Genomic DNA, 57,322 nt, shown 5'->3' with positions numbered 1-57,322 from the left:
AGGGGACGTGGACCGTGCCGTCCAACGAGCCGGTGACCAGGCCCGACACGGCGGCGTTGGCGGGCGAGGCGCCCAGCACGGACAGCAGCAGCGCGGCCAGCAGCCCGGCCGGGACGGCCGCGGCGGGGCTGCGCAGGACCGGCCGGTTGCACAGGGCGCCGATGGCCAGGCCCAGCAGCAGACAGGCCAGCGCGGCCGCCAGTCCGGCACCGGTCGCCGCCGGAACCGGCACGGCGACCCGGTGGCCGGAGGAGTGCGGGTCGGACAGCAGGGCGACGAACGCCGTACCGAGGAGCGCGAGCAGCACCGAGGCGCCCGCCGCGGTCAGCACGGCGGCGAGGTGGACGCGTCCGGGTCCGGCGGCGGCTGCGGCGCAACTACGGGCGGCCGGTGGCTCGTTGGTGACGCAGATCCGGGTCAGCCAGACCGCGATCGGCAGCAGTCCGGCGGCGGCGAAGCCGTACGCGTCGAGGATCGGGCCGCCCGTCTGCACGCCGACGGCCAGGAACGCCGCGTAGAGGATCACCGGCGGCAGCCAGCGGTGCGAGCCGATGAGCAGCGCCGCCTGATAGCGGAGGAGAGCGGTCACGGGAGGGGGGCCTCGTCGGGGTCGGGGGCGGGGGCCGGGGTGGCGGAAGCGGCGTCGTCCGGGGCGGCGGTGACCGAGCGGATGTGCCGGGGCGGCCGGGCGGTGAGCAGGGCGCGCAGCAGCGCGTCGGAGTGGGCGGCCGGGACGGTGAGCCGGGTCGTGCCGTCCGCACCCGCGGCGACGTGCGGTGCGCCCGGCAGCCGCCGCGCGGGGTCCGGTGCGCCCTCCACCTCGATGATCATGCGCGGGCCCGCCGGGGGCGCGGCGTCCGCCGCCGCGCGGCCCTCGCCCGGCAGCAACCGCCCCTCGGCGACGCGGTAGCGGGCGTCGTGGGCGCCCTCCAGGCGGCGCGGATCGTGGTCGACGAAGACGACGGTGGCGCCGTCCGCGACCCGTTCGGCGACCGCGCGGTCCAGGACGTCCCGGGCTGCGTGGTCCAGGCCGGTCCAGGCCTCGTCCAGGACGAGCAGTCCGGGCTCGGCGAGCAGCGCCTGGGCCACCGCGACCTTCTGGCTGGTCCCCTTGGACAGCTGGGCCAGCGGGGTGCGCGCGTGCCCGGCCGCCCCGAAACGCTCCAGCCATTCCGTGGCGCGGCGGGCGGCCTGCGGGCCGTGCAGGCCGTGGATGCGGCCGAGGTGGGTGAGGTAGCCGACGGCGGTGAAGGGCAGGGCGGCCGGGAACCGCTCGGGCACGTACGCGGTGCGCGGGCGGCCGGTGATGCGTCCGGCGCTGGGCCGGTCGATGCCGGCGAGCAGGCGCAGCAGGGTGGACTTCCCGCTGCCGTTGGTGCCCTCGACCCGCACCAGCGCGTGGGCGGGCACGTCGAGATCCACCTCCCGCAGCACCCAGGGCCCCCGCATCCCGTAGCGCCGCCCGACCCCGTCCAGTCTCATGCCGCCCTCTCCCCGTTCCGTTTGCCGCTCGTCGATGTCACCGGATCAGTTGGCTGCCTTCTCGGGGCGCAGCTCGCTGGGTCGTACGATCACGAAACCCTCACCGTCCAGGCGGAGTTGGACCGCCTCGCCGGAGCCGCCGCGGATCATCGAGCCGACGCTCTGCGAGCGCTGCAGGGAGGTCTGCAGGGAACTGCTCCAGCCGACCACGGCATCGGTGTCGACGAAGACCGGGGCCTGCGGGGAGACCGGGATGACGATGGGGTTGCCCTCGCACATCACGCCCAGTTTGCCCTGGCCGCTGAAGACGGAGTTGAAGAGCCCGCCACCGACCATGCCGGCGCCCTTGACGACCTTTATCTCGTAGGAGAGGGACGGGTCGAAGCACAGGACGTTGCGGCCGTTGACGGTGAGGCCGTCGCCCTCGGCGAGGTCGATGATGAAGCAGTTGGCGGCCTCGTGGGCGAACCACACCTCGCCCTGGCCGCGTACGGCCATCAGCGCCAGCCCCTCGCCGGTGACGGCGCGCTTGAGGAATTTGCCGACGCCCTGCCCCTGCTTCTCGAACTGCAGGTTGCCGCGGTAGGCGATCATCGAGCCCTGGCGGGCGTAACACTCGCCGTTCAGCGCGTACTTGATCGACTTCGCGTTCTGCTGCGTCATGCCGGGCGCGGCCGCCGGCTTGGCCATGTTCTCCGCGGAGAAAAGGTCACTGTTCATGACGAGGATGCTAGGACGTGACGGTGAACGGTCACGGGTGGTTGGCGCTTCCGGCAACGTATTCCGCGCCGGCGGCCGTTCGGAAAGGGGACAGCGGCGCCCCGGGGCGGGCGGCCGCGCCCTCCCTGCCGGTGGCGGCTGGCAGACTGGGCGGGTGAGCAGCATCGACACCACCGGCACGGCCGGCCCCGCCGACGACGGTTCCCCCGGCCCGTTCCACCACGAGGAGACCGGCCGGGACGCGGCGCGGCAGTTCGTGCTGCCGCTCGTCGCGCGCATCGAGCGGGCCGCGCCGCCCGCGCGTACGGACGCGCTGCAGACGGCGGCGCGCGCGGTACTCGTGCTGCTGTCCGACGAGCGGGCGGACGGGGACGGCGAGTGGGCCCAGGCGGTGCGGGACTGGCAGGACGCCCGGATCCGGAAGGTGGTGCGGCGGGCCCGCGGCGCGGAGTGGCGGCGCGCCGAGGCGCTGCCGGGGATCACGGTCCGCGGTGCGGACGCCGAGGTGCGGGTCTTCCCGCCGGTGCCGCTGGACGGCTGGCCGAAGGATCTGGCGCGGCTGCAGGTGTCGGGGACGGAGCTGGCGGACCCGGAGCCGCCCGGGGCGCCCGATGAGAGCCTGCCGGTGCTGTGGCTCAATCCGGAGCTGGAGATGTCCGCCGGCAAGGAGATGGCGCAGGTCGGTCATGGCGCGCAGCTGGCCTGGTGGGAGCTGTCCGAGGACGAGCGTGCGGTCTGGCGCGACGCCGGCTTCCCGCTCGCGGTGCGGACCGCGCCGCCGTCGGCCTGGGACGCGCTGACCCGCGGCGGGCTGCCTGTGGTGCGCGACGCGGGCTTCACGGAGATCGCCCCCGGAAATACCGTCGCCGTCGAAGGGGTGGACCGCATCCGGTCCCTCCCGCACTGAGGACGGCGCTCGCGGGCCGCTCCCGCGCCGATCGCGCCCTGCCACCGATGCCCGCCGATGCCCTCCGGCCCCGTGGAGCCCGAGGACATCGGCATGGCGGATCGGGCGGTGTATCAGGTGGTGAGGGTGGCGACGGGGTCGAAGCCGTAGGTACGGGCGTAGCCGTTCTCGGTGCCGACGAGGAGGTCGACGACATCGAAGTAGCGGTCCCAGAAGGGCGTTTCGCGCAGCGCGTCGATGAGGAGCTGGTAGGCGCCGTGGTCGTCGGCCTCCCAGACCCAGACGTCGGTGACGCGGGTGGAGTAGAACTCCGTGTCGTAGAAGCGTGAGCGGACGCCGGTGGTCTTGGCCTTGATGGCGGGGATCACCTGGGTGGCGAAGGCGTTCACCCGTTCCTCGGGCGTCATGGCGAGCCACTCGGGCTTGGTCTTGATGAGCATGAACGCGGTGACCGGCGGGGTGGTTTCCTCAGCGGGCATGTCGGGGGCCTCCGTGGTGGCGGATCGTTCCGGTGCGGTGGGCAGCGTGTGTTCCGGCGCTGGGGTGACGCATCGTCAGGAGAGGACGGCGGGCTTGAGGGTCCGGGCGCACCACTCCTCGAAGGTGGTGGGGGACGCGCTGACCGGGGTGCGGGCGACGCCTGCGTCGAGGCCCTCGTCCTTGGCCCGCTTCATGTCGGCGATGCCCTGGACGAACGCCTCGTTGAGGCCGTGGCCTACGAGGCCGGTGCGGAGCTCGTCGAGCGGCTGGCGTTCGTAGCGGACGGGGCGGCCGAGCTGCTCGGTCATGATGCGGGCCAGATCGTTGGGCGACAGGTCCTGCGGTCCGAGGACCGGCACGCTGTCGCTGCCGGTCCAGGTGCGCTCCAGCAGCAGGCCGGCGGCGACGGCCGCGATGTCGGCGACGGCGACGAGGGGAGCCCGGCGGTCGGCGTCGACGGCGTCGGTGAAGACGCCCTTCTCACGGATCGAGTCGGCCTCCTCCAGCAGGTTCTCGAAGAAGGACGGGTTGGCCAGGGCCCGGTAGGCGACGCCGGTGTCGGCGAGGAGGCCGTCCATGGCGAGGGACGCGGTGACGAGCCCGGCATGGTCGGCGACCGGGGTGCCGCGGCCGAGCGCGGAGACGCCGACGACGTGGCCGACGCCGTGCGCGGCGAGGGCCTTCGCGGCGGGGCGGGTGAAACCGCGGTAGGCGTCGTCCGGGGTCAGGGAGGAGTCCGGGGGGACGAGCCAGAACACGGCGTCCGCACCCTCGAAGGCCCGGTCGACGACCTCGGGGTCGCCGTGCGAGCCGGTGATCACCTCGACGCGTTCGCGCACCGCTTCGGGAAGCCGCGCGGGGTCGCGCACGATCACGCGCAGTTCCTCGTCGTGAGCGGGGGCCGACTCCAGGAGCAGGGGCAGCAGATGGCGCCCGATGTTCCCGGTGGGGGCAGTGATGACGATCATGAAAACCTCTTGGGTCGTGCCGGATCGGTACGTCCCTCATCCTGCGGAGGCCCCGGGCGTTGCCACAATGGGAACTTCAGCACAGGATCATTGCCTGAAATGGAATTATGCCGATGAGCAGCAGTACCGAGCCTGTCTTCGACGCCCATCTCGCCGTCGCGCTGGACGCGCTGCTGGCCGAGCAGAGCGTCACCCGCGCCGCCGCCCGCCTGCACACGTCGCCCGCCGCCATGAGCCGCACCCTCGCCCGCCTCCGGCGGATCCTCCAGGACCCCCTCCTGGTCCGGGCCGGCCAGAGCATGGTGCCCACCCCCCGCGCCCAGGCCCTGCGCGATGAGGCCGCCACGGTGGTGCGCAGCCTCGGTGCACTGCTCACTCCCGGCGCCGGCGTCGACCCCGCCACCCTGCGCAGCACCTTCACCCTGCAGACGGCCGACCTCGTCGGCGCGGCACTGGCCCCCGGGCTGCTGCGGCTGGCCCGGCAGGAGGCGCCAGGGGTTTCGTTGCGGTTCCGGGCCGAGGACCTGGAAGCCGGGCCGGCCCTGCGCGAGGGCCGGATCGACCTGGAGATCGGGTCCATCGACCACGTCGACCCCGAGACCCGGGTCGAGGAACTGGCCACCCTCCGGATGGCGGCGGCCGTCCGGCCCGGCCACCCCCTCGCCGAAGGGACCCTGACCCCGGACCGGCTCGCCGCCGCCGAACACGTCGTGGTGAGCCGACGCGGCCGCTTCACCGGCCCCCTGGACGCCGCCCTGGCCGAGCGGAACCTCCACCGGCGGGTCGCTGTCGTGCTCCCCGGTCACCTGGCCGCGATGACCCTGGCCGCCTGCAGCGATGTCGTCTGCCTGGTCCCCGTCGCACCAGCCGGCGCCGCCCCCTCCCCCCTCACCGACACCGCCACCGCCTTCGGCCTGCGCCTCCTCGACATCCCGCTGCCCCTGCCGCCCCTGGCCGTCGGCATGGCATGGCACCCCCGCCACGCGGCCGACGGCGGCCACCACTGGCTCCGCGACGCGGTCCGCCGGACCCTCGTACCCGGGAGCGCGACGACGTGACCGGGCAGGGGCCCTGCCGGCTGCGGGACCACGGCAGGCAGACGCGGAGTGCCTCGGCCATGGCCCTGGCAGGTGCGGGCTCCGGCGAAGCGCCGCCTGTCCGGCCTCCCCTGACGGGCCGTCTCCCGGCGTGGCCGGTGAGAGCGCGCCCGGCTCGTGCGTGGTCGCCGCCCGCCGTCCCGCGCCGCCGAAAAGGGGTGAGGGCGGCTGCCCGAAAGCGGGCAGGCGCCGGGGGGCCGCGGCCGGGCCCGCCGGGCGGGACGTACCGTTTCCTCCCGTGCTGACTTCTCTCCTCGGCTTCACCGTGGTGGCCGCCCTGCTGACCGTCTCCCCCGGCCCCGATTTCGCGGTGGTCCTGCGGACCGCCCTCGGCTCGGGGCGGCGAGCCGCGCTGTGCAGTGCGCTCGGCATCGCCGCCGGATGCTTCGTCTGGGGGCTGGCCGGTGCGGTCGGGCTGACGGCGATGCTGTCCGCCTCGCAACTGGCGTACGACCTCCTGCGGGTGGCCGGCGCGCTCTATCTGATGTGGCTGGGGGCGCAGGCCTTGCGCGCCGCCCGGAAGGCGGGCCCCGCGCAGCCGGACGCGGACCCGGCCGACGGCGGCGGTGCGGCGCCCCGGACGCCGCTGCGCGCCTTCCGCACCGGCCTGCTGACCAATGTCCTCAACCCCAAGGTCGGGGTGGTCTACATGTCGCTGCTCCCGCAGTTCATCCCGCACGGCGCTCCGGTCGTCGCGACGACGCTGCTGCTGGTGGCCGTGCACGCCGCGCTGGGCGTGCTGTGGCTGGGGACCATCGCCATGGCCGTGCACCGCGCGCGGGCCGTGTTCCGCCGACCGCGGGTGCGCCGCCGGCTGGACCGGGCGACCGGCGGTGTGCTGCTCGCGCTGGGCGCCGCGGTCGGGTTCGAGACCGCACGCTGACGCCGCGGTCAGCCCCCTCGATGCCCGTTCGGCGCCCCGGCGGAAGCTCAAATCCACCTCTGAACCCGGCGTGCGCGGGATTCGGCCCCCTGTGACGGGGCCATGAGTACGACAGCACGGAGCGAGAGGGGGACTGATGGAGCGCCTGGGTACGGGGATCGGCTGGCGACCGGAGATCGCCGCGGAGATCGCGGAGCTGCCGGGCATCGACTGGGTGGAGGTCGTCGCCGAGAACATCTGCGCCGACCACCTCCCGCCTGCCCTTGAGGAGCTGCGCGCACGCGGCACGACCGTCGTCCCGCACGGCGTCTCGCTGGGCCTGGGCGGCGCCGACCGCCCGGACCCCGACCGGCTGGCGGCACTCGCCGAACGCGCCCGGACGCTGGGCGCGCCGCTGGTCACCGAGCACCTCGCGTTCGTCCGGGCGGGCGGTTCGCTGACCGCCTCCCCGCGGATGGAAGCCGGGCACCTGCTGCCGGTGCCGCGTACCCGTGACGCGCTCGACGTGCTCTGCGAGAACGTCCGGATCGCCCAGGCCGCACTGCCGGTGCCGCTGGCGCTGGAGAACATCGCCGCGCTGGTCAACTGGCCGGGCGAGGAGATGAGCGAGGGCCGGTTCCTGTCCGAGCTGGTCGAGCGGACCGGGGTGCGGCTGCTCATCGATGTCGCCAACCTCCACACGAACCACGTCAACCGCGGCGAGGACCCGGCCACCGCGCTCGACGAACTGCCCCTCGACGCCCTCGCGTACGTCCATGTCGCGGGCGGTGTGGAGCGGGACGGCGTGTGGCACGACAGCCATGCCCACCCGGTGACCCGGCCGGTCCTGGACGTCCTCGCCGAGCTGTGTGCGCGGACCGTCCCGCCCGGCGTGCTGCTGGAGCGCGACGAGGACTTCCCCGAGGGCGGCGAGCTGGCCGGGGAACTCGACGCGATCCGGGTGGTGGTGAAGGAGGCGCGGGCGGCCGCACAGGAGGCCCGGGCCGCCGAGCGGGCCGGTCCGGTCGTGGAGCGGGCCGAGGGTGCGCCGGAGTCCCGGGGCGGGCCGGATTCCGGGGGCGGGCCGACCGACGCGGCGCGGCAGCGGCTCGCGCTCGCGCAGACCGCGCTGCTGTCGTCGCTGGTCGCGGGGACACCGGTGCCGGAGGGCTTCGACCCCGTGCGGCTGGGGGTGCAGAGCCGGGCGCTGACCGCCAAGCGGTCCTCCGTCGTGGCCAAGGTCGCCCCCGAGCTGCCGGAGATCCTCGGCGACGGCTACCACTCCGCGTTCCTCGGCTATGCCCGCCGGCGGCCGATGAGCGGCGGCTACCGCCAGGACGCGCTGGCCTTCGCGGCGCATCTGCTGGACCGGGATCTCCCCGAAGTCCCTGCGGCGCGGCGGCAGTTGGAGCAGTGGTGGCGCGACCGGTCCGGGCCGAGGCCGCCGTCCGCGGGCGCGGCGGCACGGCTCGTGCGGGCCGTACGGCTCGCTCTGCGCCGGCGGTAGGCACCCGGGACGAGCGGCGGAGGGCCGGCTCCGGATCGTGCGGGGTCCCGGATACCGAGATACCCGTTGGCGGCCGCGGCCCGGTTCCCGTAGAACCGACCTCCATGTGGCTCTTTTTCCTCCTTGCCGCCTGCACGGCGATGGGCCTTTCCTGTGCGCGGGTCTGCCGTGCCGCCGCGGCCGCCGCGCACCCGCCGCGGGTGGCCCCCGGCCCGCAGGAGGGCGACCGGGACGTGGAACTGACCGTGTACGAGACCGCCTACCTCTCCGGCGGCCCGCGCCGCATCGCCGAGGTCGCGCTGGTGTCGATGGCGCAGCAGCGCCGTCTGCTGCTCGCCCACACGGGCTGGGCGACGGTGGTCGTGCCGGTCGGCAGGGACGCCTTCGAGCTCGCCACCCTCGCCGCCATAGGGGACGGGGGACAGCGCCGGATACCGGCGGTGCGCGGCGAACTGGCCGGGGCCGACGAGGTGCGGAAACTGGCCGACCGGCTGGTCGCCTCCGGGCTCGCACTGCCGGACGGGGCCCGCAAGAGCCTCAGCGACGCGGTGCGGCAGCTGAAGGGCACCCTGCTCCTGGTGGCCGCGGCGGCCGCCGCGGCCGTGTGGATGGCGCCCTCCGGAACGGACGACGGGCTGCTCCTGGCGTGGTTCGCGCTGCCGGTGATCCTGGGCACCGCCACCTGGAGCCTGGCCCGCGGCGAGCTGCGCCCGTACGCCAGCTGGGCCACCACGGCGGGCGAGCGGCTGCTGCGGCGGGTCGTCTCCGAGGAGCCGCCGGACGGCCCCGGGTGCGCGGGCGGCCGGGGCGGGACCCGGCGCCACCCGGCGCCCGGCCGCCCCTCCCCCGCCCCGGTCCCGTCGCTGCTCTCGCTCGCCGTGCACGGCCCGGCCGCCCTCGCCGACCCGGCGCTGCGGGCCGCCCTGCACTCTTCCGGGGCATAGCGTCCGACACCTGTGCACGGTGCTTTACATCGGCAATCACCGCCTCAACTATCCCTTTTGTATGCACACCGTGCGGCCCGGCGCCCGGAGCCTCTCGCGCGCGCCCCGCACCCTGCACCACACGAAGGGACGGCTCGTGAGAGCACTCGCGTTGTACGGCACCATCGGGTCACTGGTCCTGACCGCCCTCGCCACCGCCCCCGCGGACGGCGCCACCGGACCCTCCGCGGCGCCGCCCGCCCCCGTTCCGCACCGCATCACCTTCGGCCGCTGCGCGCCGGTGGAACACCTTCCGGCGTCCGTCCAATGCGGCAGGCTGACCGTTCCGCTCGACTACGCGCGCCCCGACGGCAAGAAGATCAGCCTCACCGTGAGCCGGATCCGCGCCACCGCGCCCGGGGAACGGCAGGGCTCCCTGGTCTTCAACCCCGGCGGCCCCGGCGCCTCCAGCATGGATTTCCCGCTCTACGGCACGCTCCCCAAATGGCGCAGAACGGCCCGCGCCTACGACTTCGTCGGCTACGCGCCGCGCGGGGTGGGCCGCTCGGCGCCGCTCTCCTGCCAGGACCCCGAGAAGTTCTCCCAGGCGCCGACCGACAGTCAGGCGCACCCCACCGAGGCGTTCAAGCGCGCGAAGGTGGCCCAGGCGAAGGCGTACGCGCGCGGCTGCGCCCGCAGAGCCGGCGCGGACCTGCCGTTCTACAACTCCGTCAACAACGCCCGTGACCTGGACATGCTGCGGGCCGGGCTCGGTGAGGAGAAGCTGACGTACATGGGCGCCTCCTACGGGACGTACTTCGGCGCCGTCTACGCGACGCTCTTCCCCGGCCATGTCCGCCGGATGATCTTCGACAGCGTCGTCAACCCCGACCCCCGGCAGATCTGGTACCGCAACAACCTCGACCAGAACATCGCCTTCCAGGGCCGCTGGAGCGACTGGCTGCGGTGGGTCGCCAAGCACCACGCCGTCTACCGCCTCGGCAAGACCCCGAAGGCGGTGCAGCACGCGTACGACCGCGCGCTCAAGCGGGTGCGCCGTGCACCGGTCAACGGCACGGTCGGCGCCGCACAGTTGCAGGGGGCGTTCCTCAAGATCGGCTACAACGACGCCTACTGGCCGCTGCGCGCCGGCGCGCTCTCGGCCTATGTGCACGGCAATCCGAAGCCGCTGGCCCAGCAGGCCGCGCCGCGGTCCGAGGGCGCCAAGGAGGAGGAGAACGGCAACGCCGTCTACACCGCCGTGGAGTGCAACGACGCGGCCTGGCCGCGCGACTGGCGGACCTGGAACCGCGACAACACCGCGATCGCGCGGGTCGCCCCGTTCGAGACCTGGGACAACGCCTGGATGAACCTGCCGTGCGCCTTCTGGCCGGACCGCACCGAATCGGCCGAGGCGGGCATCGACGACGCCATCGGCAAGACCGCCCACCGGGCACGCGAGGGCGCCCCGGGCGGCGCGGCGCGCGACGAGCTGGCGGACGCGACCCGGCATGCGGCGGCGACCGAGGTGGACGCCGCGCTCAACGGGCGGCGCGACGCGATCGACGTCCGCACCGAGCCCGGCGCGCTGCCCCCGGTGCTGCTGCTGGCGGCCGAGCGCGACGGGGCGACGCCCTATCCCGGCGCGCTGGAGCTCCAACGGCGGCTGTCCGGTTCCTCGCTGGTGACGGAGAACGGGGCGGGCACGCACGGCATCGCGCTCGGCCCCAACGACTGCGTCAACAAGTACACCGAGGCGTATCTGCTGCACGGGAAGACCCCGGGGCACCGGGTGTACTGCGCGCCGCGCGCCGAGCCGGTGCCGGACAAGGCGGCGAAGGGGAAGAAGTGAACGGGTAGGTCCGGGCCGGTCACCGGGCCGGCGGGCCGGACCGGCGCGGCCGGGAAGCACAGCGGGCCGTCCCCTCGGGGACGGCCCGTCGTGGTGCGGGCGGCCGCCCGCGGCATGGCTCAGGCCAGGCCGGCGACCAGCTCGGAGACCGGCTTGCGGCGCCCGGTGTAGAAGGGCACCTCCTCGCGGACGTGCATCCGCGCCTCGGAGCCGCGCAGATGACGCATCAGGTCGACGATGCGGTAGAGGTCGTCGGCCTCGAAGGCCAGCACCCACTCGTAGTCGCCGAGCGAGAACGACGGCACGGTGTTGGCGCGCACGTCCGGGAAGCCGCGGGCCATCTTGCCGTGGTCGGCGAGCATCCGGCGGCGGTCCTCGTCGGGGAGGAGGTACCACTCGTAGGAGCGCACGAAGGGGTACACGCTCACGTAGTCGCGAGCCTGCTCGTCGGCCATGAAGGCCGGGATGTGCGACTTGTTGAACTCGGCGGGGCGGTGCAGCGCCATGTTCGACCACACCGGCTCCAACGCGCGGCCCAGCCGGGTGCGGCGGAAGAGGTTGTACGCCTCCTGGAGGGTGTCCGAGCTCTCCGAGTGCCACCAGATCATGACGTCGGCGTCGGCGCGCAGGCCGGACACGTCGTAGGTGCCGCGCACCACGACGTCCTTCGCGGCGAGCTGCGCGAACAGCTCGTCGACCTCGTCGGCGTAACCGCTGCGGTCCTCGGGGAGGACGTCACGCAGCTTGAAGACCGACCAGAGGGTGTAGCGGATGACCTCGTTGAGGTCCTTCGCCTTCTTGCCGGCGTTCGGGGCCTTCTCCGGGGCGGCGGCCTGGGGCTCGGATGCGGGGGTGGAAGCGTCTGTCATGCCGTCCATTCTCGCTCGCCCCCGGCGGCGCCCGGCGTCAGGGTGCCGAGGATCTCGTCGGCGGCGCGCCGCGCCGAGCCGACACAGGCCGGAATGCCGACGCCGTCGTAGACCGCGCCGCACACCCGCAGCGCGCCCGGCAGCTGCGCGAGGGCCGCGCGGATCCTGGCCACCCGGTCCAGATGGCCGACGGTGTACTGCGGCAGGCCGTCCTCCCAGCGGGTGACCGTACTCGCGACGGGCCGGGCGGCCAGCCCGACGGCCTCGCCGAGATCGGCCAGCGAGAGGTCGACCAGCTCGGCGTCATCCCGCTTGAGGTCGGCGTCGTCGCCGTACCTGCCGACGGAGGTGCGCAGCACGAACAGATCCGGGTCGGCGTCCCCGATCCAGCCCCATTTCTGGCCGGCGAAGGTCGAGGCCTTGATCCGGCGCCCGTCGACGGGCGGCACCAGGAAGCCGCTGCCGCCGGGCACCCGGCCGGTGTCGGAACGGCGGAACGCCATCGTGACCAGCGCCATCGAGGCGTAGGCGACGGTGTCCAGATCGGTGGCCGCGGCCGGGCAGTCGTGGCGCAGGATGCGGGCGGCCTCGCCCGCGGGGGCGGTCACGACGACCGCGTCCGCCTCGATCGACCGGCCGCCGACGCCGATGCGCCAGCCCTGGGCGCCGCGGCTGCGCAGCTCGTGCACGGCGCTGTGCAGCAGGATCTCGCCGCCGGCCGCGCGCACCGCGTCCGCGACGGCGCCGGGCAGGGTGCCGATCCCGCCGTCGATGCCCATGAAGACGGGCCCGTCGGGCGGTGCGGTGGCCGCGGCGCGGGCCTGGAGGGCGCGCACGCCCTCGACCAGCGAGCGCTCGGCGCGGGCGGCCTCGAAGAGCTGGGGGACGGCGGCGCGCATCGAGATGCGGTAGGCGTCGCCCGCGTACACCCCGCCGAGGAGGGGTTCGACGAGCCGGTCGACGACCTCGCGGCCGAGCCGGGCGGCGACATACGCGCCGACGGCGACGTCCTCGCCGGCCTCGGTCCGCGCCAGCGTCTCGTCCTCGGCGATCCGCTTCATGCCCTCCGGCGAGATCACGCCGGAGGCGGCGAGCAGCGCGAGGTCCCCGGGGACGCCCATGACATGGCCCTTGGGCATCGGGCGGAGCGCGTCGCGGGTCCACAGGGTGGCGCCGAGGGCCCGCGGCGGCTGCAGCCGGTCGCCGATACCGACGTCGCGCGCGAGCTGCACCGCCTCCGGCCGCCTGGCCAGCATCGACTCGGCACCGAGGTCGACGGGGACGCCCGCGATCGAGCCGGCGCGCAGCTTGCCGCCGAGCCGGCCCGACGCCTCCAGGACGGTCACCCGGGCGCCGCCTTCGAGCAGTCGGTGCGCCGCGGCGAGGCCGGAGATGCCGCCTCCGATGACGACGACGTGACCGATGCTGCCGGGCGCCCGGCCCGTACTGGTGTGCGCTGCGCTCATGCCCCCACTCTCTCAGAGCAGGCCGGGCGGTCCGCCCGGAGTCCTCCCTGGTTCCACCCCTGATCCGCCCCTGAGCCGTCCCCGGAGTCCTCCCGGAGTCCGGACCGTGACCGCATCGCGATCCCGGAACCGCAACCCGCACCCCGTCCGCGCCGTCGAAGGAGCAACACCGGCACACCACTTCGAGGGGGACGGCCATGGGACGGGTCATGCGGGGAGCAGGGCGGGCACGGGGCGTACGGCGCGCGGGAGCCGGGCGGGCGGCGAGGGGCGGGCGGGGCGCCGCGGCGGGGGTGCTGCTCGCCGCGTCGCTGGCGGTCGCCGGATGCGGCGCCACGAGCGACGACAGCGCGCGGAGCGCGTCGATGGCCGACCGGGGCGCGGCACCGGAGCGGGCGGCGAACGGCGCGCGGCAGAACGGCGGGGCCGCCCAGGAGGACGGCGCACCGAAGCCGGGCGGCACGGCGGGCGGCGGCAGGGCGGCGGACAACGGCACGGCGGCGAAGGCGGCGGCCTCCCGGATCATCCGGACCGCCACGGTCACCGTGGAGACCAAGGACGTGCCGACGGCGGTGGCCAGGGCGCGGGCGGCGGCGGACGGCGCGGGCGGCTACGTCGGCGACGAGACCACCGACCAGGACAGCGCGGGCCACGACAGGTCGCGGATCGTGCTGCGGGTGCCGCCCGAGGAGTACGACGCGGTGCTGTCCCGGCTGTCCCGGCTGGGCAAGCTCGTCTCCCGCGAGGTCTCGGCGAAGGACGTCACCGACCAGGTGGTGGACATCGACAGCCGCATCAGCTCGCAGCGGGCGAGCGTCACCCGGGTGCGGAAACTGATGGAGAAGGCCACGACGATCAGCGACATCGTCTCGCTGGAATCCGAACTGAACACCCGTGAGTCGAGCCTGGAGTCGCTAGAGGCGCAGCTGAAGTCGCTCAAGGAACGGACGGGGACGGCCACCGTCACGCTGGTCGTGCGCCGGCCGGATGCAGACCCGCCCCGGAAGCCGGAGGCCGACGGCCCGACGTCCTTCGGGGACGCGCTGGCCGGCGGCTGGCACGCCTTCACGGCGGCGGTGCGCTGGGTGCTGGTGGTGATCGGCGCGGTGCTGCCGTTCGCGGTGGCTGCGGGGCTGCTGTACACGCTGTGGCGGCTGGTCCGCGACCGGATCCCGGCGGCGCTGAGGTCCCGGCGCGGCCGCTCCGGCACCGCCGCTCCCCGGGTCCGTCGCCCATCCGGCACATCCGCGGAAGCCGGCGCCGCGGACGCGCCGGGCACCGCTGCGGCCGCTGCCACCGCCCCCGCCGCCCCGCGTACGGCGGACATTCCGCGGCCCTCCGGTGAGGCAGGCGGTGCGGCAACCGCCCCTCCCACCCCGGAAGGTGGCCGGGGAACCCGTTGACAGCCGGGGACGGCGGGCAAAGACTCGGGGCGGGCGGCAGCGATCTTCGCGCCGCCCGCCGACCGCCGAGCCGGGACAGCTGGTACAGCGAGTACAGCGAGGAAACTGCCTGATGACCGACCCACGCGTACGGGATGTCTACATCGTCGATGCGGTGCGCACCCCCGTCGGCAAATACGGCGGCGCGCTGGCCGGAATCCGGCCCGACGACCTCGCCGCCCATGTCGTGCGGGCCCTCGTGGACCGTACCCCCGAGCTCGATCCGGCCCGGATCGACGACGTCTGCTTCGGCGACGCGAACGGCGCGGGCGAGGACAACCGCAACGTCGCACGGATGGCGGTGCTCCTCGCGGGCCTGCCCGTCACCGTTCCCGGCGTCACCGTCAACCGTCTGTGCGGCTCCGGTCTTGAGGCGGTCATCCAGGCCGCCCGCGCCATCGCGCACGGCGACGCGCACATCGCGGTGGCGGGCGGCGTGGAGTCGATGAGCCGCGCGCCGTACGTCCTGCGCAAGCCCGAGCGGTCCTACCCCGCGGGCCATCAGGAGCTGTACAACTCCACTCTGGGCTGGCGGATGGTCAATCCGCGGATGCGCCCCGAGTGGACGGTCGCGCTGGGCGAGGGCGCCGAGCAGATCGCGGACCGGCACGGCATCACCCGCGAGCAGCAGGACGTGTTCGCGCTGGCCAGCCACCAAAAGGCGGTACGTGCCTGGCGGGAGGGCGCCTACGACGCGGAGGTCGTGCCGGTGCCCGGCGTGGAGCTCGCGCGGGACGAGACCATCCGGGAGAACTCCTCCTGGGAGTCGCTGTCCAAGCTGAACCCGGTGTTCCGTACGGCCGGCGGCACGGTCACCGCCGGGAATTCCTCGCCGCTCAACGACGGCGCGGCCGCGCTGCTGCTGGTCGACGAGGAGGGCCTGCGGGCCACCGGGCGCGAACCGCTGGCCCGTATCCGGGCGAGCGCGGTGACCGGCATCGAGCCGCAGCTGTTCGGCCTGGGCCCGGTGGAGGCCGTCCGGCGCGCGCTGGAGCGGTCCGGGCGCGGCTTCGGCGACGTGACGACGTTCGAGCTCAACGAGGCTTTCGCCGCGCAGGCGTTGGGCTGCATCGGGCAGTGGCCGGACCTCGACCCGCATCTGGTGAACCCGCGCGGCGGCGCCATCGCCATCGGCCATCCGCTGGGTGCGTCCGGCGCCCGCCTCGCGGGTTCGGTGGCCCATCAGCTCGCGGCCCTGGGCTCGGGCACCGGCCTCGCCGCCCTGTGCATCGGTGTCGGGCAGGGCCTCGCGCTGGTCCTGGAGCGCTGACGGCCGGGTCCGCCCCGGGCGGCGGGCCGCCGGGCCGGCCGCCCGGCGGTGCGGCCACCGGCACGTAACGTGGCGAGCCGCCCCTGGCCCGGCCCGGGGCGGCTGGACCGGACCCGTCGCCCTGCGACGGAACTCGACCGAAGGGGCGCGGTATGGCGGCGGAACGACTGGTGGTGGTCGGCGGCGATGCGACGGGCATGGCCGCCGCGTCACAGGCCCGCCGGCTGAGGAAGCCGGACGAGCTGGAGATCACCGCGTTCGAACGCGGCCATTTCACGTCGTACTCCGCCTGCGGCATCCCGTACTGGGTCGGCGGCGAGGTCGACGGGCCCGACGCCCTGATCGCCCGCGGCCCCGAGGAGCATCGCGCCCGCGACATCGATCTGCGGATGCGCACCGAGGTCACCGAACTCGACCTGGACCGCGGCCGGGTGCGCACCCGCGCCCTGGATGACGGCGGCCGCGAGTCCTGGACCGGCTTCGACAAGCTGGTGCTGGCCACCGGTGCCCGCCCGCGGCGCCCGGACCTCCCGGGCATCGACGCGCCGGGCGTGCACGGCGTGCAGACCCTCGACGACGGCCAGGCCCTGCTGGACACCCTCGCCGCCTCCCCCGGCCGCCGGGCCGTGGTCGTCGGCGCCGGCTACATCGGCGTCGAGATGGCCGAGGCGCTGATCCGGCGCGGCTATCAGGTCACCGTCCTGGACCGCGGCGAGCAGCCGATGTCCACCCTCGACCCGGACATGGGCGCTCTCGTGCACGACGCGATGTGCCGGATGGGTATCGAGACGGTGCGCGGCGCGTCCGTCACCGCCGTGCTGACGGACGCCGGCGGGCGGGCCCGCGCGGTCGCCACCGAGGACGGTGAATACCCGGCGGACGTGGTCGTGCTGGGCATGGGCGTCCGTCCGCAGACCGACCTCGCCGAGGCCGCGGGGCTGCCGCTGGGCGAGTCCGGCGGGCTGCTCACCGACCTCGCGATGCGGGTGCGCGGCCGGGAGAACATCTGGGCGGGCGGCGACTGCGTCGAGGTCTGGGACCTGGTCTCCGGACGTCACCGGCACATCGCGCTGGGCACCCACGCCAACAAGCACGGCCAGATCATCGGCGCCAACGTGGGAGGCGGCTATGCGACCTTCCCCGGCGTCGTCGGCACCGCCGTCAGCAAGGTCTGCGATCTGGAGATCGCCCGGACCGGCCTGCTGGAGCGCCATGCGCTAGCCGTCGGCCTGCGGTTCGTCACCGTCACCATCGAGTCCACCAACCACGCCGGCTATTACCCCGACGCCCGGCCGATGCACGTCAAGATGCTCGCCGAGCGCCGTACGGGCCGGCTGCTCGGCACCCAGATCGTCGGCCGCTCGGGCGCCGGGAAGCGGGTCGACATCGCGGCGGTCGCCCTCACCGCCGGTATGACGGTGGAGCAGATGACCGCCCTCGACCTCGGCTACGCCCCGCCGTTCTCCCCGGTCTGGGACCCGGTCCTGGTGGCGGCCCGCAAGGCGACGGCGGCGGTACGGGCCGCGGGGGCCTGACTCCCGTCAGGCCCCTTACGGGGGCTCAGGCCGTCTGCTCGTGCACGTACTCGACGAGGCGGGTCAGCGCCTCCGGGTCGGTGTCCGGCAGCACGCCGTGGCCGAGGTTGAAGATGTGGCCCTCCAGGCCGGCGGCCGCGTCCAGGACCTCACGGGCCTTGGTCTCGACGGCCTCACGGGGGGCGAAGAGGACGGCGGGGTCGATGTTGCCCTGCAGGGCCTTGCCGCCGCCGACGCGCCGCGCCGCCTCGTCCATCGGGATCCGCCAGTCGACGCCGACGACATCCGCGCCCGCCTCGCCCATCAGTCCCAGCAGCTCGCCGGTGCCGACGCCGAAGTGGATACGGGGCACGCCGAGGCCGGCGACCGCGTCGAAGACCTTGGTGGAGGCGGGCATCACGGCACGGCGGTAGTCGGCGGGCGAGAGCGCGCCGACCCAGGAGTCGAAGAGCTGCACGGCGCTCGCGCCGGCCTCGATCTGGACCTTGAGGAAGGCCGCGGTGATGTCGGCGAGGCGGTCCAGCAGGTCGGCCCACAGCTGCGGGTCGCCGTACATGAGCGCCTTGGTGTGCTCGTGGTTGCGGGACGGGCCGCCCTCGACGAGGTAGCTGGCGAGGGTGAAGGGCGCGCCGGCGAAACCGATCAGGGGGGTGGGGCCCAGCTCGCGCACGAGCATGCCGATGGCCTCGGTGACGTAGGAGACGTCGCCGGGCTCCAGCAGGCGCAGCCGCTCCAGGTCGGCGCGGGTGCGGATCGGCTTCTCGACGACCGGGCCGATGCCGGGCTTGATGTCGAGGTCGATACCGATGGCCTTGAGGGGGACGACGATGTCGCTGAAGTAGATGGCGGCGTCGACGTTGTGCCGGCGGACCGGCTGCAGGGTGATCTCGGTGACGAGCTCGGGCCGCATGCAGGAGTCGAGCATCGCGATGCCCTCGCGGACCTTGCGGTACTCGGGCAGTGAGCGCCCCGCCTGGCGCATGAACCACACCGGCGTGTGCGGCACCGGCTCACGCCTGCAGGCCTTGAGGAAGGCCGAGTCGTACGTACCGGTCTGCTGCTGGCCCATGGGCCTGTCGTTGGCGCTCACGCGGCAAATCTTCGCATGCGCACGAGGACGCCTCCGAATGGGCGACGCGCGCACCGGGTGTCCTCCCCGTATGCGAGCCCGGTTCCGCCTAATCTTCCGGGCATGGCTGCGGCTCACGAACACCTCGCGGACAGCGCGGACGAGACCCCGATCCCCTTCCGTAAGGCGGTCGAGGCGCTCCGCGCTGCCCGGCTTCGGCCGGAGATCGAAATCGACCCGACGCCGGCTCCGAAACGGCTGGCCCCGTTCGCGTACGCGCTGGAGGCGGCGGTCGTCGAACACGGCGCGGGCCCCGACGGCACGGAGAAGGATCTGGCGGACGGGCGGCTGGTGCTGCTCCACGACCCTGCCGGACACGACGCCTGGCAGGGCACCTTCCGCGTGGTGACGCTGGCGCGGGCGGAGCTGGAGCCGGAGATGGGCACCGATCCGCTGCTGCCGGAGGTGTCGTGGTCGTGGCTCACGGGTGCGCTGGAGGCCCGTGGGGTGCGCTACGGCGAGGCCAGCGGCACGGTGACCCGGGCCGGGTCGTACTACTTCGGCGGGCTCGCGTCGCGGGAGCCCGCGACGCAGATCGAGATCCGGGCGTCATGGACGCCCGCCGAGGCCCCTGGCGGTGTTCCGGATGTGGCGGCGCATCTGTCGGCGTGGTGCGATCTGCTGTGCCAGGTGGCGGGGCTGCCGCCGGCCACCCTCGACACGGCGCCGCGCGGCGGTGTCGTTCCGCTGCCCCAGCGCCGCGGTCCACATCCGCGCTGACGATCAGCTCCCACGCCCGGTCCGGCAGCTGCCGGGCCGGGCGTTTCCGTGCGCGCCGCCGGCCGCGGTACGAGGGACGTCTCTTGATCACCTGGGTGTGCACTCCGGCTCACCTATGATCGATCACGCATCCGATTTGCCCGAATTGCACCTAACTAAATCGTGATCAAACTCTAAAGTCCCGTGGGATTGCTGCCGAAGAGGTCAGTGACCCTTCAAACACGGAACAATCCGACGCTTCCGAGTCGGCTTCCGTCCGCCACTCCCCTCAGGAGGCCCGGTGTCTGTTCTCCTCGAGCAACCTTCGAGCCTGGTCGCCTACCGCCCGAACAAGCCGACGGCCATGGTCGTCGTGGCCGACCCTCGCGTCCGCTCCACCGTCACCCGCCATCTGTGGGCGCTCGGAGTGCGTGACGTGATCGAGGCGTCGTCCATCGCGGAGGCCCGTCCCCGCGTCGGCAACCCGCGCGACATCTGCGTTGCCGACGTCCACCTTCCAGACGGCTCCGGCCTCACGCTGCTCTCCGAGACGCGGGCCGCCGGCTGGCCCAACGGACTCGCCCTGTCCGCTGCCGACGACATCGGCGCCGTACGAAATGCCCTCGCGGGCGGCGTCAAGGGCTATGTCGTCACCGGCACCCGTACCAACCTCGGCCTGCCCGGCCGTCCGGGCGCGGCGCCCATCGGCGCCAACGCCGCCCGTATGCAGCGTCGGCCTCCGGGTGCCCCCGGGCACCCCGGCGGCTACCGCGAGCTGTCGGGACGTGAGGTCGAGGTGCTGCGGCTGGTGGCGGAGGGCCAGTCCAACAAGGCCATCGGCGTTTCGATGGGACTGTCGGCACTGACCGTCAAGAGCCACCTCGCCCGCATCGCACGCAAGCTCGGAACCGGTGACCGGGCCGGGATGGTGGCGGTCGCCCTGCGCACCGGCATCATCCACTGACCCCGCATTTCACCGCCGCCCGCCCGTCGAGGGAACGTTCCCTCGACGGGCGGCGTGCATACACAGATACCCTTGACTGGTGACCGACGCCCAAAACACCGCAGCAGAGACGACACTGCGAGCAGCCGGAGACTCGCCTCCGGACCCAGGACCGGCGCCGGTACCCCTACTGGAACCCCGCGAAGGCATCCCGCCGGTGACCGCCACCGACGAGGCGCTCGCCGAGGTCGTGGCGGCTTTTGCCGCCGGCAGCGGCCCCGTCGCCGTCGACGCCGAACGCGCCTCCGGCTACCGCTACGGCCAGCGCGCCTATCTCGTGCAGCTGCGCCGCGAGGGCGCCGGCAGCGTGCTGATCGACCCCGTCGGCTGTCCCGACCTCTCCTCGCTCGACGCCGCCATCGGCGACGCCGAGTGGGTGCTGCACGCCGCCACCCAGGACCTGCCGTGCCTGCGTGACATAGGGATGCGTCCGACGAGGCTCTTCGACACCGAGCTGGCCGGCCGGCTGGCCGGCTTCCCGCGGGTCGGTCTCGGCGCGATGGTCGAGAACGTCCTCGGCTTCGCGCTGGAGAAGGGGCACTCGGCCGTCGACTGGTCCACCCGCCCGCTGCCCGAGCCGTGGCTGCGCTACGCCGCGCTCGACGTCGAGCTTCTGGTGGATCTGCGCGACGCCCTGGAGGAGGAGCTGGACCGGCAGGGGAAGCTGGCCTGGGCCCAGGAGGAGTTCGCGGCCATCGCCGCCGCTCCCCCGGCACCGCCCCGCAAGGACCCCTGGCGCCGCACCTCCGGCATGCACAAGGTCCGCAGACGCCGCCAGATGGCCGTCGTGCGCGAGCTGTGGACGGCGCGCGACCAGGTGGCCCAGAAGCGGGACGTCTCGCCCGGCAAGGTGCTCGGTGACGGCGCGATCGTGGAGGCGGCGCTGAATCTGCCGGTGAACAGCCACGCGCTGGCCGCGCTGCCGGGCTTCGGCCACCGCATGGGCCGCCGTCAGCTGGAGCAGTGGCAGGCCGCCGTGGACCGGGCGCGGGCGCTGCCCGACACCGAGCTGCCGCAGCCCGGCCAGCCGCTCAACGGCCCCCCGCCGCCCCGCTCCTGGGCCGACAAGGACCCGGCCGCCGCGGCCCGGCTGTCGGCCGCCCGCGGCGCGGTGACGACGCTCGCCGAGAGCCTGCATCTCCCGCAGGAGAACCTCATCACGCCGGACACGGTGCGCCGGCTGTGCTGGGAGCCGCCGGCCGAGCCGACGCTCGATTCGGTCGCCGAGGTGCTCGCGGGCCACGGCGCCCGCCGCTGGCAGATCGAGCAGGTCGCGCCGATCCTCACCGAGGCACTGCTGACGGACGCCGAATGACGTACGCCCGCTGAGCGCTTTCCGGCGGTCCCAGGGGGACCGCCGGGCGCGCCCGCGGTCAGTCCGTGTCGATGTGCTCGCGCAGGATCTTCTTGTTGGTGGCGTCGATGTCGAAGGTCGTCTTGTTCCAGTCGCCGCTGGTCACGACGTCGACGGACCACTCCGGCTTGCCGCTGCCGTTCCGGCCGTTCTCGTTGCCGGGGCTGGGGCTGGCGCTTGTCGGGGGCGCGCTGCTCGGGGACGCACTGCTGGGACTCGCGCTGCTGGGACTCGCACTGCTGGGGCTCGCGCTCGCCGCGTCGTCCGCCTGGTCCAGCTCGATGGCGGTGACGGTTCCCTGCTGCTTCGCCAGGGCCGTCTGGGCGGCCTGCTGAGCCGTCACGGTCGTCGCCTTGAGCAGGGCGGCCAGCTCGCTCTTGTCGTCCGCGTCGTCATCGGTGTCGGCACTCGGCTGGCCGGCCTTGCCGGACACCGCGTCCACACGCACCGTGCTCGCGGTGCCGTCGGCCTTCGCCACCCGGACCTCCCAGAACGGGTCGCCGCCGTTGTCATCGTCGTCGAGGTCGAGGGAGACCACCTTCGTGCCGGGTACGGCCTTGAGTGCGGCGTCCAGGGCCTTGTCGTAGGAGATCTTGATCTTCGGGATGAGGGCCTTGCGCTGCGCCTGGTCCTCGGTCAGCGCGCCGAAGCTGGCGCTCGGGGACGCACTGCCGCTCGGGGACGCGGCGCGCGCGGCGGAGGCCGCCGGCGAGGCGGGCACCGCCCGCTCCTCCTGTGCGCTCCCGCTGTCGCCTCCGCAGCCCGCCAGCAGCGCGCCCGCGGTGGCGACGGCGCAGACCATGCCGAGGGTCCGCGGACCCGCCGGGCCACTCCACTTGTTCCGGTTGCTCCCGCCGATCCGCTCACTCCGTGTCACGACACCACTCCTCTTTGTATCCATATGGGTACTTTAGGGGGGAGATGAGGTGTTCACACCTGCGACCGACGGAGACCTTCACGGTGTGACGTTCACCGCTCCGGCCGGTGGGGGTGTGCAGCCTGGTTACCCGTAAGTAGCATGTGGGTTGTGAAGCGTCCCCCGGGGCGCCCCGCAGCAGTGCCATCCCGCACCTGGAGGAGAGCCAACGTGCCTCGTACCGCTAGGGACGTCGTCTTCGTCGACGGCGTCCGCACCCCGTTCGGCAAGGCGGGCCCGAAGGGCATCTACCACGAGACCCGCGCCGACGACCTGGTCGTCAAGTGCATCCGGGAGCTGCTGCGCCGCAACCCGGATCTCGACCCGGCACGGATCGACGAGGTAGCCCTCGCCGCGACCACCCAGATCGGCGACCAGGGCCTGACCCTGGGCCGTACCGCCGGCATCCTGGCGGGCCTCCCGCAGTCCGTGCCCGGCTTCTCCATCGACCGCATGTGCGCCGGCGCGATGACCGCCGTGACGAGCATGGCCGGCGGCGTCGCCTTCGGTGCGTACGACATCGCCCTCGCCGGTGGCGTCGAGCACATGGGCCGCCACCCCATGGGTGAGGGCGTCGACCCCAACCCGCGTTTCGTGTCGGAGAAGCTGGTCGACCAGTCCGCCCTGTTCATGGGCATGACGGCGGAGAACCTGCACGACCGCCTGCCGCACCTCACCAAGGAGCGCGCCGACGCCTACGCGGTGCGCAGCCAGGAGAAGGCCGCCAAGGCCTACGCCAACGGCCAGGTCCAGGCCGACCTGGTCCCGATCTCGGTGCGCCGCACCAACGCCGAGGCCGGCGAGACCGGCTGGGGCCTGGCGACCTCGGACGAGCCGATGCGGCCGGGCACCACGCTGGAGAACCTCTCCGGCCTCAAGACCCCGTTCCGCCCGCACGGCCGGGTGACCGCGGGCAACGCCGCCGGTCTCAACGACGGCGCGACCGCCTCGCTGATCGCCGCCGAGGACGTGGCGCGCGAGCTGGGCCTGCCGGTCAAGATGCGCCTGGTGGACTTCGCGTTCGCCGGTGTGGAGCCCGAGGTCATGGGCATCGGCCCGGTCCCGGCGACCGAAAAGGCGCTGGCCAAGGCCGGTCTGACGATCGATGACATCGGTCTGTTCGAGATCAACGAGGCCTTCGCGGTGCAGGTGCTCTCGCTCCTGGACCACTACGGCATCGCGGACGACGACCCGCGCGTCAACCAGTACGGCGGCGCGATCGCGTTCGGCCACCCGCTCGCCTCCTCCGGTGTGCGACTGATGACGCAGCTGGCGCGGCAGTTCGAGGAGCAGCCGCACGTCCGCTACGGCATCACCTCCATGTGCGTCGGCTTCGGCATGGGTGGAACGGTCATCTGGGAGAACCCGCACTTCGAAGGGGCAGGCAAGTGAGCACCACTACTGAGCTGTTGAAGGGTGCGGCAGAGCTGTTCCCCGACGAGGTCGTGACCCAGGCGCACGTACGCCACCTCGACCTGCCCCAGGGCGCGGGCACGTTCGCGCTCATCACGCTGGACAACGGCCTGGACCACACCAAGCCGACCACCTTCGGCCCGCAGTCGCTGGCGAACCTCGACGCGGCCGTCGACCAGGTGGAGAAGGAGGCCGCGGCCGGCGACATCGTCGGTGTCGGCATCACCGGCAAGCCGTTCATCTTCGCGGTCGGCGCCGACCTCAAGGGCGTCGAGCTGCTCAAGAAGCACGACGACGCACTGGCCATCGGCAAGGGCGGCCACGACGTCTTCAAGCGTCTGTCGGGCCTGGCCGTGCCGACGTTCGCGTACTACAACGGCGCCGCGATGGGCGGTGGCGTCGAGGTCGGTCTGCACTGCACCTACCGCACCGTCTCCAAGGCGCTGCCGGCGTTCTCGCTGCCCGAGGTCTTCCTCGGTCTCGTACCGGGCTGGGGCGGCTGTGTGCTGCTGCCCAACCTGATCGGTGCGGACCGCGCGGTCTCCGTCGTCATCGAGAACTCGCTGAACCAGAACAAGCAGCTCAAGGGCAAGCAGGTCTTCGAGCTCGGGATCGCCGACGCGCTCTTCGAGGGCGCGGACTTCCTGGAGCAGTCGCTGATCTGGACCGCCTCGGTGCTGAAGGGCGACACCACGGTCGAGCGGGCCGAGATCGACCGCGGTGCGGCCTGGGACGAGGCCGTGGCCCGCGGCAAGGCCGTCGCCGACGGCAAGGTGCACGGCGCGGCCCCCGCCGCCTACCGCGCGCTGGACATCATCGCCGCCGCCAAGAACGGTGATCTCCAGCAGGGCTTCGACGCCGAGGACCAGGCGCTCGCCGACCTGATCATGGGTGGCGAACTCCGCAGCGGCATCTACGCGTTCAACCTCGTGCAGAAGCGCGCCAAGCGTCCGGCCGGCGCGCCGGACAAGAAGCTGGCGCGCCCGGTCACCAAGGTGGGCGTCGTCGGCGCCGGCCTGATGGCCTCGCAGCTGGCGCTGCTCTTCGCCCGTCGCCTGGAGGTCCCGGTCGTCCTCACGGACATCGACCAGGCCCGGGTCGACAAGGGCGTGGAGTACGTCCACGGCGAGATCGACAAGCTGCTGCTCAAGGGCCGGGTCAATCAGGACAAGGCGAACCGCCTCAAGGGCCTGGTCTCGGGCCACCTCGACAAGGCGACCGCCTTCGGTGACGCGGACTTCATCATCGAGGCCGTCTTCGAGGAGATGGGCGTCAAGCAGAAGGTGTTCGCCGAGCTGGAGGCGGTCGTCCCGGCGCACGCGATCCTGGCGACCAACACCTCCTCGCTGTCGGTCACCGAGATGGCGTCGAAGCTCAAGAACCCCGAGCGGGTCGTGGGCTTCCACTTCTTCAACCCGGTCGCGATCCTTCCGCTGCTGGAGATCGTGCGCGCGCAGAAGACCGACGACGCGTCGCTGGCGACCGCCTTCTCGGTGGCCAAGTCCCTGAAGAAGACGGCCGTGCTGACGAAGGACGCCCCGGCGTTCGTCGTCAACCGCATCCTGACCCGCTTCATGGGCGAGATCCAGAACGTCATCGACGAGGGCACCCCGGTCGACGTCGCCGAGAAGGCCATCGAGCCGCTCGGCCTGCCGATGTCGCCTCTCGTGCTCCTGGAGCTGGTCGGCCCGGCGATCGGTCTGCACGTCTCGGAGACGCTGCACGGCGCCTTCCCGGACCGCTTCACCGTCTCGCCGAACCTCGCCGCGGTCGTCAAGGCCGGCAAGCGCGGCTTCTACGTCTACGACTCCGGCAAGCCGGAGCTGGACCCCGAGGTTGCCGCCCTCCTCGTGCAGGGCGACTCCGTCCTGACGGAGGAGCAGGTCCGTGACCGCGTCCTGGACGCCGTCGCGCAGGAGATCGGCCTGATGCTGGACGAGGGTGTCGTCGCCGAGGCCCAGGACATCGACCTGTGCCTGATCACCGGCGCCGGCTGGCCCTTCCACCTGGGCGGCATCACGCCGTACCTGGACCGCGCGGGTGTCTCCGAGCGGGTGACGGGCAAGAAGTTCCTGGCTCCGGGCGTGGCGAGCATTCCCGCCTGAGCGCTTCATTGATGGACGGATGCGCGGGCCGGCTCGGCGGAGCCGGCCCGCGCATCCGTGCGTTCGGCGCCCCGAAGGCACCGGCGGGCAGCCGTGGGAGGGTGACCGCATGGATGCCTTGGTGATCGTCGATGCCGCGAATGTCGTCGGATCGGTTCCGGACGGCTGGTGGCGCGACCGGCACGGCGCGGCGGAACGGCTGCGTGACGCGCTGCCCCGCTACGCCGCCGACGGGCTTGACGGGCTCCTCGAACCGCCCCTGGAGGTGGTCCTCGTGGTGGAGGGCGCGGCGCGCGGGGTGACGTCCGTCGCGGGCGTACGGGTGGAGTCCGCGCGCGGCAGCGGCGACGACCGCATCGTGGAGCTGGTGGCCGACGAGGGCCACGGCCGGCAGTGCCTGGTGGTCACCGCGGACCGCGGGCTGCGCGAGCGCGTCGAGGCGCTGGGCGCCCGGGTGACGGGGCCGCGGGCCGTGTGGGGCGGCGGGCGCGAGGGCGGCCCAGGGCGCCGGGGGCACGGCGGCTGACCCGGCAGGTCCCGTGGGCTGTGCGGTTTTGCCGGGTGTCGGGCGATTTCAGCGGTGATCACCGCGTGATCCACCACTCGGCACCCAAGGCACCGAATACGCGGAAGATTCCGACATCGCATGCCATTCGGCGCCCACGCCCGCCGGATGGCCTATCGAACCGATCGGACCGTTAATTCGGATATTCCCTTCGAGACCCGCGGCCTGTCCGGCACATAAGCCCCTCCGGTCCGCGTACGTCGGACAAAGTCGCACGTCACAGCAGTTGTGAGGAGAATGTGCCGACCGGAAAAAAGGCGATCACAAGTTTGCCGGGCGCCCCGCCTGCGTGATTGCATCGTACGAGTGTGCAGTCGTCAATTCCGGCTTCGGAGTTCGGAGGCCGGACGCTTGCTGCGCCCAGTTGCATTCTTTTCCCTCGCCACCCGCCCGGCGTGAATTCCCTTAGCCCCAGGCGCATTAAAGGAAGGCCCCCCATGCGTAACGACGTCACCTCCGCCCTCGCCACCGGCGAGATCTCCGACAGCGAGCTGGACAACATCTCCGGTGGCCTGGCCGCCGGTGCCGGTGGCGGTGCGCACATCAGCGCCGCCGGCCTGAACGTCGACGCCACGCTCGGTGCGCACGTGTCCCTCGCCCCGGGCCAGGCGCAGCTCTCCGGCATCGTCGCGGTGCACGCCGCCGGCGCCTGAGCGCCGCCCCGAACGACCGACGGACCCCGGAACCTGATGGTTCCGGGGTCCGCGTGCGTGCAACGGCGGTGTCAGCCCTTCCGGTTCGCCCGCGTCCGCATGCCGAGGCGGCTGTGCGAGCGTCCGTACACGAAGTAGACGGCGAAGCCGACGACCATCCACACCGCGAACCGCAGCCAGGTCTCGGCGGGCAGATTGAGCATCAGCCACAGCGACGCGAGGACGGACAGCAGCGGGACCAGCGGGACCAGCGGGGTGCGGAAGGCGCGCGGCAGGTCCGGGCGGGAGCGGCGCAGGATGACGACGCCGATGGCGACGACGACGAACGCGAACAGGGTGCCGATGTTGACCAGTTCGGCGAGTTCGTCGATCGAGGTGAATCCCGCGACGACGGCGACGATGCCGCCGAGCAGGACGGTCGAGCGGTAGGGAGTGCCGAACTTCGGGTGCACCCGGGAGAAGAACTGCGGCAGCAGCCCGTCGCGGCTCATCGCGAAGAAGACCCGGCTCTGGCCGAGCAGCAGGATCATGCAGACCGAGGTCAGGCCGACGGCGGCGCCGAAGCTGATGATGCCGGCGTAGAACGGGTGCCCGAGCTCCTTGAAGGCGTCGGCGAGCGGGGCGTCGGTGGAGAGTTCGGTGTATTTCTGCATGCCGGTGACGACGATGGAGACGGCGACGTAGAGGATCGTGCAGATGGCGAGCGAGCCGAGGATGCCGCGCGGCACATCGCGCTGCGGATTGCGGGTCTCCTCGGCGGCGGTCGCCACGATGTCGAAGCCGATGAAGGCGAAGAAGACCACGGCGGCGGCGGCGAAGATGCCCATCACGCCGAAGTTCGACGGGGTGAAACCGAAGATCAGCTGGGAGAGCGTCGCCTCCAGCCCGCTGCTGCCCTCGTTGGGCCGGCTGGGCGGGATGAACGGCTCGTAGTTGGAGCCGGTGAGGAAGAAGGCGCCCGCGACCACGACGAGCAGCACGACGGTCACCTTGATGGCGACGATCGCCGCCGTCACCCGCGAGGACAGCTTGACGCCGAGCACGAGGATGCCGGTGAGCACCAGCACGAGCACGCACGCGAGCAGGTCGAAGCCGAACTTGCCGTCGTGGGTGCCGGACAGCGCGTCCGGCAGTTGCGTTCCCGCGGTGTCCAGCAGCGAGCGGATATAGCCGGACCAGCCGACCGCGACCACCGCACAGCCCAGGGCCAGCTCCAGGACCAGGTCCCAGCCGATGATCCAGGCGGGGAATTCACCGAGCGAGGCATACGAGAAGGTGTAGGCGGAGCCCGCGACCGGGACGGTGGAGGCGAACTCCGCGTAACACAGCGCCGCCAGCGCGCAGACCACTCCGGCGACGACGAAGGCGAGGGCGACGGCGGGCCCCGCCTGCTCCTTGGCGATCTTGCCGGTGAGGACGAAGATGCCGGTCCCGATGACGACACCGACACCGAACACCGTCAGGTCGAGCACCGAGAGGGTCTTCTTCAGCGCGTGCTCGGGCTCCTCCGTGTCCTCGATCGACTGCTCTACGGTCTTCGTCCGGAACACGCCGCGATCCCGGCGCGAATCCTGTGGTGTGCCGTGCTCTGTGCCCATGGGCGACCCTCCGCCTGATGACCCTCGCAAGTTCTCCTGAACTGACCGAGTCTCGGCAATGACGCGAAGCGGCCGCGGGCGGCGGGCCTTCACGCGGCCGGGATTCACCCGATGGGGTGCGGCCGCGGATATGCCGACGGGCCGGCCGGAACACCCGTACGGGTGACCGGCCGGCCCGTCGCCGGTGTGCCGCGGCTCAGTCGCGGGCGACCTCGGCCGGACGGCCCGCGGCCTTGCTGTCCGCGGTCTGCGCGGTGTCCGCGGCCTCCGTGGCCTCTGCCGCCTCGTCGATGGAGGTCCCCCCGGCCGACCGGAACTGGGACTGGGGGAGGCCGTCGATCCGGGCGACGAGACCCGTCACCTGGCGGGCGATGTCCGGAGCGGTGAGCCCGATCTCCGCCATGACCTCCTTGCGGGTGGCGTGGTCGAGGAACTGCTCGGGGATGCCGAAGTCCCGCAGCGGGAGGTCCACACCGGCGTCCCGCAGCGCCTGGGCGACGGCCGAACCGACGCCGCCCGTACGGATGTTGTCCTCGACGGTGACGACCACCCGGTGCTTGGCGGCCAGACCCGGCAGCGCCGCGTCGACCGGCTTGACCCAGCGCGGGTCGACGACGGTGGTGGAGATGCCCTGCTTGTCGAGCAGGCCCGCGATCTCCAGGCACATCGGCGCCAGCGCACCGACCGACACCAGCAGCACGTCCGGCCGCTTGACGGAGGCGTCGGGCGCGCGCAGCACGTCCATGCCGCCGACCTGTCCGACCGCCTCGACGGCCGGGCCGACCGCGCCCTTGGAGTACCGCACCACGGTCGGCGCGTCGTCGACCTCGACGGCCTCGCGCAACTGGGCGCGTACCTGGTCGGCGTCGCGCGGCGCGGCGATCCGCAGGCCGGGCACGATCTGCAGCAGCGACATGTCCCACATGCCGTTGTGCGAGGCGCCGTCGGTGCCGGTGACACCGGAGCGGTCCAGGACGAAGGTGACCCCGCACTTGTGCAGCGCGACATCCATCAGGACCTGGTCGAAGGCGCGGTTGAGGAACGTCGCGTACAGCGCGAAGACCGGGTGCAGACCGCCGGTCGCCAGGCCCGCGGCCGATACCGCGCCGTGCTGCTCGGCGATGCCGACGTCGTAGACCCGGTCGGGGAACGCCTTGGCGAACTTGTTCAGGCCGACGGGCTGCAGCATCGCGGCGGTGATCGCCACGATGTCCTCGCGCTCGCGGCCGAGCTTGACCATCTCCTCGCCGAAGACGGACGTCCAGTCGGCGCCCGACGCGGCGACCGGCAGACCCGTGTCCGGGTGGATGACGCCGACGGCGTGGAAGTGGTCCGCCTCGTCCTCCAGGGCGGGGCGGTAGCCGCGGCCCTTCTCGGTGAGGCAGTGCACGATGACCGGGCCGCCGAAGCCCTTGGCGCGCTGCAGCGCGGACTCCATGGCCTCCAGGTCGTGGCCGTCGATCGGGCCGACGTACTTCAGGCCCAGGTCCTCGAACATGCCCTGCGGCGCGATGAAGTCCTTCAGGCCCTTCTTGGCGCCGTGCAGCGTCTCGTAGAGGGGCTTGCCGACGACCGGGGTGCGCTCCAGGAGGTCCTTGCCGCGGGCGAGGAACCGCTCGTAGCCGTCGGTGGTGCGCAGCGTCGCGAGGTGGTCGGCGAGGCCGCCGATCGTCGGGGAGTAGGAGCGCTCGTTGTCGTTGACGACGATGACGAGGGGGCGGTCCTTGGCGGCGGCGATGTTGTTCAGCGCCTCCCAGGCCATGCCGCCGGTCAGCGCGCCGTCCCCGATCACGGCGACGACGTGGTCGTCCTTGCCGCGCACCTGGTTGGCCTTGGCGAGGCCGTCGGCCCAGCCCAGCACCGTCGAGGCGTGGCTGTTCTCGATGACGTCGTGCTCGGACTCGGCGCGCGAGGGGTAACCCGACAGGCCGCCCTTGGTGCGCAGTCCCGCGAAGTCCTGGCGGCCGGTGAGCAGCTTGTGGACGTAGGACTGGTGCCCGGTGTCGAAGAGGACCCGGTCCCGCGGGGAGTGGAAGACGCGGTGCAGGGCGATGGTCAGTTCGACCACGCCCAGGTTGGGGCCGAGGTGTCCGCCGGTCTTGGAGACCGCGTCGACGAGGAAGGTACGGATCTCCCCCGCGAGCTGCTGGAGCTGCTCCGGTCCCAGCCGGTCCAGATCGCGCGGTCCCTTGATGCGGTTCAGCAACGCCTCTGCGTTGCCCGCCACCACCCCGGACTGGCGCTCTTCGCGCGGCACCTTCTGCACGCTGCCTCCTTGCTGTCGAACCCCGAACAGGTCGGTCGCCGATCTGGTCGAGCTTGCCGATCAGATGAGTCTAATGTTCCGTCCGCTGCGGCGGTGTCCGGGCCTTGCGATGTATGTCACTCGGGTGACATGTGCGAATACGGAACCGCCCGGGACGTGTCCCGGCCCCCACCGGTGGTGTCCGGTGGGGGCCGGTGCGGCCCGGGGCGTGCGCCGCGCTGGTCAGGTGGACGTCAGGTGCGTCCGGCGGTTTTCTGGGTGCGCCGGGAGACCGAGTCGATCACGACGGCGGCGAGCAGCACCGCGCCGGTGATCATGTATTGGATCTCACTGGCCATGCCGAGCAGGTTCAGGCCCTGCTGGATCGACTGGATCACCAGCATGCCCAGCAGCGCGGACCAGATCTTGCCGCGGCCGCCGAAGAGGCTGGTGCCGCCGATGACGGCCGCCGCGATGACGTTCATCAGGACGTTGCCGGAGCCCAGGTTCTTGGTGGCGCCACCGGAGAGGCTGGCGATGAACAGTCCGCCGAAGGCGGCGAGCATGCCGGAGATGGCGAACACCGTGATGCGGATCTTGTTCACGTTGATGCCGGCCCGGCGGGCCGCCTCGGCGTTGCCGCCGACCGCGAAGATCTGCCGCCCGTAGGTGGTGCGGCGCACCACGAAGTCCGCGAGGACCAGGACCGCGAGGAACAGCACCAGGGCCAGCGGCAGGCCGCGCGCGCCGGCCGGCTCGTTGAGCACGTACGCGACCACGAAGGCCATCACCGCGACGACACCGGTGCGCAGCAGGATCTCGCTGAGCGGCCGGGCGGGCAGTGCGGCGGCCTTGCGGCGCTTGGCGTCCAGCAGCAGGGACCCGGCGTAGGCGAGGACGGCGATCAGCGCGAGGCCGTAGGCGGCGGCCTTGTCCTCGAAGTAGTAGCCGGTGAGGTTCTCCACCAGGCTGCCGCTCGGCGTGTTGATGGAGCCTTCCTTGCCCATCATCCAGATCTGCAGGCCGCTCCAGCCGAGGAAGCCGGCCAGCGTGACGACGAAGGCCGGCACACCGACCTTGGCGAAGAAGAAGCCGTGCAGGGCGCCGATGGCGGTGCCGGCGACGATGGCGATCAGTACCGCGGCGAGGTCGTTCACGCCGTTGGTGACGCTGAGGACCGCCCAGACGGCCGCACCGACACCCGCCACCGAGCCGACCGACAGGTCGATCTCGCCGAGCAGCAGGACGAACACGATGCCGACGGCCATGATGCCCAGGCCGGAGGTGTAGACACCGATGTTCGCGAGGCTGTCCGCGGACAGGAAGCTGCTGTTCTTGAGCTGGAAGACGATCGCGATGACGACGAGGCCGATGACGACCGGGAGCGAGCCCAGTTCGCCGCCGCGTATCCGGCGCCGGAAGTCGTTGAGGTAGCCGGCGAAACCCTGTTCGCGTACGAGCAGCCGGGGGTCGACCGCGGCGGGCTGCGGGGTGTTGACGCCGGCCGGGGCGGTCTCGGTGGCCGGGGCGGCCTGGGCGGCCGTGTCCTCGCCCGTGACCGTGTCCTCGCCCGCGGGCTGCTTGGTGAGGTCGCTCATCACGCGTCCTCCTTCCTGTCCTGGTCCGTCGTCTTCACCGAGCCGGACTTCGTCGCCACGACCGTCTTGGCCGCCACGGCCGTCTCCGGCGTCTCGTCGTCCGTCTTCCGCACCTGGTCCGTACGCGCCTTGCGGCGGGTGACGGCGTTGTCCGAGGCGCCGGTGATGGCCGCGATGACCGTCTCGTGCGAGGTGCCCTCGACGTCGAAGACACCGTTGTTGCGGCCGAGGCGGAGCACCGCGACGCGGTCGGCGACGGCCTGGACGTCGGCCATGTTGTGGCTGATGAGGATGACGCCCAGCTCCCGCTCGCGCAGCCGCTCGACGAGGTCGAGGACCTGCGCGGTCTGCTCGACGCCGAGGGCGGCGGTGGGCTCGTCGAGGATGACGACCTTCGGCTCGCCGATCAGCGCACGGGCGATGGCGACGACCTGCCGCTGGCCGCCGGAGAGCGAGGCCACCGGGATGCGGACGCTGGGGATGCGGATGGACAGCGTGTCCAGCAGCTCCTTGGCGCGCTTCTCCATCGCGATCTCGTCGAGGACGCCCGCGGTGCGGATCTCGTTGCCGAGGAACAGGTTGGCGACGACATCGAGGTTGTCGCAGAGCGCGAGGTCCTGGTAGACGGTGGCGACGCCGAGCTCCTGGGCGTCGTGCGGCTTGTTGATGCGTACCGCCCGGCCCTCCCACTCGATGGTGCCGTCATCGACCGGGTGCACGCCCGAAATGGTCTTGACGAGGGTGGACTTGCCGGCGCCGTTGTCGCCGACAAGGGCGACCACCTCGCCGGGGTGGATCTCCAGGGTGACGTCCGTGAGTGCTTGGACGGCGCCGAACCGCTTGGAGATTCCGCGCAACGCCAGCACAGGCGTAGCGGACACGTGAATCATCTCCTTCGCCGCCGTCACAACGGCGGGGATGGTGGTGCGTGGAGCAGGAACAAGGGCGGTACGAGCCGGGCCGCGGGTAAGGGGCCGGGCGGGCTGCCGGGCCGGGGCGGCGGGGCCGCGGGCGGTGCCGCGCGGCCCGGCCGCCCCGGGGGAGGTGCTACTTGATGCCGGCTGCCTCGCAGGCCGCCTTGACGTCGGTCGTGCAGATCTGGCTCGCCTTGTAGACCTTGTCCTTGATGATCGTGTCCTCGACGTTGTCCTTCGTCACGATCTGGGCGTCGTAGAGCTTGGCGGGGATGCCCTTGACGTCACCGCTGAGGCTGTCGACCTTGGTGTCCGTCAGGGAGTCGATCTTCCCGCCCTTGAGCAGCTTGACCGCGATCTCGGCCGTGGAGTCGGCCTGCGGCTTGATCTGCTTGTAGATGGTGAACGCCTGGTCGCCCTTGAGGACCCGCTGGAGACCGGCGAGTTCGGAGTCCTGGCCGCCGACCGGGACCTTGACACCCTGCTGCTTGAGGGCGGTGATGATGCCGCCCGCCATGCCGTCGTTGGCGGAGTAGACGCCCTGGATGGCGTCCTTGCCGAGCGAGTCGATGGCCGCGCTCATCTTCTTGTTGGCCTCGTCCGACGACCAGTCCGGGATGTCCTGCTCGTAGCTGATCTTCTTGACCTGCTTGTCGAGGACGCTGTGGGCGCCCTTCTTGAAGAACGGCGCGTTCGGGTCGGTCGGCGACCCGTTGATCATGACGACATTGCTGTCCTTGGCCTTGTCGCCGAGCGCCTTGACCAGCGCCTGGCCCTGCAGGCGGCCGATCTTCTCGTTGTCGTAGGACACGTAGGCGGAGATGTTGCCCTCGGCCAGCCGGTCGTAGGCGACGACCTTCACGCCCTTCTTGGCGGCCTGGTTCACCCAGGACTTGGTGGCCTTGAAGTCGACCGAGTCCAGAATGATCACCTTGACGCCCTGGGTGATCAGCGCGTCGAACTGCTTCTTCTGGGTCTCGGTCTCCTGCGCCGCGTTGTTGTACTTGACCTTGCAGTCGCTGCACAGCTCCTTGATCTTCGCCTCCATCAGCGGACGGTCGAAGGTCTCGTAACGCGTGGTCTTGTTCTCGGGCAGCAGCAGACCGATGGTCTTGTTGTCGCCGCCGGCTCCGGCCTTGTCACCGTCGCCGGCCTTCCCGCAGGCGGCCACGGAGACCGCCATCGAGACGGCGGCAGTGGCTATGACGACGCGACGCGTCCAAACGTTCATTGGGGTTGCCTCCCTGACGAGGCCGCGTCGTTGCGGCCGAGGTGGCTGGAAGTCAACTCGGCCGCCAGCCGACCGTCAAGGAGTAAATCCTTAACGAGATGACAACGGTGCCATGCGTTAGCTGTCTGAACTCATGACCGCTCACGCAAGGGCAGGTGCCTCCACGGCCTGTACGCCGTCCAGAAGGGTCGAATCGCCCATCTCGCTCAGCACCAGCGCGAGCGCGCCCAGCACCTCGGCCCGGCCGCCCAGCGTGCCCGTGACGATCCCCAACTGCCGCGCCGCGCTGGGGATCGCGTACCGCGACACCGACTCACGGATCGGCGCGAGCACCAGCTCACCGGCCTCGGCGAGGTCACCGCCCAGGACCACCCGGCTCGGATTGAGAAGATTACACAGGTTTGCCACTCCGCTACCGATATGACGGCCCACATCGGCGATCACCCGCCGGCACCCCGGGTCACCCTCGCGGGCCAGCTGCACCACCCGCGCCATGGTCAGGTCGGGCCCGTGGCTCGGCTGCAGCAGCGGCAGGACGTACCGGGCGGCGGTGAAGGTCTCGAGGCAGCCGCGGTTGCCGCAGCGGCACACCGGGCCCGCCTCGTCCAGGGTGATGTGCCCGATCTCGCCGGCCGTGCCGCCGGGGCCGCGGTAGATCTGCCCGCTGATCACCAATCCGGCACCGACACCGCTGGCCACCTTGATGTACGCGAGGTCGCCGGCCCCCCGGCCGCCGCCCCACACCAGCTCGCCCAGCGCACCGAGGTTGGCGTCGTTGTCGACGTAGACCGGCACGCCCAGGCGCTCCGAGAGGGCCTGGCTCGGGTTCGTTCCCGACCAGCCCGGCAGGATCGCCGTCGAGCCGAGGGTCCCGGATTCGAGGTCGATGGGGCCGGGCACGCCGAGCCCCACGCCGATCACCTTGCCCGCGCCGATCCCGGTCGACTCGATCAGCCTGCTGACCAGCTGCTCCGCCCGGTCGAACCCCTCCGCGGCCGAGGCGTCCACGTCGATCGGCTCGGCCTCTTCCGCAAGCACCTGGTGCGCCAGGTTGCCGACCGCGACGCGGAGGTGGGAGTGGCCGAAATCGACTCCCACGACGATGCCCGCGTCACCGGAGAGCGAGACGCTCCGGGCCCGCCGGCCACCCGCGGACGTGGGGGTGACCTCGACCGTTCCGCCGTCCTTCAACTCACGAACGATGTTGGAGACGGTGGCCGCGGACAGCCCCGTGCTCCGCGCGATCTCCGCCTGCGTGAGCGAGCCGGCCATACGCACCGCGCGCACGACCCGCTCCAGATTGGCCCGGTGCAGCGAGGACTGCGACCCCGGAGTCTCCATTGACTTTCTCCACCCTCTGCCCTATGCCGGGTGACACCTGGGCCGTCCGTGGCTCAGATCACCGCGCTCATATGAGCGGCGACTTGTGCCCTGTACAAGTTATGAACTCCAAGCTCATTTGAAGGCGTCGGCGCAGTCAAGTCCTTGAGTCGAAACAGTCACGCAGCGAGCCATCCGGACGGGCTACTTGACCGAGCCCGCCGTCAGGCCCGAGACGACGTGCCGCTCGATGAAGGCGAACAGGATCACCACGGGCACGATCGCCACCACGGACGCGGCGAAGAGGTAATTCCACTGCACGGTGTACGCGCCGATGAAGTTGTTGATGCCGACCGTCAGCGGCTGCTTGTCCGGCTCGGTGGTGAGCGTGAGCCCCATCACGAACTCGTTCCACGCCGAGATGAAGGTGAAGATCACGGCCGTGACGACTCCGGGCAGCGCCAGCGGCAGCGTCACCTTCATCATGGCGCCGAACCGGCTGGTGCCGTCCACCATGGCGGCCTCCTCCAACTCCGGCGGGATGGAGCCGATATAGGCCGTCAGGATCCACACCGCGAAGGCGAGGTTGAACGCCGCGTTGGTGAGGATCAGCGTCCCGACCGAGTTCAGCATGTCCAGCTCGTGGAACTCCCGGTAGAGGCCGACCAGCAGCGCGGTGGGCTGGAACATCTGGGTGACCAGGACGAGCAGCAGGAAGAGCTTGCGCCCCCGGTAGCGCCTCCGCGCGGTGTAGTAGGCGGCGGGCAGCGAGACCAGCAGCACCAGCAGCGTGGCGCCGCCCGCGATGAGCAGGCTCACCTGCAGGTTCTGGCCGAGCTCGGACTCCTTCCAGACGTCGATGAAGTTCGCCCACTCGAAGTGCTGCGGCAGGTAGGTGCGGTCCCGCAGCTCGCTCTTGGGGCGCAGCGCGGTGACGATCATCTCCAGATACGGCGCCAGGAAGAGCGCGGCGAGCGCCCAGGCGCAGACCGTGATGACAAGGGTGCGCGGCCGGAAGGTGCGCTTGGGCGCGCGGGTCCCCGGGCGGGCCGCCGTCGCGGTGGCCATCAGTCCTCCTCGTTCCACCGGCTGACCTTCAAGAAGATCAGCACCAGCACCACGACCATCGCGAAGTTGACCACCGACAGGGCCGCGGACTCGCCGATGTCGGTCTCCTTCAGCTTGTACATGAACACCATGGTCGTGGAGGTGTCATAGCCCGGACCGCCCTGCGTCATGGCCCAGATGATGGGGAAGGAGTTGAAGACGTTGATGAGGTTGATGACCACACCGACGAGGAAGGCCGGGCGCAGCAGGGGCAGGGTGATGCGCCGGTAGGTCTGCCAGACGCCCGCCCCGTCGATCCGTGAGGCCTCGTAGATGTCCTGCGGGATGGTCTGGAGACCGGCGAGGAGCGTGTAGGTGGTGAAGGGCAGCGACACGAAGACCGCGACCGCCATCATCCACGGCCAGGCGGTCCCCGCGGAGCCCAGCCAGTCCCGGGATGTGTCGATGAGGCCGAGGTCCAGCAGCAGCGTGTTGAGCACACCGGCGGTCTGGCTGAGCATCCACTTGAAGCCGATCGCGGTCATCAGCACGGACGCCGCCCAGGGAGCGATCAGCGCCCAGCGCGTGATGCGGCGGCCGGGGAACTTCTGGTTGAACAGCTGGGCGAGGGCGAGTGAGAGCAGCATCGTGACGGCCACGACGACCACGGTCCACACCGCCGTCCACAGCAGGACGGCTCCGAGGTCGCTCTCCTCGAAGAGCTTCGTGAACTTGTCGGTCCCCGCGCCGCCGCGCACCTTCCCGGCGATGGAGATGTTGAGGAACGAGGTGCGGATCAGCTCGACGACCGGCCAGACGACCACGGCGAGGATCAGCAGGACGACGGGCGCTATCCAGGGCAGCGGGCCGAGCCGGGCAAGGCCGCCAGGGCGCCTTGCCGGCCGGCGTACGCGCCCGGTCCGTCCCGGGCCGGTGCCGGCCGGGGACGGCGGGGCCTTCAAAGACACCAGGGCTCCTTGTGAACGAGGGCGAAGCGCCCGCTACTTGGCGTCGGCGGCCGCCGACTCGGCCTTCTTCTGCAGGTCGCCGAGGACCTGCTGGGGGTTGTCGGAGACGGCCTTGCCGCCGGTCTTCTTGATCTCGGCCGAGATGACGTCCCAGGAGGTGTCGCCCAGCGGGTAGAACTTTGCCTTCGGCAGCACCTCGAAGAACGGTTCGAGGTCCTTGTGCTTGCCGCTGCTCTGCATGTCCTTGAGCACGTCCTGGGTGACCGGCATGAGGTTGTACATCTCGTCGAACTTCAGCATCTTCTTGGAGTACGTGAAGTCCAGGAACTTCTTCACGCCTTCCTTGTCCGCGCCACCGTCCTTGAAGGCCATCATCCAGTCGGCCACGCCCAGGGTGCTGTTCAGCGGCCCGTCCTTGCCGGGGATGGGCGCGACGCCGTAGTCGACCTTGCCCTCCTTGGCCATCTGGATCAGGCTGGGGTGGCCGTTGAGCATGCCGGCCTTGCCGGCCGCGAAGTCGGCGAAGGCCGTCTTGCGGTCGGTGGAGGCGGGGTTGGCGTAGGTGAGGCCGGGCTTGACGAGGCTGGTCTTGAGCCAGTTGAAGGTCTCGACGTTCTTCGCGCTGTCGAGGGTGTACTTGCCGCTCGCGTCGGTGTAGCCGCCGCCGTTGCCCAGCTCCCACATCATCGTTTCGCCCTGGGGCTCCTCGGGACCGAGGGGCAGGGCGTACGGGATGTCCGCCGCCTTCGAGGACTTGATCTTCTGTGCGGCGGCGGCGAGTTCGTCCCAGTTGCCGGGCGGGTTCTTGACGCCGGCCTTCTTCAGGACGGCCTTGTTGTAGAACAGCACGCGGCTGGAGGAGACCCACGGAATGCCGTACTGGGTGCCCTTCACCTCGCCGGCCTGCGCGAAGGAGGGGATGAGGTTCGCGCGCGTCTTGGCCGACATCACCTCGTCCGCCTTGTAGAGCAGATCGTCGGCGACCTTGTCGGCGTAGCCGCCGGTCTGCAGCAGGTCCGGCTCGTTGCCCGCCTGGATCATGTTCTTCACGGTCTTGTCGATCTCGTTCCAGTTGACCACCTGGACGTCGACCTTGTAGCCCTTGTTCGCCTTCTCGAAGTCCTTCTTCACGTCCGCCCAGTAGACCTTGGACGCGTTGGAGGCCTTGTCCCCGTAGTCGGCGGCGACGAGCTTGATGGTCTTGCCGTCGCCGCTGTCGCTGCCGCCACCGCAGGCGGTGGCTCCCAGCGCCATGGCGAGTGTTGCCGCACCGGTGGCGATTATTCGATTCCTCATGCTGTTCAACCCTTCGACATCGGTGTCGACTTGAAAGTCACTTGAGGGCGCCTGCGGTCAGGCCGGCCTGTACTTGACGCTGGAAGACCACGTACACGAGAAGCACCGGGAGCATCGCGATCGTCAGGCCCGCGTAGAGCGCTCCCCAGTCGCCATGACTGCCCTGGGAGATCGCGAGCGAGGCGAGACCCTGGGGCAGCACATAGCTGCCCTCGCTCTCGTTGTTGAGGAGGAGCGGAAGCAGGTACTGGTTCCACTGGCCGAGGAAGTTGAAGATGCCGATGCTGACCAGACCGGGCTTGGCCATCGGCAGCATGATCTGGAAGAACGTGCGGGTGTGCGAGGCCCCGTCGACCATCGCGGCCTCCTGGACGCCGCTGGGCAGCGTACGGAAGAAGGAGGTCAGGAAGAAGACCGTGAAGGGCAGGGAGTAGGCGATATACGCGATGATCAGGCCCGGCCGGGTGTCGAGGAGACCGAAGTTCTCCATGACCGCGTACAGCGGCACCAGCGCGAGGATGACCGGGAACATCATGCCGCCCGCGAACAGCAGGAAGATGCCGCGGTTGCCGGGGAAGGCGAACCGGGCGATCACGTAGGCGGCCATCGACCCGAGCAGCATGGTGCCGGTGAGCGAACCCGCCAGGATGATCAGCGAGTTGAGGGCGTAGCGGCCGATGTTGGCCTCGGCCCAGGCGTGCGAGAAGTTCTCCCAGTGCAGCGACGACGGAAAGCTCATCGGGTCGCTGAGAATGTCGCCCGACGTGCGGAACGAGGTCAGCGCAACCCAGATCAGCGGGCCCGCCGCCATCACCACCCACAGGACGAGGAAGGCGTGCGAGAAGACGTTGAGGGTGGCGCTCTCGGAGCGGGGACGCCGGGGCCGGGTGCCCTCGGCGCGGACCGCTGTCTCGGAGGTGGTCGTCATGGCGATGCGGCTCCCGCGGTCTCAGTATTCGATCCGGTCGCGGTTCCCGACCCGCATGATGATCAACGAGAACACCACGCTGAGGACGAGGAGCACGACACCGATGGAGGTGGCGTAGCCGAACTGGCCGTCACGGAAGCGTTCGTAGAGGAAGACCGGGGTCACCTTCAGGGCGTTGCCCGGCACCATGACGAGGACGATCGCGAACGAGTCGAGGGCCTGGATGCCCATGTAGATCCAGCCGGTCCGTACGGTGTCCCAGATCAGCGGGAGGGTGACGCTGAAGAAGGTCCGGGCCCGGCCCGCGCCGTCCAGGAGCGCGGCTTCGTAGATGTCCTGGGGGATCGCGCCCATCGCCGCGGAGAACAGCACCACGTAGAAGCCGACGAAGCTCCAGGAGAGCACGGTGAGGACCGCGATGAGGGCGAGGCTCTTGTCCCCGCCCAGCCAGGCGGGGCCGTCCACCCCGGCGGATTCCAGGGCGCCGTTGAGCAGGCCGCTGTTGGTGCTGAAGACCCTCCCCCACACGACGGCGATGATGGCGACGGAGAGGACCTGCGGGAAGAAGTAGACGACCTTGTAGAGCGGGGACCCGGCGACGCCCGAAACGGCCTGGCCCCGGCGGTGCCGGCCGCCCGCCGTGAGCATGTAGGCGAAGAACATGCCCAGGACGAGGGTGAGGAGCGGGGCGAGGACGAGCAGGGTGAGGCTGGTGGTCGCGGAGTCCCAGAAACGCTCGTCGTGCCACATCTTGACGAAGTTGCCGAACCCGATGAAGTTCGCCACCGCCCCGCCCGACCAGTCGGTGAACGAGTAGTAGACCGCCTGGATGAACGGCGAGATGACGAAGACCGCGTAGAAGGCGAGGGGCAGGACCAGGAAGCCGGCGACGAAGCGGTACTTGTCGAGCGTGCGGTATCTGCGGTGGTTGCGCACCGCCTCGGGTGTGAAGCGGGGCGGCAGCAGGACCGCCGCGAGAAACAGCAGCCGCCCCGGCGCGGGCGCTTCGTGCGTTCGGCTGTCCGCCGTTTGGGAGGGTGGAGGCTTCTCCACCCGTGTCTGTGCGCTCACGCCGCCCCGATTCAGCTCTGCTGTGCCCGTGCTCCGTACTGGTCCCTGCTGAACTGCGCTGTGCCGTGCCCGGCCCGGTCCGTGCGGGTCAGGCCTTCTTGACCTTGGTGATGTCGGGGTCCTTGGCCACCCGGTCGGACGCCTTCTGCATGGTGTCCATGACGCCCTGCACCGTCATGTCACCGACCATGAACTTGGCCATGGCGCCGTCGAAGTCGTTCTCGAAGAGCTCCTCGTACCACTCCTTGAAGAACGGGATGACGACGTTGTCGCCGGCGGCCGTGATCGCCTTCTGCGCGCTGTCGACGCCGGGCGGCAGGTCCATTCCGTCGATGGCGCCCTTGAGAGCGGGGATCGAGGAGACCTCCCGGAAGAAGTTCTGCGCGGCCTTCTTGCTGTACATCATCCGGAGCCACTCCATGCCGCCCCGCACGTTCCTGGCCTTGGCCGGAACGAGGAAGGGCTCGCCGGGCGGGGCGTAGAGAGTGCCGAACGGCATCTTGTCGCTCCTGTCGAGCGAGGGGGTCGCGCCCACCGACATCCCGAATCCCTTCGGGGTGGTGTCCTTGGCCTCGTTCTCCACCCAGGAGCCGTCGGGGATGAAGACGCACTTGCCCTTGGTCCAGGCGGTCTGCATCTCGGTGTGGGCGTCCTGGCCGTCGAAACCGGTCAGCACATACTTCTTGGCGACGAGTTCCTCGAACGCCTCCAGGACGGACTTCACCGCGTCGTGCTTCCAGGCGTTCGGCTCCAGGTAGTCCATCGCCTCGATGACGTCGCGCCCGCCGACCTGGGCGAACATCGCGTACATGCTGAAGAGCATGTAGCGGGCGTGGCCGCCCGGGTAGCTCCAGCCGTGGATGCCCTTGGACTTGGCCTTGCGGCAGACGGCGAGCATCTCGTCCCAGGTCTTCGGGTACGCCATCTCCAGCTCGTCCTCCAGGAGCCGCTTGGAGTACCAGTTGCCGTACGCCGTCATCGCGATGTTGAGCTGATAGCAGCCGTCGGTGCCGAAGCTGCCCATCTTGTCCATGCCGGCGACGAGCGTGTCGCGCACCTTGACGTCCGGGGCGTCCCACGAGGGCGCGTCGAGCAGCTCGGTGAGGTCGGCCACCTGCTCGTTCTTCACGAGCTTGCCGATGTTCATGTCGTCGACGCCGGAGTTGTTGATCACGTCGGCCGTCGGGTTGCCGCGGATGATCTTCGGCTGGAGCTGCGTCGCGATACGTTCCGTGGCCTTCTGCTGCGGCCTGGCCTTGGGGTACTTGTCGGCGTACATGTCGGTCACGTACTGGGCGTACTTGTCCCCGTAGCCGCCGTTGAAGATGTAGACGGCCAGGCCCGCGTCCTGCTTCACACCGAGCGGGTTCTTCGCGGTCTTCGTGCCCCGCTCCGCATCGTTCTCCTCGCCACCGGCGCTGGCACAGGAGCTGAGAGCGCCGACGGCGGGCACCGAGAGAAGACCTGCTGCCGCCGCCCTCTTCATTACGTCACGACGGTTGAGGCTGGTGGATCCCATGCTCAAGTCCTCGCCTTCTCCGGGACTCAGGCGGTGAACCGGACCCTCCCCGGCACCGCGGTGGTGTGAAGCTGAGGCCGTACGGTGCTGACGCCGACAGGTATAGTCCTCTTCCCGCCAACTGGGCAAGATCGAATGCAGGTTTCGACCCCGGTCTTTTCCGAGTTGAGACCTCCTGTGGGGCACGGCATCCCGCCAGCCTGCCAGTGCGCCGGGGCGGCTCGCGGCGTGTCGCAGGGCATGTCCGAGAAACCAGGGGAAGCGCCGCGCCTCGAACTCCGCCTCGTCGCGGTAGTCCTCCTGTTCCGTCATCTGCTGCGCGTGGTCGCGGTAGGGGTACGTGACCTGCGGCAGGAGCTCGCCCGCGCTGCGCCCGGTGACCCCCATGACCAGGCCGTAGTCCTCCCCTTGTCGCGGGCGCGGTCGTGGCGTGGCCGGCGCAGCTCCTGGCGAGTTCCGTCCGGGTGAGCAGCCTGGTGCGTCCCATGGGGGCTTCCCCGCCACGGGCGAGGGCCAGTACGTCCAGACGTCGCCGGGCGCGTGCCGGCCCGCCGGCACCGGGCGGACCTCGTGGCCCAGTTCGGCCATGCACGCGGCGCGGGTGATGCCGGGACAGCCGCTTCCTCTCACCGTCATGCGGTACCGCACGGGGGCCGCCCCCATCATTGGATGGTCGATTCGAAGGAGGGGGAGTCCGCCGTGACGCGCACGCGCTCCGGGGCGCGCAGCAGGCGGCGGATGGGGGACACGACGATGAGGGCGAGAGCGCAGCAGAAGCCGATCACCGTGGCGAGCATCAGCATGCGGTGGACGCCGACGACCGTGCTGGCGGGTCCCGCGATCATCTGCCCGAGGGGGACGGCGAGGATCGAGCCCGCGATCTCGTAGGCGGACACCCGGTTGAGCCGGTCGACGGGGATCTGGGTCTGCATGGTGGTGGCCCACTGAACGCCCCAGAACGCCCATCCGATCCCGCTGATCGCGTACCCGAGCATGAGCAGCGGCTGCGCCGGGACCAGGGCCGCCGCAAGCGGCATCAGCGGGAACAGGAACATCGCGAGCCCGCCGCCGAAGAGCGGCCGGGCCGGCCGGACCCGGATCGCGATGACGCCGCCGAGGACGCAGCCGGCCCCGAACGCCCCCTCGGCGTAGCCGAACGCGGCGCTGCCGTGCGCGTCGGTGATGGAGGCCGCGCCGAGCGGGGTGATGGGGCCCCAGACGAACATCCCGAGCATCCACCAGATCAGGATGACCGCCCACAGCCAGGACCGGGACCGGAATTCGTGCCAGCCGGTCCGCAGGTTCTGAAGCGTGGAGGCCGACCGGTCCACCGTGAAGGTGGGCAGCCGCAGCGCCACCAGGCAGATCCCGCTGATCGCGAAGGTCGCCGCCGTGGCCGCGAACGCCACCGCCGCCGATGTGGTGGCGACGAGCAGCCCGGAGAGCGCGGGTCCCGCCATCGTGGACATCCCCTGGGCCACCCGCAGCACCCCGTTGGCCTGTTGCGGGTCGGCGGCGACCTGCGGCACCAGGCTGGTGACGCCCGGCTGGAACATCGCGGTCGCGGTCCCGCCGAGCAGCGCCACACCCACGATGAACCACAGCGGCGGGAGCCCGAGCCAGAAGTAGGCCGCCAGGGCACCCATGAGCAGGAACCGGACCGCGTCCGCACCGATCATCTGCGGCCGGGGGTGGAACCGGTCGGCGAACACCCCGCCGAACACGACGAAGAGGGCGAACGCCCCCATCCAGGCGCCCAGCGCGAACCCGACCGCGCTCACCCCGTACCCGAGCGAGAGCATCGCGACCGACATCGCGACCGGGAGCATCGCGTCGCCCAGCATCGAGGCGATCCGGGCGGTGCAGTAGAGGCTGAAGTTCCAGGTCCAGAGCCGGGCCGGCGCGGCGAGGGGCGTGACCATGCGGGCATCCTTCGAGAGGTCTGCGGACATTCGGTGAGACCTCTCAGAGGTCCCCGGAATTACGGTTGTTGACCCCTCAGAGGTCCGCCCGCACCCCGTAGGTCCGCAGCCAGCTCTCCAGCTGCAGGGCTGTTTCCAGGACCGCCCGGCTCACCCCGGTCTCCAGCGCGGCCGCGCCGCTCCGGGCCACCTCTTCCTTGAGACCGGTGGAGAGCAGCGGAGCGAGGGGGCTGTCCGGCGTCCGTACGACGACTGCCAGGCGCTCGCGAAGTACCCGGTCGTAGGCGGTGTCCCGGAGGTTGGGGTACGGCGTCTTGACCCGCATGGCGACGGATTCCGGGAGCAGGTCCTTCATGGCCGCGCGCAGCAGGCTCTTCTCCCGGCCGTCGAAACCCTTCATGGCCCGGGGGATGTTGAAGGTGTACTCGACGAGGCGGTGGTCGGCGAAGGGCACCCGGATGTCCAGCCCGGAGGCCATGCCGAGCCGGTCGAGGCGGTCGAAGAGGACCCGGGAGTGGCGGGTGTGCGCCAGGTAGGTGACCTCCCGGTAGCGCGCCTCGTCCGCGTCGTCGATGTGGTCGGCCGCCGCGATCTCGGCGACGGCGGCGTGGTGGCAGTCGCGCTCGTACGTGCTCAGGTCGAGCTTGGCCAGGAGGTCGGGCTCGAAGACGGACGCGTTGCCCCGGAAGCGGTCGCGGCCCTCGGCCACCCAGGGGAAGGTGCGGGTGGAGATCCACTCGGGGAGGCGGTTCCAGTTGTAGCCGCCGAACACGTCGTCGCCGCACTCCCCGGAGAAGGCGACCGCGGCGTGCTCGCGGGCGGCACGGAACAGCAGATGCAGTGACGCGTACTGGTCGCCCTTGTTGAGGGGCACGTCGTACGCGGCGAGGACCGAGGCCCGCAGCGCCGGGTCGAGGAGGTCGAGGTCCTTGAGCGAGATCTCGCCGTGCTCCGTGCCGACGTGCTCGGCCAGCACCCGTGCGTAGAGATGGTCGTCATTGCCCTGCGCGCCGGTCTTCCCGGCGGGGTCGTGGTCGTTGACGGCCAGCGAGCTGACCGGCCCGAGGCCCTGCTTGCGGGCCGCCCTGGCCTCCAGGGCGGTGAGCGTGCTGGAGTCCAGGCCGCCGGAGAGCAGGGCGCAGGGCGGGGTGTCGCCCACCATCTGCTCGGCGACGACGGTTTCGAGGAGATCGCGGACGGTACCGATGGTCCGGTCGAGGGATTCCGTGTGGTCCGCCACCTCCAGGCCCCAGTAGCGGCGCTCGCTCGTGCCGGACCGGGTGACCCGTACGGTGTGGCCCGGACGGACCTCCTGCATGCCGCGGAAGATCGCATGGCCGGGCACCCTGGCAACGGAGAGGATGTCGCGGAGGCCTTCGGCGTCCACGACGGCCGAGAAGTCCGGGTGGGCGAGGACCGCTTTCGGCTCGGAGCCGAAGAGCACGCCGCCGGGCGTGACCGCGTAGTGCAGCGGCTTCACGCCCATGCGGTCACGGACCAGCAGCAGTTCCTGCCGGTGGATGTCCCAGAGGGCGAAGGCGTAGACCCCCTCGATCCGGGTGACGCACTCGGGCCCCCACTCCAGGTAGGCGTGCAGGACCGCCTCGGCGTCGCCTCCGGTCTCGAAGTAATGTCCCAGGGAGCGGAGTTGGGCCCGCAGCTCGCGCACGTTGTAGGTCTGGCCGCTGTAGGTCACCGCCGCGCGCGGGCCGGAGCCGTCCTGGAAGACCAGCGGCCCGGCTGCGGGGTCGTCGCCGGCGACGGACCGCCGCCGGTGTCCCAGCGCGGCGTGTTCCGAGAGCCAGAGGTCCTCACCGTCCGGCCCGCGCCGGGCCAGCGTGGCCGTCATGGCGCGTACGGCATCCCGTTCCTGTGCCACGTTGCGGGAGAAATCGACCCAGCCGGCGATACCGGACATCTGCACTCCTTGAAAAGTCACTGAGAGGTGGGCGCTTCCGGCTCGCGGCGGCCGCGTACACCGTGGAGGGCGGTCCTTGCGCCGTGTACGCGGTCGCCATCGAGCAGGAGAGTGCGGCTACGGCACGTCGTAGTCGCCGTGGATGTCGCAGGCGTACCACTGGGCCAGGGCCCGTGCGCCCTCGACGACGGAGGCCGAGGGGCGCCAGCCCGGCCCGTTCCCGATCAGCTCCGTCGCCATGGTCCACCGCTCCGCGCCGGGTTCCTCGCTCCGCTCCCAGGGGGTACGGCGCGAGACGTCCGCGAGCAGCCCGGCCAGCTCCTCCTCCCCGTACGTCGCCGAGGCGACGTTGAGCACCGCTTCGACCGGCGGGGCGGCCAGGACGGCGCCGATCGCGTCGGCCATGTCCCGGTAGTCCAGGATCTGGTGCATCCCCCGGGGGTTCAGGGACAGCGGGCGCCGTGTCCAGGCCAGGTGAATCCACCGCACGGGGGTGCTGTCGGGGGCGTACGGTCCGACGACGTCGGCAAGGCGCAGCACCTGCACGGGGATGCCGCTCCGCTCGCCCCACTGACGGCACCGCTCCTCCTGCCGCCACCATTCCAGGGCGACCGCATCGTTCGGCGGTCCGGCCGGCTCCTTCTCGCTCACCGCCCGCTCGCCGCTGCCGCGGTAGACCGCGGCGGAGCCGGCGTAGACCAGGCGCTCCACCCCGGCGCTCTCCGCGGACGCCAGCACGTCGTCGAGGAGTGTGTCGTCGGTGCCGCCCATGTGCACGACGCAGGAGACACCGTCCAGATCGCGGGCCTGGGGCAGTCCCGGGACATGGCCGGCGTGCAGGCCCATGTCCTCCAGCAGCCGGGCCAGTTGGCCGCTGAAGAGGCTCTCGCCTCCGGTGACGGCGACGCGGGCGGCGCCGGGGGCGGGGGCTGCCGGTTGCGCACCGTGGCGTCCGGCACGGCGCCCCTCCGCCAGCGCGGCCAGCGCGAGGTCGCGCACCGCGGGGGCCATCGCGAGCAACTCGGCGGCGGTGTAGTCCTCGCACAGACCTCCGGGGCCCAGCGTCTCCATCACCGCGGCCGCCACCGAGGGCTCCGGCTCCGGCGCCTCGGCCGTGACCGCACCGGTGGCGAATCCGGTCAGCCACACGGCCCGGCTCACCCGCTCGGGGAGAGGGGACGGCCCGGCCGCGGCGAAGGCCGTCGTGGAGCGGTCGAGCAGACCGGCACGCCGCAGGTACCGCTCGGTCTCCAGATACTCCCACTCGGTGCCGCGCCGGACCGCGCAACGGGCGTCGCCGTACTGGTAGAAGGGGACGACCGGGAACCGGGGCGAGGCGTACGTCGACGGTTCGACCGCCTTGCCGGAGAAGAGCGTCGCCTGGCGGAAGCCGTGGTAGCTGTTGCCGGCGATGCTGGGCACCTCGTCGTGCTGCACCGTGCTGGGCGTGGTGAACCGCACCGGGATTCCCAGGGAGTTGAGGTACTGCTGCACCACGACGTCGTAGGGCCAGCCCTCGCCGTGCGCCTCCTGGAAGGCCGCGTACCCCCGGGCCACGTCGGCGGGAAGCATCAAGGCCTGGCACGGCACGTGCTCCTGGAGGGTGTACGCCCAGGGGGAGCCGGTCAGCGCGGCCAGCCGCGCCACGGCGCCGTTGCGGGCCTCCCACCCGGCATAGAAGGCGACCGCCTCGTGCGGGACCTCGGCCGCGACGCGCTCGGCGTGCTCGTAGAACCCCTCGGCCAGCAGCACGTCGTCCTGCAGCACCAGGTGGTGGGTGGCATCCGGCGGCACGCACCCCCAGGACACCAGCGCGGTACGCAGTGCCGTCGGCCGGCCTTCGGGGTCAGGGTCGACCGTCACCCGTATCCGGCCCTTCGCATCGGCATCGGCGAGGAGCTGGGCCTCTTTCATGCGCTTGGGGTGCGCCATCACGGCGCCGCTCAGCTTCACCGGACGACTCGCGGGATCCATGTCATTCCTCACAGGCGTGATCGAGACGGTCAGGGGCGTGCGGGTGGTTCAGGGGCGTGCGGGGGGGCCGGCTACTCGCCCGCGTCCGCGTTCGCGTTGCGCACCTTGCGTACGTTCTCCTCCAGGCCGTGGTCCGCGCCCTGGGCGCGTTCGAGCCGGATCATCGCGGCGGGGCGGTAGTTGAGGATGTAGGCGCGGCGGACGGTGTCCGTGGTGTTGCCGCGGGAGTAGTGGAGGGTGTGGCCGCCGTGTGCGGCCCCCTCCCCCGGCGACAGGGGCACCGCGGTGGCCCCCGGCTCGTCCTCGGAGCAGTCGGTCTCGATGTTCTTGCCGTCGCTGGTGGGCCGGTGCGGGCGCAGCGGCTGCTGATGCGAGCCCTTGACGTACCACATGCAGCCGTTGTCCAGGACGGCCTCGTCCAGGGCGACCCAGATCGAGACGGCCCGGGTGTCGGGCAGGTCGATCCAGTAGGCCGCATCCTGGTGCCACGGGGTCGGCACCCCGGTGTGCGGCGCCTTGTGGATCAGCATGTCGAAGTCCAGCTCGGCGTCGTCACCGATGAGTTCACGGGCCACCGCGAGCGCCCGGGAGTGCAGCGGCAGATCCAGGATCGGCCGGTGCAGCGCGGAGGGCCACATGATCTGAGTGATGTTCTCCCGCACCCCGTCCCGGCGCGGAACATGGGAGCCGAGGTCGGAGCGCTTGTCCCCGCTGTCGATCTCACCGCTCAGGAAGCGGTCGTAGATGCCCCGGTACACCTCGACCTCGTCCGCCGAGAGCAGCGGCCCTGTCGCGGTGAAGCCGTCCTGCTGGAACACCTGCGCCAGTTCGAGATGAGCGCTCACTGTCATGGCGGAACCCCTCCCCATTCGTAGTCGCACGACATGCCGACTTCGCCTGGGCAGGGCCCCGGGACGTCGGCGGAGAACAGCTGAACTTGATCTTGTGGTGCTGTCGGTGATTTCAGGGCGCGAGTCGGAAATCCGACCGCGCTAAAGCGGCCGTGACCGGCCGGAATGAATACGGAGTCAGAAGCTCCACGTACTCAAGAGCGGGAAACCCATCCGTTCCCGGAAAACCCCGTCTGCCGATCCCCCCGTTCAGCATTGGATCTTCGCGGCGCCAGGAAGGCTATGAGGAATCCTCCCGCCGGTCAAGGCATCACCGGCATCGGGCCGTTCATCACGATATTCCCAACGCGCCTTTCGGAAAGGTCTTTTGATACTTCGTCAAGTCGCACACAGCGCAACCCTAATCCCCTCCGCAACCGACACAATTCCGGCATCGATGACGCGGTATTGGTTACCAAGAGTTCTCGGGGAACGGGCTCACGGGCCACTCCCCCTGGCAGTTTTTCCCTTCCCGCCGACGGCAGCGGATTCGGGTTCTATGATCTCCCACGACCTTGCCGCCCCGCGGTGCCCGACCACCGGTGAACCACTTCCGAAGGAGCCCTTCGTTGAATGCCCGCGAGACCGTTTCGGAACACGGGCTGACGGTGCGCGCCCAGCACCGCCGGAATCCCTACGACTACCTCCTCGACCCCGAGGAACTCGACGAGTTGCTGCTCGGCCTCGGGCTCAGGCGTGCGGCGAGCATCTGGCGCAACCACACCGCCGACCCGTCCACAGCACCTCGCGGCACCTACGGCCGGGCAGCCATGGGCTTCGTCCTCATGGACCCCACGGCCGGGCCCTGGACGCCCAATGAGCAGGCGGTCCTCGGCGCCGTCACCATCGGCGACGACGGCCACCGGTTCCTGCCGAACGCGGCCGCCAAGGCCGCCGGCCACCGGAGGCTCGGACGCAACTACGGCGAGGCGGTCCACGTCGACCCTCATCTGTGCGGCACCGCCGGCTTCCGCTACGGACACTCCGCCGAGGTGCGCGGGCAGATCGTCGGGGCGAGTTCGCAGACCCCGGACCAGGACCTGTTCGAAGCGGGGCAGCTGGCGCAGGACATGGTCGGCGCGATCGCCGAGCGGCATCTCGCGTGGGAGGAGCGCACGGGCGAGGGCGACTGGCTCGCCGCCGATGCCGCGCCCCACCAGGAGTACCGCGACATGGTGAGCTTCTTTCCGCACCCCTGACCCCTCCGGCAGCCGCCACGCCCTTCAACACCCTTGACACCGCCCGGCACTTGCCGACCTACTGGACCCTGCGCAGCGACTTGACAACGTTGTCCAGCCACCAGGGAGAGGCCTACGCATGGGGCAGAGAGCTCGTTTCAGACGGGGTGCGCACGCGATCGCCGCCGCCACGGCGTGCGCACTCCTCATGAGCGCACAAAGTGCCGCCGTGGCGCAGCCGGGCCGGCCGTCGCACCCCGACCGGGAGTTCACCTCGTCCTTCGAGGAGCGGGATCCCGCACCGACCTGGCTCAGCACCGTGGAGACCGGCCCCGACGGCAAGAAGCGGGCCGACGGGGTCAACGGCGAGTTCACTTCCGGGATCCCCGGCAGCGTGAACGACCACATCACCGAAGTCCGCGCCAGCGGCGAGAACTCCGGCGCCGGTGAGGTCAAGGAGAACCTCGTCGACGGTGATCCGGCCAGCAAGTGGCTGACCACCGAGCCCACCGGCTGGGCCGAGTTCGCCCTGGACGAGCCCGCGAAGGTCGTGACGTACGCGCTGACCTCCGCGAACGACCACGCCGAGCGCGACCCCGCGGACTGGACCCTGCGGGGCTCCACGGACGGCAAGGACTGGAAGGACCTGGACACCCGAAAGGGCGAGTCCTTCCCGCGGCGGCATCAGAGCAAGAAGTACGCGTTCGAGAACGCCACCGCGTACGACCACTACCGCCTCGACGTCACCGGCAACAACGGCGCCTCCGACGCCCTCCAGCTCTCCGACGTCCAGCTCTCCGTCGGCGGCAGCGACAGCCCCGCCCCCGAAGACATGCTCTCCCTCGTCGACCGTGGCCCGAGCGCCTCCCCGACCGCGAAGCCGGGTGCCGGATTCACCGGCCGGCACGCGCTGCGTTATGCGGGCACCCACAAGGCCGGCGGCCGTGGCTACTCGTACAACAAGGTCTTCGATGTGAACGTCGCGGTGCGACGCGACACCGAGCTGTCGTACCGGGTCTTCCCCTCGATGGCCGAGGGCGACCGCGACTACGCCGCCACGAACGTCGCCGTGGACCTGGCCTTCACCGACGGCAGCTATCTGAGTGACCTCAAGGCCATGGACCAGCACGGCTTCCCGCTGAGCCCGCAGGGCCAGGGCGCCGCGAAGGGGCTCTACGTCAACCAGTGGAACAACGTCGCCGCACGGATCGGACAGGTCGCGGCCGGCAGGACCGTCGACCGGGTGCTCGTCGCGTACGACGCGCCCAAGGGGCCCGCGAAGTTCCGCGGCTGGGTGGACGACGTCTCGCTGAAGGAGAAGGCCCCCGAAAAGCCCAGGGCCCACCCCTCGGACTACGCGCAGACCACCCGCGGCACCCACTCCAGCGGCGGCTTCTCACGCGGTAACACCTTCCCCGCCACGGCCGTCCCGCACGGCTTCAACTTCTGGACGCCGGTGACCAACGCGGGCTCCCTGAGCTGGCTCTACGACTACGCGCGCGGCAACAACGCGGACAATCTGCCGACGATCCAGGCGTTCAGCGCGAGCCATGAGCCGAGCCCCTGGATGGGCGACCGGCAGACCTTCCAGATGATGCCGTCGGCTGCCGGCGGCACCCCGTCGGCGTCGCGCACCAAGCGCGCCCTGCCCTTCCGGCACGAGAAGGAGACGGCGCGCCCGCACTACTACGGCGTGACCTTCGAGAACGGCCTCAAGGCCGAGATGGCGCCGACCGATCATGCCGCGATGCTGCGGTTCACCTATCCCGGTAAGGACGCCAGCGTCATCTTCGACAACGTCTCGGAGAAGGGCGGGCTGACCCTCGACAAGGAGAACGGTGTCGTGAGCGGCTTCTCCGACGTCAAATCCGGCCTCTCCACCGGCGCCACCCGGCTCTTCGTCTACGGCACCTTCGACGCGCCGGCCACCGCCGGCGGCAAGCTCGACGGCGGCGGGGGCGGTGACGTCACCGGCTACCTGCGCTTCGACGCCGGCAAGGACCGGACGGTCAACCTGCGTCTGGCGACCTCCCTCATCAGCCTCGACCAGGCCAAGGCCAACCTCGGCCGGGAGATCCCGTCGGGAACCTCCTTCGAGGGCGTGCGGAAGCGGGCCCAGAAGAGCTGGGACGACATCCTGGGCAAGGTGGAGGTGGAGGGCGCGAGCGAGGGGCAGCGGACCACGCTCTACTCCAGCCTGTACCGGCTGTACCTCTACCCCAACTCCGGCTTCGAGAAGGTCGGTTCGACCTACCGGTACGCCTCACCCTTCTCGCCGCAGACGGGCCCCGACACCCCGACCCATACCGGCGCGAAGATCGTCAAGGGCAAGCCGTACGTCAACAACGGCTTCTGGGACACCTACCGCACGACCTGGCCCGCCTACTCCCTCCTCACCCCGAAGAAGGCGGGCGAGCTGGTCGACGGCTTCGTGCAGCAGTACAAGGACGGCGGCTGGACGTCGCGTTGGTCCTCGCCCGGCTATGCCGACCTGATGACGGGCACCTCGTCGGATGTCGCGTTCGCCGACGCATACGTCAAGGGCGTCGACTTCGACGCGGAGGAGGCGTACGACGCGGCACTGAAGAACGCGACGGTGGTACCGCCGAGTTCGGGCGTCGGCCGCAAGGGCATGACCTCCTCGCCCTTCCTCGGCTACACCCCCAGCGAGACCCACGAGGGCCTGTCCTGGGCGCTGGAGGGCTACCTCAACGACTACGGCATCTCGCGCATGGGGACGGCCCTCTACAAGAAGACCGGCAAGCAGCACTACAAGGAGGAGGCCGCGTACTTCCTCAACCGCGCCCGCGAGTACGTGAAGCTCTTCGACGGCAAGGCCGGGTTCTTCCAGGGCAAGACGGAGAAGGGCGACTGGCGCGTCCCCTCGGACAAGTTCGACCCGCGCGTATGGGGTTACGACTACACGGAGACGAACGCCTGGGGCTACGCCTTCACCGCCCCGCAGGACTCGCGCGGCCTGGCCAATCTGTACGGCGGCCGCAAGGGCCTCGGCGACAAACTCGACACGTACTTCGCCACTCCGGAGACCGGCTCCGCCGAGTTCGCCGGCTCCTACGGAGGCGTCATCCATGAGATGACGGAGGCCCGCGACGTCCGCATGGGCATGTACGGGCACTCCAACCAGGTCGCCCACCACGTCGCCTACATGTACGACGCGTCCGGTGAGCCGTACCGGACCCAGGAGAAGGTCCGCGAGGTCCTCTCCCGCCTCTACACCGGCAGCGAGATCGGCCAGGGCTACCACGGCGACGAGGACAACGGCGAGCAGTCCGCCTGGTACCTCTTCTCCTCGCTCGGCTTCTACCCGCTGGTCATGGGCAGCGGCGAGTACGCGATCGGCTCGCCGCAGTTCACCAGGATGACCGTGCATCTGGACGGCGGGCGCGACCTCGTCGTCAAGGCGCCGAAGAACAGCGCCAAGAACGTGTACGTCCAGGGCCTGCGGGTCAACGGCAAGAAGTGGACCTCGACGGCCCTCCCCCACAAGGAGATCGCCCGCGGCGGGGTCCTGGAGTTCGACATGGGCCCGAAGCCGTCGTCGTGGGGCACGGGCCGAAACGCCCAGCCCTCGTCCATCACGCAGGACGACAAGGTGCCGTCGCCGCGCGGTGACGCCCTCAAGGGTGACGGCGCGCTCTTCGACAACACCTCGGCCACGGACGCCACCACATCCTCGGTGGAGCTGCCGGTCACCGAGCCGACCAAGGCCGCGCAGTACACCCTGACCTCGTCGGACAGGGCGAAGGCGCCCCGTGGCTGGGTGCTCGAAGGCTCCCGCGACGGCAAGAAGTGGCAGCGGTTGGACAAACGGTCCGAGGAGTCCTTCGCCTGGGACAAGCAGACGCGGGCCTTCACCGTGGCGGATCCGGGCGCCTACCGGCACTACCGGCTCGTCCTCGACGGCTCGGCGACGCTCGCGGAGGTCGAGCTGCTGAGCTGAGTCTTGCCCGCGTAGGCCGTCAATGACGAAGGGCCGCACCCCGTCGACGGGGTGCGGCCCTTCAGACGCAGGTCAGACCCTGCGGGGGCGCGCTCAGCTGTTGATCAGCGAACGCAGCACGTACTGCAGGATGCCGCCGTTGCGGTAGTAGTCCGCCTCGCCGGGGGTGTCGATGCGCAGCTTCGCGTCGAACTCGACGTCGCCCGCGGTGACATGGACGGTCTCGGGGATGCCGCCGTCGTTCAGGCCGGTGACGCCGGTGACCGAGAAGGTCTCCTCGCCGGTCAGACCGAGCGCCTCGGCGGACGCGCCCTCCGGGAACTGGAGCGGCAGGACGCCCATGCCGATGAGGTTCGAGCGGTGGATGCGCTCGTAGGACTCGGCGATGACGGCCTTGACGCCGAGCAGCGCGGTGCCCTTGGCGGCCCAGTCGCGGGACGAGCCGGAGCCGTACTCCTTGCCGGCCAGGATGACCAGCGGGGTGCCGGCGGCCTGGTAGTTCTGCGACGCGTCGTAGATGAAGGAGACCGGGCCGTCGGCCTGAGTGAAGTCGCGGGTGAAGCCGCCCTCGGTGCCCGGAGCGATCTGGTTGCGCAGCCGGATGTTGGCGAAGGTGCCGCGGATCATGACCTCGTGGTTACCACGGCGCGAGCCGTAGGAGTTGAAGTCGCGACGCTCGACGCCGTGCTCGGTGAGGTACTTGCCGGCGGGGGTGTCGGCCTTGATCGCACCGGCCGGGGAGATGTGGTCGGTGGTGACCGAGTCGCCCAGCTTGGCCAGCACGCGCGCGCCGCTGATGTCCTCGACCGGGGTCGTCTCCATCGTCATGCCCTCGAAGTACGGGGGCTTGCGGACGTAGGTCGACTCGGCGTCCCACTCGAAGGTGTTGCCGGTCGGGATCGGCAGCGCCTGCCACTGCGCGTCGCCGGCGAAGACGTCCTGGTAGGACGAGGCGAACATGTCCTGGCCGATCGCGGAGGCGACGACCTCGTTGACCTCGGCCTCGGTGGGCCAGATGTCCTGGAGGTAGACGGGCTTGCCGTCCTGGTCGATGCCGAGCGCGTCCTTGGTGATGTTCACCTTCATCGAACCGGCGAGGGCGTACGCGACGACCAGCGGCGGGGATGCCAGGTAGTTCATCTTGACGTCGGGGTTGATCCGGCCCTCGAAGTTACGGTTGCCGGAGAGCACCGAGGTGACGGCCAGGTCGTGCTCGTTGACCGCCTTGGAGACCTCCTCCGGCAGCGGGCCGGAGTTGCCGATGCAGGTGGTGCAGCCGTAGCCGACGAGGTTGAAGCCGACCTTGTCGAGGTACGGGGTCAGGCCCGCCTTGTCGAAGTAGTCGGTGACGACCTTGGAGCCCGGGGCGAGGGTGGTCTTGACCCACGGCTTGCGGGTCAGGCCCTTCTCCACGGCCTTCTTCGCGACGAGCGCGGCGGCGACCATGACGTACGGGTTCGAGGTGTTGGTGCAGGAGGTGATCGCGGCGACGGTGACGGCGCCGTGGTCGATCTCGTACGTCGAACCGTCGGGGGCGGTGACGGTGGTCGGGCGGGTCGGCACGCCGTTGTGGCTGGCCGGGGCGTCGGAGGCCGGGAAGGACTCCTTGCCCGACTCCTCGTCCTCGGAGACGTAGTTGCGGACGTCCTGGGCGAACTGCTCGGCGGCGTTGGCGAGGACGATGCGGTCCTGCGGGCGCTTGGGGCCGGCGATCGACGGGACGACCGTCGAGAGGTCCAGCTCCAGCTTCTCGGAGAAGTCGGGCTCGGCGGCCGGGTCGAGCCAGAGGCCCTGCTCCTTGGCGTACGCCTCGACGAGCGCGACCTGCTGGGCGCTGCGGCCGGTGAGCTTGAGGTAGTTCAGGGTCTCGTCGTCGATCGGGAAGATCGCGGCGGTGGAGCCGAACTCCGGCGACATGTTGCCGATGGTGGCGCGGTTGGCGAGCGAGGTGGCGGCGACGCCCTCACCGTAGAACTCGACGAACTTGCCGACGACACCGTGCTTGCGCAGCATCTCGGTGATGGTCAGCACCAGGTCGGTGGCGGTGGTGCCGGGGGTCAGCTCGCCGGTCAGCTTGAAGCCGACGACGCGCGGGATGAGCATCGAGACGGGCTGGCCGAGCATCGCGGCCTCGGCCTCGATGCCGCCGACGCCCCAGCCCAGCACGCCGAGGCCGTTGACCATGGTGGTGTGCGAGTCGGTGCCGACGAGGGTGTCGGGGTAGGCCTGACCGTTGCGGATCATGACCGTACGCGCCAGGTGCTCGATGTTGACCTGGTGGACGATGCCGGTGCCCGGGGGGACGACCTTGAACTCGTCGAAGGCGGTCTGGCCCCAGCGCAGGAACTGGTAGCGCTCGCGGTTGCGGCCGTACTCCAGCTCGACGTTCTGCGCGAACGCCTCGTGGGTGCCGAACTTGTCGGCGATCACGGAGTGGTCGATGACCAGCTCGGCCGGGGCGAGCGGGTTGATCTTCGCCGCGTCACCGCCGAGCTCCTTGACCGCTTCCCGCATGGTGGCCAGGTCC

44 protein-coding genes (2 of these 44 only partly in view) are annotated in these 57,322 nt (G+C 71.1%); 18 read left to right on the top strand and 26 right to left on the bottom strand.

The genetic code is table 11. The features are described 5' to 3' along the window. The 3 genes in view from ACIRQ7_RS21470 to ACIRQ7_RS21460 are tightly spaced (at most 45 nt apart) and all read right to left on the bottom strand, a layout consistent with a single transcriptional unit that may run on beyond the window. A protein-coding gene (locus ACIRQ7_RS21470; RefSeq protein WP_404264401.1) for an ABC transporter crosses the window boundary here: on the bottom strand, positions 1–589 show its 5' portion. The gene continues 80 nt to the left of window position 1, outside the view; 589 of the gene's 669 nt are visible here — the first part of the coding sequence; it begins with the start codon at positions 587–589; its stop codon lies beyond the left edge, outside the window. Then, the gene (locus ACIRQ7_RS21465) at positions 586–1,482 is read right to left on the bottom strand and encodes an ATP-binding cassette domain-containing protein (protein WP_404264400.1); all 897 of its coding nucleotides are present in this window, start codon (positions 1,480–1,482) and stop codon (positions 586–588) included. The genes ACIRQ7_RS21470 and ACIRQ7_RS21465 overlap by 4 nt, the downstream gene beginning before the upstream one ends. Positions 1,483–1,527: 45 nt before the next feature. Then, positions 1,528–2,202: an AIM24 family protein gene (locus ACIRQ7_RS21460; RefSeq protein ID WP_404264398.1), complete on the bottom strand. Its 675-nt coding sequence runs from the start codon at positions 2,200–2,202 to the stop codon at positions 1,528–1,530. Positions 2,203–2,356: 154 nt separating this feature from the next. On the opposite strand from ACIRQ7_RS21460, the gene ACIRQ7_RS21455 reads away from it, so the two are divergent. Next, a complete protein-coding gene (locus ACIRQ7_RS21455; protein WP_404264396.1) occupies positions 2,357–3,109 on the top strand; it encodes a peptidyl-tRNA hydrolase in 753 nt (250 codons plus the stop codon). A 113-nt stretch (positions 3,110–3,222) separates the two neighbouring features. On the opposite strand, the gene ACIRQ7_RS21450 is transcribed toward ACIRQ7_RS21455, so the two are convergent. Both ACIRQ7_RS21450 and ACIRQ7_RS21445 read right to left on the bottom strand, forming a co-directional pair. Next, a complete protein-coding gene (locus ACIRQ7_RS21450; RefSeq protein WP_404264395.1) occupies positions 3,223–3,588 on the bottom strand; it encodes a darcynin family protein in 366 nt (121 codons plus the stop codon). A gap of 75 nt (positions 3,589–3,663) precedes the next feature. Next, on the bottom strand, positions 3,664–4,557 hold the full coding sequence (locus ACIRQ7_RS21445) for an NAD(P)H-binding protein (protein WP_404264394.1): 894 nt from the start codon (positions 4,555–4,557) through the stop codon (positions 3,664–3,666). 113 nt (positions 4,558–4,670) lie between these two features. Between ACIRQ7_RS21445 and ACIRQ7_RS21440 the strand changes: the two genes are divergently transcribed. From ACIRQ7_RS21440 to ACIRQ7_RS21420, 5 genes are all read left to right on the top strand, one after another. Further along, the gene (locus ACIRQ7_RS21440; RefSeq protein ID WP_404264392.1) at positions 4,671–5,615 is read left to right on the top strand and encodes a LysR family transcriptional regulator; all 945 of its coding nucleotides are present in this window, start codon (positions 4,671–4,673) and stop codon (positions 5,613–5,615) included. A 277-nt stretch (positions 5,616–5,892) separates the two neighbouring features. Further along, on the top strand, positions 5,893–6,537 hold the full coding sequence (locus ACIRQ7_RS21435; RefSeq protein WP_404264391.1) for a LysE family translocator: 645 nt from the start codon (positions 5,893–5,895) through the stop codon (positions 6,535–6,537). Positions 6,538–6,673: 136 nt separating this feature from the next. After that, positions 6,674–8,023 carry a DUF692 domain-containing protein gene (locus ACIRQ7_RS21430; protein WP_404264389.1) on the top strand — a complete coding sequence of 450 codons (1,350 nt, stop codon included), beginning with the start codon at positions 6,674–6,676 and terminating at the stop codon, positions 8,021–8,023. A gap of 104 nt (positions 8,024–8,127) precedes the next feature. After that, a complete protein-coding gene (locus tag ACIRQ7_RS21425) occupies positions 8,128–8,967 on the top strand; it encodes a TIGR04222 domain-containing membrane protein (RefSeq protein ID WP_404264388.1) in 840 nt (279 codons plus the stop codon). 136 nt (positions 8,968–9,103) lie between these two features. Then, positions 9,104–10,798, top strand: coding sequence for an alpha/beta hydrolase (locus ACIRQ7_RS21420; RefSeq protein ID WP_401470838.1), 1,695 nt, complete (start codon positions 9,104–9,106; stop codon positions 10,796–10,798). Between the two features lie 119 nt (positions 10,799–10,917). Here the strand turns inward: ACIRQ7_RS21420 and hemQ are convergent, their stop codons facing one another. Together hemQ and hemG are read right to left on the bottom strand one after the other, a co-directional pair. After that, positions 10,918–11,676: a hydrogen peroxide-dependent heme synthase gene (gene hemQ / locus ACIRQ7_RS21415; protein WP_403668376.1), complete on the bottom strand. Its 759-nt coding sequence runs from the start codon at positions 11,674–11,676 to the stop codon at positions 10,918–10,920. Next, positions 11,664–13,133 carry a protoporphyrinogen oxidase gene (gene hemG, locus ACIRQ7_RS21410; protein ID WP_404264385.1) on the bottom strand — a complete coding sequence of 490 codons (1,470 nt, stop codon included), beginning with the start codon at positions 13,131–13,133 and terminating at the stop codon, positions 11,664–11,666. Before hemG ends, hemQ begins: the two co-directional genes overlap by 13 nt. A gap of 197 nt (positions 13,134–13,330) precedes the next feature. Between hemG and ACIRQ7_RS21405 the strand changes: the two genes are divergently transcribed. The 3 genes from ACIRQ7_RS21405 to ACIRQ7_RS21395 all read left to right on the top strand — a co-directional run bounded on the left by ACIRQ7_RS21405 (position 13,331) and on the right by ACIRQ7_RS21395 (position 17,380). Further along, complete coding sequence (locus tag ACIRQ7_RS21405; RefSeq protein WP_404264382.1) at positions 13,331–14,536, top strand: DUF4349 domain-containing protein; 1,206 nt, start codon at positions 13,331–13,333, stop codon at positions 14,534–14,536. A gap of 112 nt (positions 14,537–14,648) precedes the next feature. Next, positions 14,649–15,845 carry a thiolase family protein gene (locus tag ACIRQ7_RS21400; protein WP_404264380.1) on the top strand — a complete coding sequence of 399 codons (1,197 nt, stop codon included), beginning with the start codon at positions 14,649–14,651 and terminating at the stop codon, positions 15,843–15,845. A 152-nt stretch (positions 15,846–15,997) separates the two neighbouring features. Beyond that, positions 15,998–17,380 carry an FAD-dependent oxidoreductase gene (locus tag ACIRQ7_RS21395; protein WP_404264378.1) on the top strand — a complete coding sequence of 461 codons (1,383 nt, stop codon included), beginning with the start codon at positions 15,998–16,000 and terminating at the stop codon, positions 17,378–17,380. Positions 17,381–17,405: 25 nt separating this feature from the next. On the opposite strand, the gene hemE is transcribed toward ACIRQ7_RS21395, so the two are convergent. Then, positions 17,406–18,470 carry a uroporphyrinogen decarboxylase gene (gene hemE / locus ACIRQ7_RS21390; protein ID WP_401470855.1) on the bottom strand — a complete coding sequence of 355 codons (1,065 nt, stop codon included), beginning with the start codon at positions 18,468–18,470 and terminating at the stop codon, positions 17,406–17,408. 102 nt (positions 18,471–18,572) lie between these two features. On the opposite strand from hemE, the gene ACIRQ7_RS21385 reads away from it, so the two are divergent. The 3 genes from ACIRQ7_RS21385 (at position 18,573) to ACIRQ7_RS21375 (ending at position 21,526) form a co-directional block, all read left to right on the top strand. Next, entirely contained in the window at positions 18,573–19,229 is a 657-nt protein-coding gene (locus ACIRQ7_RS21385) for a DUF3000 domain-containing protein (RefSeq protein WP_401470858.1), read from the top strand. Positions 19,230–19,509: 280 nt separating this feature from the next. Continuing rightward, positions 19,510–20,172 carry a response regulator transcription factor gene (locus ACIRQ7_RS21380; protein ID WP_016573641.1) on the top strand — a complete coding sequence of 221 codons (663 nt, stop codon included), beginning with the start codon at positions 19,510–19,512 and terminating at the stop codon, positions 20,170–20,172. 79 nt (positions 20,173–20,251) lie between these two features. Then, a complete protein-coding gene (locus ACIRQ7_RS21375) occupies positions 20,252–21,526 on the top strand; it encodes an HRDC domain-containing protein (protein ID WP_401470861.1) in 1,275 nt (424 codons plus the stop codon). Positions 21,527–21,584: 58 nt separating this feature from the next. On the opposite strand, the gene ACIRQ7_RS21370 is transcribed toward ACIRQ7_RS21375, so the two are convergent. Continuing rightward, positions 21,585–22,442, bottom strand: a complete 858-nt coding sequence (locus tag ACIRQ7_RS21370; protein ID WP_404264375.1) for a PepSY domain-containing protein — start codon at positions 22,440–22,442, stop codon at positions 21,585–21,587. 210 nt (positions 22,443–22,652) lie between these two features. On the opposite strand from ACIRQ7_RS21370, the gene ACIRQ7_RS21365 reads away from it, so the two are divergent. From ACIRQ7_RS21365 to ACIRQ7_RS21350, 4 genes are all read left to right on the top strand, one after another. Further along, entirely contained in the window at positions 22,653–23,873 is a 1,221-nt protein-coding gene (locus tag ACIRQ7_RS21365; RefSeq protein ID WP_401470867.1) for a thiolase family protein, read from the top strand. Further along, positions 23,870–25,999, top strand: a complete 2,130-nt coding sequence (locus ACIRQ7_RS21360) for a 3-hydroxyacyl-CoA dehydrogenase NAD-binding domain-containing protein (RefSeq protein ID WP_404264373.1) — start codon at positions 23,870–23,872, stop codon at positions 25,997–25,999. The genes ACIRQ7_RS21365 and ACIRQ7_RS21360 overlap by 4 nt, the downstream gene beginning before the upstream one ends. A 109-nt stretch (positions 26,000–26,108) precedes the next feature. Then, entirely contained in the window at positions 26,109–26,525 is a 417-nt protein-coding gene (locus ACIRQ7_RS21355) for an NTP pyrophosphohydrolase (RefSeq protein WP_404264372.1), read from the top strand. A 476-nt stretch (positions 26,526–27,001) separates the two neighbouring features. Beyond that, a complete protein-coding gene (locus ACIRQ7_RS21350) occupies positions 27,002–27,217 on the top strand; it encodes a hypothetical protein (protein ID WP_401470876.1) in 216 nt (71 codons plus the stop codon). A gap of 71 nt (positions 27,218–27,288) precedes the next feature. Here the strand turns inward: ACIRQ7_RS21350 and ACIRQ7_RS21345 are convergent, their stop codons facing one another. The 16 genes from ACIRQ7_RS21345 to ACIRQ7_RS21270 form a co-directional block, all read right to left on the bottom strand. Beyond that, on the bottom strand, positions 27,289–28,815 hold the full coding sequence (locus ACIRQ7_RS21345) for an amino acid permease (protein ID WP_404264370.1): 1,527 nt from the start codon (positions 28,813–28,815) through the stop codon (positions 27,289–27,291). Positions 28,816–29,011: 196 nt separating this feature from the next. Beyond that, positions 29,012–31,081 (bottom strand): 1-deoxy-D-xylulose-5-phosphate synthase, encoded by a 2,070-nt coding sequence (dxs, locus tag ACIRQ7_RS21340; protein WP_404264368.1) that lies wholly within the window; start codon positions 31,079–31,081, stop codon positions 29,012–29,014. Positions 31,082–31,314: 233 nt separating this feature from the next. Next, positions 31,315–32,658 carry a sugar ABC transporter permease gene (locus tag ACIRQ7_RS21335; protein ID WP_401470885.1) on the bottom strand — a complete coding sequence of 448 codons (1,344 nt, stop codon included), beginning with the start codon at positions 32,656–32,658 and terminating at the stop codon, positions 31,315–31,317. Then, positions 32,658–33,548: an ATP-binding cassette domain-containing protein gene (locus ACIRQ7_RS21330; protein ID WP_404264366.1), complete on the bottom strand. Its 891-nt coding sequence runs from the start codon at positions 33,546–33,548 to the stop codon at positions 32,658–32,660. Before ACIRQ7_RS21330 ends, ACIRQ7_RS21335 begins: the two co-directional genes overlap by 1 nt. Positions 33,549–33,705: 157 nt before the next feature. Next, positions 33,706–34,803 carry a substrate-binding domain-containing protein gene (locus tag ACIRQ7_RS21325; protein ID WP_401470891.1) on the bottom strand — a complete coding sequence of 366 codons (1,098 nt, stop codon included), beginning with the start codon at positions 34,801–34,803 and terminating at the stop codon, positions 33,706–33,708. 141 nt (positions 34,804–34,944) lie between these two features. Then, a complete protein-coding gene (locus ACIRQ7_RS21320; RefSeq protein WP_401470894.1) occupies positions 34,945–36,144 on the bottom strand; it encodes an ROK family protein in 1,200 nt (399 codons plus the stop codon). Positions 36,145–36,327: 183 nt separating this feature from the next. Then, on the bottom strand, positions 36,328–37,191 hold the full coding sequence (locus ACIRQ7_RS21315) for a carbohydrate ABC transporter permease (protein WP_403668409.1): 864 nt from the start codon (positions 37,189–37,191) through the stop codon (positions 36,328–36,330). Further along, entirely contained in the window at positions 37,191–38,132 is a 942-nt protein-coding gene (locus ACIRQ7_RS21310; protein WP_404264581.1) for a carbohydrate ABC transporter permease, read from the bottom strand. The genes ACIRQ7_RS21315 and ACIRQ7_RS21310 overlap by 1 nt, the downstream gene beginning before the upstream one ends. Positions 38,133–38,171: 39 nt before the next feature. Next, entirely contained in the window at positions 38,172–39,434 is a 1,263-nt protein-coding gene (locus ACIRQ7_RS21305) for an ABC transporter substrate-binding protein (RefSeq protein ID WP_401470900.1), read from the bottom strand. 37 nt (positions 39,435–39,471) lie between these two features. Beyond that, positions 39,472–40,362 (bottom strand): carbohydrate ABC transporter permease, encoded by an 891-nt coding sequence (locus ACIRQ7_RS21300; protein ID WP_401470903.1) that lies wholly within the window; start codon positions 40,360–40,362, stop codon positions 39,472–39,474. A gap of 21 nt (positions 40,363–40,383) precedes the next feature. Beyond that, on the bottom strand, positions 40,384–41,325 hold the full coding sequence (locus tag ACIRQ7_RS21295) for a carbohydrate ABC transporter permease (RefSeq protein ID WP_404264580.1): 942 nt from the start codon (positions 41,323–41,325) through the stop codon (positions 40,384–40,386). Between the two features lie 196 nt (positions 41,326–41,521). Next, entirely contained in the window at positions 41,522–42,952 is a 1,431-nt protein-coding gene (ngcE, locus tag ACIRQ7_RS21290) for an N-acetylglucosamine/diacetylchitobiose ABC transporter substrate-binding protein (protein ID WP_404264364.1), read from the bottom strand. Between the two features lie 662 nt (positions 42,953–43,614). Next, complete coding sequence (locus ACIRQ7_RS21285) at positions 43,615–44,874, bottom strand: MFS transporter (RefSeq protein ID WP_404264362.1); 1,260 nt, start codon at positions 44,872–44,874, stop codon at positions 43,615–43,617. 76 nt (positions 44,875–44,950) lie between these two features. Then, complete coding sequence (asnB, locus tag ACIRQ7_RS21280; RefSeq protein ID WP_404264360.1) at positions 44,951–46,792, bottom strand: asparagine synthase (glutamine-hydrolyzing); 1,842 nt, start codon at positions 46,790–46,792, stop codon at positions 44,951–44,953. Positions 46,793–46,909: 117 nt separating this feature from the next. After that, the gene (locus tag ACIRQ7_RS21275) at positions 46,910–48,766 is read right to left on the bottom strand and encodes an NAD-dependent epimerase/dehydratase family protein (protein WP_404264358.1); all 1,857 of its coding nucleotides are present in this window, start codon (positions 48,764–48,766) and stop codon (positions 46,910–46,912) included. Positions 48,767–48,837: 71 nt separating this feature from the next. Further along, entirely contained in the window at positions 48,838–49,617 is a 780-nt protein-coding gene (locus ACIRQ7_RS21270; RefSeq protein WP_404264356.1) for a phytanoyl-CoA dioxygenase family protein, read from the bottom strand. A gap of 608 nt (positions 49,618–50,225) precedes the next feature. Between ACIRQ7_RS21270 and ACIRQ7_RS21265 the strand changes: the two genes are divergently transcribed. Beyond that, positions 50,226–50,855 carry a hypothetical protein gene (locus ACIRQ7_RS21265; protein WP_404264354.1) on the top strand — a complete coding sequence of 210 codons (630 nt, stop codon included), beginning with the start codon at positions 50,226–50,228 and terminating at the stop codon, positions 50,853–50,855. Positions 50,856–51,042: 187 nt separating this feature from the next. Further along, positions 51,043–54,795: a GH92 family glycosyl hydrolase gene (locus ACIRQ7_RS21260; protein ID WP_404264352.1), complete on the top strand. Its 3,753-nt coding sequence runs from the start codon at positions 51,043–51,045 to the stop codon at positions 54,793–54,795. Between the two features lie 93 nt (positions 54,796–54,888). On the opposite strand, the gene acnA is transcribed toward ACIRQ7_RS21260, so the two are convergent. Beyond that, positions 54,889–57,322, bottom strand: the 3' portion of a protein-coding gene (acnA, locus tag ACIRQ7_RS21255; protein WP_404264350.1) for an aconitate hydratase AcnA. It continues 278 nt past the right edge of the window; only the last 2,434 of its 2,712 coding nucleotides appear in the window; its start codon lies off the right edge, out of view — the gene reads right to left on this strand; its stop codon occupies positions 54,889–54,891.

This window comes from Streptomyces sp. NPDC101393, assembly GCF_044767385.1.
Lineage (GTDB): Bacteria > Actinomycetota > Actinomycetes > Streptomycetales > Streptomycetaceae > Streptomyces.
This window is presented reverse-complemented; position numbering and strand designations above follow the sequence as displayed.

Excerpts from the sequence above, each read along its gene's own strand:
- ACIRQ7_RS21320 (WP_401470894.1), bottom strand. The coding sequence starts at position 36,144 with ATGGAGACTCCGGGGTCGCAGTCCTCGCTGCACCGGGCCAATCTGGAG.
- ACIRQ7_RS21350 (WP_401470876.1), top strand. The coding sequence starts at position 27,002 with ATGCGTAACGACGTCACCTCCGCCCTCGCCACCGGCGAGATCTCCGAC.
- ACIRQ7_RS21405 (WP_404264382.1), top strand. The coding sequence starts at position 13,331 with ATGGGACGGGTCATGCGGGGAGCAGGGCGGGCACGGGGCGTACGGCGC.
- ACIRQ7_RS21355 (WP_404264372.1), top strand. The coding sequence starts at position 26,109 with ATGGATGCCTTGGTGATCGTCGATGCCGCGAATGTCGTCGGATCGGTT.
- ACIRQ7_RS21305 (WP_401470900.1), bottom strand. The coding sequence starts at position 39,434 with ATGAGGAATCGAATAATCGCCACCGGTGCGGCAACACTCGCCATGGCG.
- ACIRQ7_RS21260 (WP_404264352.1), top strand. The coding sequence starts at position 51,043 with ATGAGCGCACAAAGTGCCGCCGTGGCGCAGCCGGGCCGGCCGTCGCAC.
- ACIRQ7_RS21460 (WP_404264398.1), bottom strand. The coding sequence starts at position 2,202 with ATGAACAGTGACCTTTTCTCCGCGGAGAACATGGCCAAGCCGGCGGCC.
- ACIRQ7_RS21345 (WP_404264370.1), bottom strand. The coding sequence starts at position 28,815 with ATGGGCACAGAGCACGGCACACCACAGGATTCGCGCCGGGATCGCGGC.
- ACIRQ7_RS21395 (WP_404264378.1), top strand. The coding sequence starts at position 15,998 with ATGGCGGCGGAACGACTGGTGGTGGTCGGCGGCGATGCGACGGGCATG.
- ACIRQ7_RS21300 (WP_401470903.1), bottom strand. The coding sequence starts at position 40,362 with ATGACGACCACCTCCGAGACAGCGGTCCGCGCCGAGGGCACCCGGCCC.
- ACIRQ7_RS21330 (WP_404264366.1), bottom strand. The coding sequence starts at position 33,548 with ATGATTCACGTGTCCGCTACGCCTGTGCTGGCGTTGCGCGGAATCTCC.
- ACIRQ7_RS21465 (WP_404264400.1), bottom strand. The coding sequence starts at position 1,482 with ATGAGACTGGACGGGGTCGGGCGGCGCTACGGGATGCGGGGGCCCTGG.
- ACIRQ7_RS21285 (WP_404264362.1), bottom strand. The coding sequence starts at position 44,874 with ATGGTCACGCCCCTCGCCGCGCCGGCCCGGCTCTGGACCTGGAACTTC.
- ACIRQ7_RS21315 (WP_403668409.1), bottom strand. The coding sequence starts at position 37,191 with ATGGCCACCGCGACGGCGGCCCGCCCGGGGACCCGCGCGCCCAAGCGC.
- ACIRQ7_RS21385 (WP_401470858.1), top strand. The coding sequence starts at position 18,573 with ATGGCTGCGGCTCACGAACACCTCGCGGACAGCGCGGACGAGACCCCG.
- ACIRQ7_RS21325 (WP_401470891.1), bottom strand. The coding sequence starts at position 34,803 with ATGAACGTTTGGACGCGTCGCGTCGTCATAGCCACTGCCGCCGTCTCG.
- ACIRQ7_RS21440 (WP_404264392.1), top strand. The coding sequence starts at position 4,671 with ATGAGCAGCAGTACCGAGCCTGTCTTCGACGCCCATCTCGCCGTCGCG.
- ACIRQ7_RS21430 (WP_404264389.1), top strand. The coding sequence starts at position 6,674 with ATGGAGCGCCTGGGTACGGGGATCGGCTGGCGACCGGAGATCGCCGCG.
- ACIRQ7_RS21445 (WP_404264394.1), bottom strand. The coding sequence starts at position 4,557 with ATGATCGTCATCACTGCCCCCACCGGGAACATCGGGCGCCATCTGCTG.
- ACIRQ7_RS21270 (WP_404264356.1), bottom strand. The coding sequence starts at position 49,617 with ATGACAGTGAGCGCTCATCTCGAACTGGCGCAGGTGTTCCAGCAGGAC.
- hemG (WP_404264385.1), bottom strand. The coding sequence starts at position 13,133 with ATGAGCGCAGCGCACACCAGTACGGGCCGGGCGCCCGGCAGCATCGGT.
- ngcE (WP_404264364.1), bottom strand. The coding sequence starts at position 42,952 with ATGGGATCCACCAGCCTCAACCGTCGTGACGTAATGAAGAGGGCGGCG.
- hemQ (WP_403668376.1), bottom strand. The coding sequence starts at position 11,676 with ATGGACGGCATGACAGACGCTTCCACCCCCGCATCCGAGCCCCAGGCC.
- ACIRQ7_RS21275 (WP_404264358.1), bottom strand. The coding sequence starts at position 48,766 with ATGGATCCCGCGAGTCGTCCGGTGAAGCTGAGCGGCGCCGTGATGGCG.
- ACIRQ7_RS21400 (WP_404264380.1), top strand. The coding sequence starts at position 14,649 with ATGACCGACCCACGCGTACGGGATGTCTACATCGTCGATGCGGTGCGC.
- asnB (WP_404264360.1), bottom strand. The coding sequence starts at position 46,792 with ATGTCCGGTATCGCCGGCTGGGTCGATTTCTCCCGCAACGTGGCACAG.
- ACIRQ7_RS21335 (WP_401470885.1), bottom strand. The coding sequence starts at position 32,658 with ATGAGCGACCTCACCAAGCAGCCCGCGGGCGAGGACACGGTCACGGGC.
- ACIRQ7_RS21425 (WP_404264388.1), top strand. The coding sequence starts at position 8,128 with ATGTGGCTCTTTTTCCTCCTTGCCGCCTGCACGGCGATGGGCCTTTCC.
- ACIRQ7_RS21450 (WP_404264395.1), bottom strand. The coding sequence starts at position 3,588 with ATGCCCGCTGAGGAAACCACCCCGCCGGTCACCGCGTTCATGCTCATC.